61 protein-coding genes and 1 tRNA gene (1 of these 62 only partly in view) are annotated in these 57,671 nt (G+C 31.6%); 42 read left to right on the plus strand and 20 right to left on the minus strand.

Annotated elements, in window-relative coordinates; translation table 11 throughout:
- Positions 1-27: 27 nt before the first annotated feature.
- The 8 genes from LY08_RS01845 to LY08_RS01880 all read left to right on the plus strand — a co-directional run bounded on the left by LY08_RS01845 (position 28) and on the right by LY08_RS01880 (position 8,294).
- Positions 28-1,032, plus strand: a complete 1,005-nt coding sequence (locus LY08_RS01845; protein WP_111658733.1) for a S66 peptidase family protein — start codon at positions 28-30, stop codon at positions 1,030-1,032.
- A gap of 21 nt (positions 1,033-1,053) precedes the next feature.
- Entirely contained in the window at positions 1,054-1,413 is a 360-nt protein-coding gene (locus LY08_RS01850) for a YraN family protein (RefSeq protein ID WP_111658734.1), read from the plus strand.
- An 85-nt stretch (positions 1,414-1,498) separates the two neighbouring features.
- On the plus strand, positions 1,499-2,209 hold the full coding sequence (locus LY08_RS01855; RefSeq protein WP_111658735.1) for a zinc metallopeptidase: 711 nt from the start codon (positions 1,499-1,501) through the stop codon (positions 2,207-2,209).
- Between the two features lie 79 nt (positions 2,210-2,288).
- On the plus strand, positions 2,289-3,014 hold the full coding sequence (locus LY08_RS01860) for a Bax inhibitor-1/YccA family protein (protein WP_111658736.1): 726 nt from the start codon (positions 2,289-2,291) through the stop codon (positions 3,012-3,014).
- Between the two features lie 92 nt (positions 3,015-3,106).
- Positions 3,107-4,687 carry a helix-turn-helix transcriptional regulator gene (locus tag LY08_RS01865; RefSeq protein ID WP_111658737.1) on the plus strand — a complete coding sequence of 527 codons (1,581 nt, stop codon included), beginning with the start codon at positions 3,107-3,109 and terminating at the stop codon, positions 4,685-4,687.
- Between the two features lie 131 nt (positions 4,688-4,818).
- Positions 4,819-7,422, plus strand: a complete 2,604-nt coding sequence (locus LY08_RS01870) for a T9SS type A sorting domain-containing protein (RefSeq protein ID WP_111658738.1) — start codon at positions 4,819-4,821, stop codon at positions 7,420-7,422.
- 75 nt (positions 7,423-7,497) lie between these two features.
- Entirely contained in the window at positions 7,498-7,839 is a 342-nt protein-coding gene (locus LY08_RS01875) for a hypothetical protein (RefSeq protein ID WP_111658739.1), read from the plus strand.
- Between the two features lie 23 nt (positions 7,840-7,862).
- Positions 7,863-8,294, plus strand: a complete 432-nt coding sequence (locus tag LY08_RS01880) for a hypothetical protein (RefSeq protein WP_111658740.1) — start codon at positions 7,863-7,865, stop codon at positions 8,292-8,294.
- Between the two features lie 2 nt (positions 8,295-8,296).
- Here the strand turns inward: LY08_RS01880 and LY08_RS01885 are convergent, their stop codons facing one another.
- Together LY08_RS01885 and LY08_RS01890 are read right to left on the minus strand one after the other, a co-directional pair.
- Complete coding sequence (locus LY08_RS01885; RefSeq protein ID WP_111658741.1) at positions 8,297-8,767, minus strand: Lrp/AsnC family transcriptional regulator; 471 nt, start codon at positions 8,765-8,767, stop codon at positions 8,297-8,299.
- A 74-nt stretch (positions 8,768-8,841) separates the two neighbouring features.
- Positions 8,842-10,206 carry a saccharopine dehydrogenase family protein gene (locus LY08_RS01890; protein ID WP_111658742.1) on the minus strand — a complete coding sequence of 455 codons (1,365 nt, stop codon included), beginning with the start codon at positions 10,204-10,206 and terminating at the stop codon, positions 8,842-8,844.
- Positions 10,207-10,284: 78 nt separating this feature from the next.
- On the opposite strand from LY08_RS01890, the gene LY08_RS01895 reads away from it, so the two are divergent.
- Together LY08_RS01895 and pckA are read left to right on the plus strand one after the other, a co-directional pair.
- Complete coding sequence (locus LY08_RS01895; protein WP_111658743.1) at positions 10,285-10,677, plus strand: DUF423 domain-containing protein; 393 nt, start codon at positions 10,285-10,287, stop codon at positions 10,675-10,677.
- 63 nt (positions 10,678-10,740) lie between these two features.
- Positions 10,741-12,357, plus strand: a complete 1,617-nt coding sequence (pckA, locus tag LY08_RS01900; protein ID WP_111658744.1) for a phosphoenolpyruvate carboxykinase (ATP) — start codon at positions 10,741-10,743, stop codon at positions 12,355-12,357.
- Between the two features lie 80 nt (positions 12,358-12,437).
- Here pckA and LY08_RS01905 read toward each other — a convergent pair whose 3' ends face one another.
- The gene (locus tag LY08_RS01905; RefSeq protein ID WP_111658745.1) at positions 12,438-13,187 is read right to left on the minus strand and encodes a uroporphyrinogen-III synthase; all 750 of its coding nucleotides are present in this window, start codon (positions 13,185-13,187) and stop codon (positions 12,438-12,440) included.
- 23 nt (positions 13,188-13,210) lie between these two features.
- On the minus strand, positions 13,211-13,855 hold the full coding sequence (locus LY08_RS01910; RefSeq protein ID WP_111658746.1) for a DUF4271 domain-containing protein: 645 nt from the start codon (positions 13,853-13,855) through the stop codon (positions 13,211-13,213).
- A gap of 108 nt (positions 13,856-13,963) precedes the next feature.
- Between LY08_RS01910 and LY08_RS01915 the strand changes: the two genes are divergently transcribed.
- From LY08_RS01915 to LY08_RS01925, 3 genes are read left to right on the plus strand one after another with little or no spacing between them, the layout of a single operon-like run.
- Positions 13,964-14,686 carry a polyprenol monophosphomannose synthase gene (locus LY08_RS01915; RefSeq protein WP_111658747.1) on the plus strand — a complete coding sequence of 241 codons (723 nt, stop codon included), beginning with the start codon at positions 13,964-13,966 and terminating at the stop codon, positions 14,684-14,686.
- A 7-nt stretch (positions 14,687-14,693) separates the two neighbouring features.
- Entirely contained in the window at positions 14,694-16,040 is a 1,347-nt protein-coding gene (locus tag LY08_RS01920; RefSeq protein WP_111658748.1) for a dihydroorotase, read from the plus strand.
- Between the two features lie 2 nt (positions 16,041-16,042).
- Positions 16,043-16,459: a DUF4296 domain-containing protein gene (locus tag LY08_RS01925; RefSeq protein WP_111658749.1), complete on the plus strand. Its 417-nt coding sequence runs from the start codon at positions 16,043-16,045 to the stop codon at positions 16,457-16,459.
- A 22-nt stretch (positions 16,460-16,481) separates the two neighbouring features.
- On the opposite strand, the gene LY08_RS01930 is transcribed toward LY08_RS01925, so the two are convergent.
- A complete protein-coding gene (locus LY08_RS01930) occupies positions 16,482-17,495 on the minus strand; it encodes an NAD-dependent epimerase/dehydratase family protein (protein WP_111658750.1) in 1,014 nt (337 codons plus the stop codon).
- 88 nt (positions 17,496-17,583) lie between these two features.
- Between LY08_RS01930 and tyrS the strand changes: the two genes are divergently transcribed.
- The gene (gene tyrS / locus LY08_RS01935) at positions 17,584-18,879 is read left to right on the plus strand and encodes a tyrosine--tRNA ligase (protein ID WP_111658751.1); all 1,296 of its coding nucleotides are present in this window, start codon (positions 17,584-17,586) and stop codon (positions 18,877-18,879) included.
- Positions 18,880-19,071: 192 nt separating this feature from the next.
- On the opposite strand, the gene LY08_RS01940 is transcribed toward tyrS, so the two are convergent.
- Together LY08_RS01940 and LY08_RS01945 are read right to left on the minus strand one after the other, a co-directional pair.
- Entirely contained in the window at positions 19,072-20,052 is a 981-nt protein-coding gene (locus LY08_RS01940; protein ID WP_111658752.1) for a LuxE/PaaK family acyltransferase, read from the minus strand.
- A gap of 83 nt (positions 20,053-20,135) precedes the next feature.
- Positions 20,136-22,247, minus strand: a complete 2,112-nt coding sequence (locus tag LY08_RS01945; protein WP_111658753.1) for a T9SS type A sorting domain-containing protein — start codon at positions 22,245-22,247, stop codon at positions 20,136-20,138.
- A 277-nt stretch (positions 22,248-22,524) separates the two neighbouring features.
- On the opposite strand from LY08_RS01945, the gene LY08_RS01950 reads away from it, so the two are divergent.
- On the plus strand, positions 22,525-23,208 hold the full coding sequence (locus LY08_RS01950) for a response regulator transcription factor (RefSeq protein ID WP_111658754.1): 684 nt from the start codon (positions 22,525-22,527) through the stop codon (positions 23,206-23,208).
- Entirely contained in the window at positions 23,209-24,246 is a 1,038-nt protein-coding gene (locus LY08_RS01955; RefSeq protein ID WP_245907534.1) for a sensor histidine kinase, read from the plus strand.
- Here the strand turns inward: LY08_RS01955 and LY08_RS01960 are convergent.
- Positions 24,229-25,278, minus strand: a complete 1,050-nt coding sequence (locus tag LY08_RS01960; RefSeq protein ID WP_111658755.1) for a glycosyltransferase — start codon at positions 25,276-25,278, stop codon at positions 24,229-24,231. The two genes, LY08_RS01955 and LY08_RS01960, sit on opposite strands and share 18 nt — an antisense overlap.
- Positions 25,279-25,372: 94 nt before the next feature.
- Between LY08_RS01960 and trmB the strand changes: the two genes are divergently transcribed.
- The 9 genes from trmB to LY08_RS02005 all read left to right on the plus strand — a co-directional run bounded on the left by trmB (position 25,373) and on the right by LY08_RS02005 (position 31,190).
- Positions 25,373-26,047, plus strand: a complete 675-nt coding sequence (gene trmB, locus LY08_RS01965; protein WP_111658756.1) for a tRNA (guanosine(46)-N7)-methyltransferase TrmB — start codon at positions 25,373-25,375, stop codon at positions 26,045-26,047.
- Positions 26,048-26,050: 3 nt separating this feature from the next.
- Positions 26,051-26,680, plus strand: coding sequence for a LysE family transporter (locus LY08_RS01970; protein ID WP_111658757.1), 630 nt, complete (start codon positions 26,051-26,053; stop codon positions 26,678-26,680).
- Between the two features lie 82 nt (positions 26,681-26,762).
- Positions 26,763-27,092, plus strand: coding sequence for an MGMT family protein (locus LY08_RS01975; protein ID WP_111658758.1), 330 nt, complete (start codon positions 26,763-26,765; stop codon positions 27,090-27,092).
- 177 nt (positions 27,093-27,269) lie between these two features.
- On the plus strand, positions 27,270-28,409 hold the full coding sequence (locus LY08_RS01980; RefSeq protein ID WP_111658759.1) for an Mrp/NBP35 family ATP-binding protein: 1,140 nt from the start codon (positions 27,270-27,272) through the stop codon (positions 28,407-28,409).
- Positions 28,410-28,652, plus strand: coding sequence for a NifU family protein (locus tag LY08_RS01985; protein WP_111658760.1), 243 nt, complete (start codon positions 28,410-28,412; stop codon positions 28,650-28,652).
- A gap of 65 nt (positions 28,653-28,717) precedes the next feature.
- Positions 28,718-29,779 carry an NAD(P)/FAD-dependent oxidoreductase gene (locus LY08_RS01990; protein ID WP_111658761.1) on the plus strand — a complete coding sequence of 354 codons (1,062 nt, stop codon included), beginning with the start codon at positions 28,718-28,720 and terminating at the stop codon, positions 29,777-29,779.
- 23 nt (positions 29,780-29,802) lie between these two features.
- Complete coding sequence (locus tag LY08_RS01995) at positions 29,803-30,159, plus strand: four helix bundle protein (protein WP_111658762.1); 357 nt, start codon at positions 29,803-29,805, stop codon at positions 30,157-30,159.
- 26 nt (positions 30,160-30,185) lie between these two features.
- Entirely contained in the window at positions 30,186-30,518 is a 333-nt protein-coding gene (locus tag LY08_RS02000; RefSeq protein WP_111658763.1) for a 2Fe-2S iron-sulfur cluster-binding family protein, read from the plus strand.
- A 72-nt stretch (positions 30,519-30,590) separates the two neighbouring features.
- Entirely contained in the window at positions 30,591-31,190 is a 600-nt protein-coding gene (locus tag LY08_RS02005; protein WP_111658764.1) for a P-loop NTPase family protein, read from the plus strand.
- Positions 31,191-31,193: 3 nt separating this feature from the next.
- Here LY08_RS02005 and LY08_RS02010 read toward each other — a convergent pair whose 3' ends face one another.
- The 6 genes from LY08_RS02010 to LY08_RS02035 all read right to left on the minus strand — a co-directional run bounded on the left by LY08_RS02010 (position 31,194) and on the right by LY08_RS02035 (position 36,036).
- Positions 31,194-32,099, minus strand: coding sequence for a metallophosphoesterase (locus LY08_RS02010; protein ID WP_111658765.1), 906 nt, complete (start codon positions 32,097-32,099; stop codon positions 31,194-31,196).
- Between the two features lie 4 nt (positions 32,100-32,103).
- Positions 32,104-32,841, minus strand: a complete 738-nt coding sequence (locus LY08_RS02015) for an SGNH/GDSL hydrolase family protein (RefSeq protein WP_111658766.1) — start codon at positions 32,839-32,841, stop codon at positions 32,104-32,106.
- A 106-nt stretch (positions 32,842-32,947) separates the two neighbouring features.
- The gene (locus LY08_RS02020; protein WP_111658767.1) at positions 32,948-34,126 is read right to left on the minus strand and encodes an acyl-CoA dehydrogenase family protein; all 1,179 of its coding nucleotides are present in this window, start codon (positions 34,124-34,126) and stop codon (positions 32,948-32,950) included.
- Positions 34,127-34,185: 59 nt separating this feature from the next.
- On the minus strand, positions 34,186-34,899 hold the full coding sequence (locus LY08_RS02025; RefSeq protein WP_111658768.1) for a tRNA1(Val) (adenine(37)-N6)-methyltransferase: 714 nt from the start codon (positions 34,897-34,899) through the stop codon (positions 34,186-34,188).
- Positions 34,892-35,425: a ribosome maturation factor RimM gene (rimM, locus tag LY08_RS02030; protein WP_111658769.1), complete on the minus strand. Its 534-nt coding sequence runs from the start codon at positions 35,423-35,425 to the stop codon at positions 34,892-34,894. The genes LY08_RS02025 and rimM overlap by 8 nt, the downstream gene beginning before the upstream one ends.
- A 68-nt stretch (positions 35,426-35,493) precedes the next feature.
- The gene (locus LY08_RS02035; protein WP_111658770.1) at positions 35,494-36,036 is read right to left on the minus strand and encodes a 30S ribosomal protein S16; all 543 of its coding nucleotides are present in this window, start codon (positions 36,034-36,036) and stop codon (positions 35,494-35,496) included.
- 143 nt (positions 36,037-36,179) lie between these two features.
- On the opposite strand from LY08_RS02035, the gene LY08_RS02040 reads away from it, so the two are divergent.
- The 10 genes from LY08_RS02040 (at position 36,180) to LY08_RS02085 (ending at position 47,735) form a co-directional block, all read left to right on the plus strand.
- Positions 36,180-36,872: a DUF6252 family protein gene (locus tag LY08_RS02040; RefSeq protein ID WP_111658771.1), complete on the plus strand. Its 693-nt coding sequence runs from the start codon at positions 36,180-36,182 to the stop codon at positions 36,870-36,872.
- 191 nt (positions 36,873-37,063) lie between these two features.
- Positions 37,064-37,513 (plus strand): ferritin-like domain-containing protein, encoded by a 450-nt coding sequence (locus tag LY08_RS02045; RefSeq protein WP_111658886.1) that lies wholly within the window; start codon positions 37,064-37,066, stop codon positions 37,511-37,513.
- Between the two features lie 147 nt (positions 37,514-37,660).
- The gene (gene dnaE, locus LY08_RS02050) at positions 37,661-42,049 is read left to right on the plus strand and encodes a DNA polymerase III subunit alpha (protein ID WP_111658772.1); all 4,389 of its coding nucleotides are present in this window, start codon (positions 37,661-37,663) and stop codon (positions 42,047-42,049) included.
- Between the two features lie 139 nt (positions 42,050-42,188).
- Entirely contained in the window at positions 42,189-42,506 is a 318-nt protein-coding gene (trxA, locus tag LY08_RS02055; RefSeq protein WP_111658773.1) for a thioredoxin, read from the plus strand.
- An 85-nt stretch (positions 42,507-42,591) separates the two neighbouring features.
- Complete coding sequence (locus LY08_RS02060; protein WP_111658774.1) at positions 42,592-43,137, plus strand: ClpP family protease; 546 nt, start codon at positions 42,592-42,594, stop codon at positions 43,135-43,137.
- A 93-nt stretch (positions 43,138-43,230) separates the two neighbouring features.
- The gene (locus LY08_RS02065; protein ID WP_111658775.1) at positions 43,231-44,160 is read left to right on the plus strand and encodes a DUF58 domain-containing protein; all 930 of its coding nucleotides are present in this window, start codon (positions 43,231-43,233) and stop codon (positions 44,158-44,160) included.
- A 65-nt stretch (positions 44,161-44,225) separates the two neighbouring features.
- Positions 44,226-44,299, plus strand: a tRNA-Asp gene (locus LY08_RS02070).
- Between the two features lie 430 nt (positions 44,300-44,729).
- Positions 44,730-44,909, plus strand: coding sequence for a hypothetical protein (locus LY08_RS02075; RefSeq protein WP_111658776.1), 180 nt, complete (start codon positions 44,730-44,732; stop codon positions 44,907-44,909).
- A 129-nt stretch (positions 44,910-45,038) separates the two neighbouring features.
- The gene (locus LY08_RS02080) at positions 45,039-47,054 is read left to right on the plus strand and encodes a tetratricopeptide repeat-containing sensor histidine kinase (RefSeq protein ID WP_245907535.1); all 2,016 of its coding nucleotides are present in this window, start codon (positions 45,039-45,041) and stop codon (positions 47,052-47,054) included.
- 3 nt (positions 47,055-47,057) lie between these two features.
- Positions 47,058-47,735 (plus strand): response regulator, encoded by a 678-nt coding sequence (locus LY08_RS02085; RefSeq protein ID WP_111658777.1) that lies wholly within the window; start codon positions 47,058-47,060, stop codon positions 47,733-47,735.
- A 247-nt stretch (positions 47,736-47,982) separates the two neighbouring features.
- Here the strand turns inward: LY08_RS02085 and LY08_RS02090 are convergent, their stop codons facing one another.
- Positions 47,983-48,480 carry a DUF456 domain-containing protein gene (locus LY08_RS02090; RefSeq protein WP_111658778.1) on the minus strand — a complete coding sequence of 166 codons (498 nt, stop codon included), beginning with the start codon at positions 48,478-48,480 and terminating at the stop codon, positions 47,983-47,985.
- Between the two features lie 131 nt (positions 48,481-48,611).
- On the opposite strand from LY08_RS02090, the gene LY08_RS02095 reads away from it, so the two are divergent.
- The 3 genes from LY08_RS02095 to LY08_RS02105 are packed head-to-tail and all read left to right on the plus strand — an operon-like array spanning position 48,612 to position 50,282.
- A complete protein-coding gene (locus LY08_RS02095; protein ID WP_146603190.1) occupies positions 48,612-49,016 on the plus strand; it encodes a hypothetical protein in 405 nt (134 codons plus the stop codon).
- 29 nt (positions 49,017-49,045) lie between these two features.
- A complete protein-coding gene (locus LY08_RS02100) occupies positions 49,046-49,747 on the plus strand; it encodes a PDZ domain-containing protein (RefSeq protein ID WP_111658780.1) in 702 nt (233 codons plus the stop codon).
- Between the two features lie 58 nt (positions 49,748-49,805).
- Positions 49,806-50,282, plus strand: a complete 477-nt coding sequence (locus LY08_RS02105; RefSeq protein WP_111658781.1) for a hypothetical protein — start codon at positions 49,806-49,808, stop codon at positions 50,280-50,282.
- Here the strand turns inward: LY08_RS02105 and LY08_RS02110 are convergent.
- Genes LY08_RS02110 through LY08_RS02130 form a run of 5 tightly spaced genes read right to left on the minus strand, consistent with a single transcriptional unit; the run spans position 50,268 to position 54,550 of the window.
- Positions 50,268-50,777: a hypothetical protein gene (locus LY08_RS02110; RefSeq protein WP_111658782.1), complete on the minus strand. Its 510-nt coding sequence runs from the start codon at positions 50,775-50,777 to the stop codon at positions 50,268-50,270. The genes LY08_RS02105 and LY08_RS02110 overlap by 15 nt on opposite strands.
- A gap of 21 nt (positions 50,778-50,798) precedes the next feature.
- Complete coding sequence (locus LY08_RS02115) at positions 50,799-51,533, minus strand: Bax inhibitor-1/YccA family protein (protein WP_111658783.1); 735 nt, start codon at positions 51,531-51,533, stop codon at positions 50,799-50,801.
- A 1-nt stretch (position 51,534) separates the two neighbouring features.
- Positions 51,535-52,407 (minus strand): hypothetical protein, encoded by an 873-nt coding sequence (locus LY08_RS02120; RefSeq protein ID WP_111658784.1) that lies wholly within the window; start codon positions 52,405-52,407, stop codon positions 51,535-51,537.
- A gap of 50 nt (positions 52,408-52,457) precedes the next feature.
- On the minus strand, positions 52,458-53,582 hold the full coding sequence (locus tag LY08_RS02125) for a glycosyltransferase family 2 protein (RefSeq protein WP_111658785.1): 1,125 nt from the start codon (positions 53,580-53,582) through the stop codon (positions 52,458-52,460).
- Positions 53,582-54,550 carry a lysylphosphatidylglycerol synthase domain-containing protein gene (locus LY08_RS02130; protein ID WP_111658786.1) on the minus strand — a complete coding sequence of 323 codons (969 nt, stop codon included), beginning with the start codon at positions 54,548-54,550 and terminating at the stop codon, positions 53,582-53,584. The genes LY08_RS02125 and LY08_RS02130 overlap by 1 nt, the downstream gene beginning before the upstream one ends.
- A gap of 49 nt (positions 54,551-54,599) precedes the next feature.
- Between LY08_RS02130 and LY08_RS02135 the strand changes: the two genes are divergently transcribed.
- The 4 genes in view from LY08_RS02135 to LY08_RS02150 are tightly spaced (at most 24 nt apart) and all read left to right on the plus strand, a layout consistent with a single transcriptional unit that may run on beyond the window.
- On the plus strand, positions 54,600-55,229 hold the full coding sequence (locus LY08_RS02135; protein WP_111658787.1) for an outer membrane beta-barrel protein: 630 nt from the start codon (positions 54,600-54,602) through the stop codon (positions 55,227-55,229).
- Complete coding sequence (ruvC, locus tag LY08_RS02140; RefSeq protein ID WP_111658788.1) at positions 55,229-55,783, plus strand: crossover junction endodeoxyribonuclease RuvC; 555 nt, start codon at positions 55,229-55,231, stop codon at positions 55,781-55,783. The genes LY08_RS02135 and ruvC overlap by 1 nt, the downstream gene beginning before the upstream one ends.
- 24 nt (positions 55,784-55,807) lie before the next feature.
- Complete coding sequence (hemW, locus tag LY08_RS02145) at positions 55,808-56,935, plus strand: radical SAM family heme chaperone HemW (protein ID WP_111658789.1); 1,128 nt, start codon at positions 55,808-55,810, stop codon at positions 56,933-56,935.
- Positions 56,936-56,937: 2 nt separating this feature from the next.
- Positions 56,938-57,671 carry the 5' portion of a cyclase family protein gene (locus LY08_RS02150; protein WP_211305910.1) on the plus strand. It continues 13 nt past the right edge of the window, so only the first 734 of its 747 coding nucleotides appear in the window; the start codon lies at positions 56,938-56,940; the stop codon falls past the right edge of the window.

Here is a 57,671-nt window from a genome sequence, read left to right on the forward strand (position 1 = left end):
TATTTTTACCTTATGGTTACAAAAACTATGAATAAAAAATTTTACATACTACTACTAACATTAATGGTAAGTTGTATTGCATTTTCACAACAAAATACCACTAAAACTACAACTAAATTGATACAACCACCTTATTTAAAAGCAGGAGATACTGTAGCTATAGTAGCACCTTCTGGAGTATTAAAAAATAGAAACGATGAAGTTAATCGTGCAAAAAAACTTTTAGAAAGCTGGAAATTACATGTGGTTATTGGTAAACATGTTTTTAATCAAGACGATCATTTTGCAGGTACAGACCAAGAACGTTGTGAAGATTTCCAAAATGCTTTAGACGACCCAACGATTAAGGCTGTTTGGTCTGCTCGTGGTGGTTACGGAACGGTTAGAATTTTAGATAACTTAGATTACACTACATTTTTAAAACAGCCAAAATGGATTATTGGTTATAGTGATATTACTGCGTTACACAATCAAATTCATAATTTAGGAGTGCAAAGTTTACATGCCATAATGTGTGTAAGTTTACCAAAAGATTTGTCCGAGATAGAAGCTAGTATTTCAACCTTTAAAAACACGCTATTTGGACAACCTTTAAGTTATACTTTAGAGGGCTCTAAATACAATAAAACTGGAACAACATCTGGAGTTTTAGTGGGTGGAAACTTAACTATATTACACACCATGTTAGGTTCTAAAGAAAGCATTGACACTTCAGGTAAAATTCTTTTTATTGAAGAAATAGGCGAATATAAATACCATATAGATCGTATGCTTCAAAGTTTAAAACGCGCAGGTTATTTTGAAGATTGTAAAGGCGTTATTGTTGGTGACATGTCTAAACTTAGAAAAAACACCACGCTATGGGGAACGTCCATAGAACAATTAATTTTAGATGCTTTGTCAGACTATAATTTTCCGATAGCTTTTAATATGCCAGCAGGTCATGAAGATGATAACAGAGCACTAATTTTAGGTCGAAATATTGACTTAAAAGTTGAAAAAAGTAAGTCTACAGTAAAATTTGAAGAATAGTTTCTTTTTGATAATTAAACTATGGCTAATCATAACGAATTAGGTAAAAAAGGAGAGCAATTAGCAGTAGATTTTCTATTAAAAAATAACTACAGCATTATAGCACGTAATTATCGTTTTGATAAAGCAGAAGTAGATATTATTGCTCAATTGGAGGATATACTTGCTATTATAGAGGTAAAAACACGATCTACAACAGATTTTGGAAACCCTCAAGATTTTGTCAAACCTAAGCAAATACAACGTTTAGTTAAAGCTGTAGACGAATATGTGACGGTTAATGGATTAGATGTAGAGGTACGTTTTGATATTATTGCTATAACTAAAAATGGCAAGCAGTTTAAAATCGAGCATTTGAAGGATGCTTTTTATCATTTTTAATTTTTGACTGACAAATTTTCTTAACTTCAAATTGGCTTACTTTTTGCTATATTTATTACATTAAACTTTAAAATTAAAAAAAGATATGTTTACAGGATATATGGGATATTACATACTTATTGGTGCAATTGCATTAGTAAGTAGTTTGGTAAGTGGGCAATTAAAACGAAAATTTGCTTTTTACTCTAAAGTTAAACTACGAAATGGGATGACTGGTGCACAAATAGCAGAAAAAATGCTAGCTGATAATGGCATTAGAGATGTTAAAGTTATTTCTGTAAAAGGACAGTTAACAGATCATTACAATCCAGTAGATAAGACCGTTAATTTGAGCGAAGTAGTTTATAATCAAGATAATGCAGCAGCTGCTGCTGTAGCAGCTCATGAGGTAGGACACGCAGTACAACACGCAACTGCTTATCAATGGTTAACCATGCGTTCTAAATTAGTACCAGTTGTGCAAGTTACTTCAAACATGTCACAATGGGTTATTATTGGTGGTATTGCCTTAATGGCATCTAATGCTTTAGGTGGTAGTGGCTACTATGTTGCAATAGCAGGTTTAGTCATGATGGGTTTTGCAACACTATTTAGTTTTATTACCTTACCAGTAGAATATGATGCCAGTAACAGAGCTTTAGCTTGGCTTAAAGCTAAAAATATGGTGACTCCAGAAGAATATAAAGGCTCTGAAGATGCACTTAAATGGGCTGCAAGAACCTATTTAGTAGCAGCTATTGGTGCTTTAGCATCCTTGCTCTATTGGGCAATGCAAATTTTAGGAAGTCGAGATTAGAAAAAAATTAAAACCGAACTTAATTAAAGTTCGGTTTCTTTTTTTACATTTGAGTAACCAACAAAATAATCAATAATTTATGGAAAACAATTTAGAAAACTCCTTTGATAATTTCGAAGGGAACACATTAATAAGAGCAGCATCTGAAGTAGATAGAACTGCATTTTATAAAAAAACTTACAGTCATGTTGCTGGAGGTGTATTAGTCTTTATCATTTTTGAATACCTTTTACTTCAAAGTCAATCCATTGTAGAATTTATGTTGTCTATGACAGAAGGATATAAATGGCTATTACTTCTTGGAGGTTTTATGCTTATTACAACTTATGCAGAAAGTACTGCTATGAAAACTGCAGATAAAAGCAAGCAATACCTTGCATTTGGTCTTTACATTTTAGCACAAGCTATTATTTTTGTACCAATGATTTTTATTGCAGCTTATTACATGGATTCTGGAGCAGAAATCCTACAGCAAGCAGCATTAGTAACCTTAGCTTTATTTACAGGTTTAACTGCAGTAGTCATGCTAACCAAGAAAGATTTTTCGTTTTTAAAAGCAGGATTAACTATTGGTTTTTTTATAGCTTTAGGATTAATTATAGCTGGAGTAATATTTGGTTTTGATTTAGGACTTTGGTTTTCTGGAGCTATGTGTTTGTTAGCTGGAGGCTCTATTTTATATCAAACTTCTCAAATAAAAGAAAAATTTACCACAGAAGATTATATACCAGCAGCATTAGGCTTATTTGCGTCTTTAATGTTATTGTTTTGGTATATTCTTAGAATATTTATGTCAAGAGATTAATACGTTTGATAATGTATTTGTAAAAAGCCTCTTTTTAGAGGCTTTTTTAGTTGTATTAATTTGTTTAATTTTGAGAGTTAGTTATTGAAATAATGAAGGGTTTAATTTATAGCCATTATATATTTAGATGGTTTTTTACTAGTTTATTTGTCTTTGGATTGATTTCTAAAATTCAATCTCAAAATCATGACTATAATAGACTTTACGATTCTGCAGATGTATATGTTATTTCTAAACCTAAATTAGCAAGCCAATTTTTAGATTCAATACCTATTGAGGCAAAAGATTTTAATATAAAAAGTCTTAAACGGTATTATGCCATACGTGCAAGAATAGATTATCAACAACATAACTTTACTAGTGCCTATAAAAATTGGGTGTCTTCTTATAACTCTGCAACAAGTCAAAACGATTTGGATTTTGCGATTTACTCTTCTATAAATCTGTTTGATGTTTTAATTGAAATAAATAAAGAAGACGAAGCATTACATTACATTAAAAAAGCTGAAGAATTTAGTATTAAACTAAAGGATAACAATCGATTAATGATGGTAAGGCAGATACCTGCTTTTTCAAAATTTAAATTAGAAAACTGGGCAAAATGTACAGAAATATTAGAAAAAGATCTTGAAGATTATAAACATTTAGAAGATAAATATTTATATGCTTATGCTTTACATATGTTAACAATAAGCCATTTGTCATTAGGTAATTATCAACAAGCTTATGATTATTTTAATCAATATGATGCTATTTCTGATCAAAATCAAGTCACTACAGATACCTATTATAAAGCAAGCCAACATTTTTATTTATCTAAATACTTTAATAATAAAAACCAAGTTGATTCTTCAATAGCTCATATCCAAAATTTGTATAAACTTAAACCTAGTTTGGATTTTGAATTAAAGAAAAAACTTTACGAACATTCAGTCGATGTGTATCAAAAAGCTGATAATTTAGAATTAAAAACAGCCTATCAAGACTCCTTGTTGGCTTTAGTGTCAGAGATGAGCACTAAAAATTTAAATGAAGGCTTTAAATTAAACGACTCTCTATTAAAAACTCAATCAGAATTAGAAGTTACCACAAAGAAAAAACGTCAAAACTTAATATTAGCGTTAACCATATTAACCATCTCTTTAATTCTAGGATTACTATTCTTTAAGAATTTTAGAAAAATAAAAGGAAAACTATCTGTATTTAAAAATAAAATTAGCGAATTGTCTTATTTAAAGCATAATCAAGATAAGTTAAATGCCAAAGTACATGGTCTTGAAGAGTATATTAAAAACCTCAAACAAGATATAAAAAGTATTTCTAACATACGAGAGGTAACAGAGCAACGCGAAAAAATTAAAGAACTATACAAAAACTTGCATTTAGATTCTTATAATGTCTTAAAGGATGGCGAAAATCATTTAGGTTTAATAAATGAGTTAAATGTAGATTTTTTTAAACAACTCAATGAAAAATACCCAGAGTTAAACGAATCGGAAAGTATTATCTGTTATTACTTATCTATGGGATTCAAAAATAAAGAAATTGCTTTCTTTTTAAATACTTCTATTAGATCTATTGAAAGTAAACGTTACCGCATTACCAAAAAAATGAATTTGGTAAAAGCAGATGTTACTTTAATAGAAAAACTAGAAAGCCTTAATAATTCATAACTTCTATTTTATAGCGTATTAAATGCGTAGTCTATTTTTTGATACTGCGTAGTTACTGCGTAGTGGTTTTTTCCAGTAATAGCCTAGTCTTCAAGATATTTGTTTCATAAAAAAAATAAAACATTTTAATTATGAAATCTAAAACTACTTTAAAAACTATTCTTACAATTTGCGCTATTGTATTAATATCATTTTTTGCTCAAGCGCAGAAAACAGATTTTGATTATAAAAAAGCAGCTTTAAAAAATAATAGTAATTATTATGAAATAGTTGCTCAAAAAAGAGCAGAGTTTCAGAGCTTAAGAACAAACAGAACTCTAACTAGAAATGAAAATAAAGCCTATAAACATTTTGAGCGCTGGGCATCTTTCTGGAAAGACCGTGTAGATGCCAATGGAGCATTTCCTTCTGCAATAGAAGGTTGGCGCAATGCTGGACTTTTAGATTTTGATTCAAATGCTAATTCTAGAGCAGCTCAAGATTTAAATTCTACACAAACATGGATTAATATTGGACCACAAACTAACCCATCACCAAATGGTTATTCAAATCCACCACAATTAGGAAGACTAAATGCGTTTTGGCGTTATGTTGATGCTGGAAACGCAGCAAATAACGTGTTGTTAGTTGGCGCACCAACTGGAGGTATCTGGAAATCAACAGATAATGGAGCGACTTGGTCACCAAAATTTGACACTTATGCAGGTATTGGTATTACTGATATTAAAGGATCTTCTAGTGTTGTAGGAACACCTGGTGTATTATATGCGTCAACTGGAGACTGGGATAATGGAGAAACTTTAAACTCAATTGGTGTTTTTAAGTCAACAGATATGGGAGAGACTTGGACAATGACTGGCTTAAATTACAGTTTAAACAATGGTAAACTAACAGGGCATTTAGTAGTGTATGATGCCAATACAGTTTTAGTTGCTACAACAGATGGTATACAAAAAACAACAGATGGAGGAGCTACTTGGACTGAAAAATTTCCGGGTCAAACAGACAGAGGATTTGGTCGAATGGCGTCCTTTGGGACTAATGTAGTTGTTTGCGATTCTTATGACGGGTTGTCTTATTCTACAGACAGTGGAGAAACATGGGCTAATTTAATAGACCCAACAGGAAGTGGAAAAATCGCAATTACTGTAGATGACACAGGCGTATTTTATATTCAAACAGGAACAGGTCAACTTAAACAATTAAATCTTACCGTTTCACCAGCAACAGCAACAGATATTGGGACTATTCCTGCAGATTATAATGCACAACAAGGTTATAATATGGTATTGATAAAAAAAGGAAATTTATTTATTGAAGGATCTGTAAACGGAAATACATCTACTGATGGTGGTAATACATGGTACCAATCTTTAAATGGTTATTGGGATGTCGGTTCTCCAGGAGAATATATGCATTCTGACCATCATCAAGCAGGTTATTTAGATGCAGGCTTATCGTTTTGGAACGTTAATGATGGCGGATTAAGCTTTATTACGATGGATGGTGCAGGTTCTATTACCAATCCAGTAATAGAATATAAATCAAGTGGAGTGATTGTAACACAAAGTTATACCATTTCTATTGACCCTTCTTCAGGTACAAATGATAATTTTATGATGGCCAATCAAGATAACGATGGGTTTAGTAAAGAAGGAGGACAATGGGTAAGTGTCGCAGCTGGAGATGGTGTGTGTTCTGCAATAGATTACTCTAATCCAGCAATAAGATATTTAGGTGGTACAACAGGTGCCTTAACACGTTCTACTGAAGCAACTGGATATACGGGAAATTTAAACGGTGTAAGTTTACCAAAACCCAATGATGCAGCATTTGAATGGCCATTAAGTTTAGATACAACAGATCCAACAATTGCTTATGGTGGATTTGATGACTTATATAGATCAACAACAATTAGCACTAATGATGGGTCAACTACACCATGGACAGAAAATTTAAATTCGGGTGTTGGAAAAGTTGAACATTTTGATAATCAAGGACCTAATCTTGCGGTTATTGGTGAAACAGGAGGTCTTAAATACTCTACAAATAGTGGTGCTTCATGGACAGATATTAACTTACCAACTGGTGTGACTGGTGTAAATTCTTTTTCTATTAATGCTGCTAGTCCTTCTACAATATATTGTACTGCTAAAGGATATGTTGATGGTAATAAAGTATTTAAATCTACAGATGGAGGAGTAACTTGGACTAATTATTCTACTGGAATGCCTAATATATTAATGAAAAAAGTACTTTTTAAACAAAATCAAACAGGAGAATATTTATTTGTTGCTACAGAATTAGGTGTGTATTATAGATCACCAACAGTAACTTCTTGGACTAAATTAGGTGCTAATTTACCAAATGTTTTAGTAAAGGATATGAAAATAAATTACATAAATAACAAAATGTATATAGGTACTTATGGTAGAGGTATGTGGGAAATTAATATAGAAAACAACACACTTGGTGTGGATGAGTTAACTTTAAATGACAATGAAATAAAGATTTTCCCAAATCCTGTAATTAATAATGAGTTGCATGTTAATTTATCATCTAGTATAAAACAGGCAGATTATGTAATTTATAATATTGTAGGAGGGCAAATTGCTAAAGGGATTTTTAACAAGTTATCTAATAAAGTTGATCTTAAAAATTCTGCAAGTGGAGTTTATATTATAAAACTTAATGCAAACGGAAAAACCATCAACAAGAAATTTATTATTAAATAAATACAAATGTTACTTAAAAAACTTATTCTGTTGTCAACCCTTTTAATTCTGATTGTGGCGTGTAAATGTAACATCATGACAGTAAATAAGTTTAAAGTAATGCCAGGAGCTCCAACTGGAGCTCCTTTTTTTAAATATGAGATTAAAATTAGAATATCTCAAGAAACTACTTTTAAATCTTTAGTTATAAATAATTCTATAATTAAACAGTTTTCGGTCACCAATTTAGATACTAAAATGCAAAGTGATAATAGATTTGTTTATCCTAAAGGCTACTACATAATTTCATGTAAACCTGAAAATTTATATGATAACACAAAAGATGTTGACACTGTTACTTTATTTTATAATGAAGGAGATAATAATAAAAAAATATCAAAAGTAATAGATAGTTTTAGTGTTATACAGCTTAAATAACAAACTAATTAAAAATAAGAAAAATGCTTTGTTGCTTATTTAATAAATGCGAAACCGTTAAAATTTTTGATGCCTATCAACAAAAAGTTGTAAATGAAGAAAATAACATTGTATTTGGATACAGTTATTCAATTTTAATTAAGATACACAAGCTTATTATTTTAGAAGCAGTTAGTTTAGGCACAGAAACAAGTTTTTGTAAAAAATTTGAGTTATCAAATTCTAGGTCAGGAGAGTTGCTAGCAACTGATGAGATAATCAAAAAAGGGGAGTATTTTATTAATTTTTTTATTGAAAATAATAAAACACCAAAAACAATTGAAGCTGTTTATTTGCATTACAATTATAATAATAAACGATTTGTGATTAAACAAAAAGCAGAGAAACAGAGGGATTTATCTGTTATAAAAGGCTATAGAAAAAAAAGTAATACTATATTATTTTACTCAAATTAAGTTTAAATTTTAATCTGTCGTTCTATTTGTTGATCTAAAGATATAAAAGTTTCGGTACGCGAAACCCCTTCTATAGATTGTATTTCGCTATTTAATAAATGCATTAAGTGCGCATTATCTTTGCATAAAATTTTAATTAAAATACTCCAGTTTCCTGTAGTATAATGGCACTCTAAAACTTCAGGTATTTTTTTAAGTTGCTTAACAGCTTCAGGATTACTAATAGCTTTATCTAAATAAATACCTACAAAAGCCATAGTAGTGTAACCTAAAACTTTTGGGTTTATTACAAATTTAGAACCTGATATTAATTTAGATTTTTCAAGTTTACGTAAACGTTGGTGGATAGCTGCTCCAGAAATGCCAACCTGTCTTGCTATTTCTAAAACAGGTGTACGTGCATCTTGCATTAAAGCACGAAGTATCTTTTTATCGATACCATCTATTATAATTGTATTATTTGATGTTTTCAAAAGGTATATATTTCAAATTGAAACATAAAAATAAACAATCTATTCTAAACTGAAAGCACTTGTGTAGTATCTATTCAAACATTTAAAGGATTGTAGCCTAAATATGGGACTTCTTTTTCTTTAAAAACAATACCATAATCTTCTAGTTCTTTTAAAATAGGTGTGTATACTTCTTTAGTAATTGGTATTTGTACTCCAGGTGTTTTTATCTTTCCATTTAGTATTGCTAATGTCGCAATAGCAACTGGTAAACCTACGGTTTTAGCCATAGCTGTATAAGTTTGATCTTCGCCTAAAGTGACCATTGTGGCGTCTATTTGATGTTTTTTTCCATCCAATTCATATCCAAATTTATGATACATCACTATCATATCTTTATCCTCTGGATCTAAGGTCCAACTGTCCATTAATATTTTTTGAAGAATTTGTGCAGGAGTTGCTTTTTTTAATTCAACCATTTTAGTTTTACTAAAAATATCAAGTTCTACAAATTTGTCCCAAATAATATCATCTTGATCTATTTTTAAAGCGTGTCTAAATTTTAGCTCGACAGAATCTGTTGGACTATACGGTAAAAAAGCATTTACAAAATCACGATAGCTCATATTTTCGCTATCATCAATTGTGTAACTATCATCTGTCATACCTAAAGCAACAAAAACTTGCCAAGCACGAGAAAACCCTACACGACGCATGGTTCCTCTATATAACGTTCTAATGTTATCTAGTCCGTAAACACTTTGGTATTTTAAAGAATCCCGATTGGCATAAGCTTCAAAACGTCCAAAGCCTTCAACGTCTAAAAATTCTGTACGTCTAAACAAACGGTTGTATGGAATGTATTTATAAGTGTTTTCCTGAAGAAATTTTGCAGCACCACCTTGTCCAGCAGTAACTACGTTTCTAGGATTCCAAGTAAACTTGTAATTCCATAAATTTGTATCACTTTCTGGAGCTATTAGACCTCCTGTAAAAGACTCAAACAGAATAATTTTTCCACCTTTATCACGAATTTGATCAATAACTTGCATAGCACTCATATGGTCAATGCCTGGATCTACACCTATCTCGTTCATAAAAACCAAACCTTTAGATTTGGCTTGTTCATCAAGATCTTGCATGTCTTGACTAACATAAGATGCTGTAACCATATTTTTATTGTAAGTAATACAGTCTTTAGCCACTTCTATATGAAATCGCGCAGGTAACATAGACACAACGATATCTGCATTTTTAACTGCATTTTCTCTAGAGGTTTTATCAAACACATCTAAAGTAATTGCTGAAGCATTGGCATGGTAACTTACCATTTTTTCCGCGCTTTCAACATTTAAATCTCCAACAGTAATGTGTAAGTTTTCTGAAGCCGATTTATCTAATAGGTATTTAATTAAATAAGAAGTTGATTTTCCAGAACCTATGACTAAAATCTTTCGCATAATGAGATTTGTTGAGTATTTTTGGTTTACGAATGTAAAAAATTTTAGTTGGGATAAAAACCAAAAGGTGTTATTTATATGAACAAAAAATTATTGATTTTAGGAAGTGTTTTAGGATTATTAAGTGTTGTTTTAGGTGCATTTGGTGCTCATGGATTAAAAAAATTAATTTCTATCGAGGCTATTCAATCCTTTGAAACAGGAGTGCGTTACCAAATGTATCATGCGTTGCTACTTTTGTTTGTAGCTAATCAAACAATTCTTCAATTTAAAACTAAACGTATGTTCTACTATTTAATATTATTTGGTGTTATACTTTTCTCTGGATCTATATATCTATTAGCTACAAATACATTAACCTCATTCAATTTTAAAATAATAGGATTTATTACTCCAATTGGAGGGACCCTATTAATAGCAGGTTGGGCTATTTTAGTGTTAAATTTTATCAAACTGAAACAGAATAATTAAGTTTTGTTTAGTGATTATCTTTTATAAATTTTAACTTTGCACCTTAAACAACATAAACAAATTATGGTAGACCATACCCAATTTACGAAAACGATTGCGTTAGAGCAATACGGAATCAAAAATGCCCAAGTTAAATACCAATTATCTCCAGACGAATTACACGATTTAACCCTCCAAAAAGATTTAGGTAAAGAAGCGTCTTCTGGCGCCTTAGCTGTTAATACTGGTGAGTTTACAGGACGTTCTCCTATGGATCGTTTTATTGTTAAAGATGCTATTACTGAAGATAAAGTATGGTGGGGAAATATCAATATTCCTTTTGATGCTGATAAGTTTCAAAAATTATACGATAAAGTCACAGCGTATTTGTCCAACAAAGAAGTATTTGTTAGAGATTGTTTTGCTTGTGCAGATGACAATTATAAATTAAATATTCGTGTTATTAACGAATATCCATGGAGCAATATGTTTGCTTATAATATGTTTTTACGCCCTACAGAAGAAGAATTAAACAATTTTTCTCCAGAATGGACAGTAGTAAATGCTCCAAGCTTTATGGCAGACCCAGAAATAGATGGTACACGCCAACATAATTTTGCCATTTTAGATTTTACCAGAAAAATTGCTTTAATAGGTGGAACAGGTTATACAGGCGAAATTAAAAAAGGAATTTTTTCTGCTCTTAATTTTATCCTACCAGTATTTAAAAACACATTGCCTATGCATTGTAGTGCAAATGTTGGTAAAGATGGAGATACAGCTATTTTCTTTGGTTTATCCGGAACCGGAAAAACAACATTGTCTACAGATCCAGATAGAAGTTTAATTGGAGATGATGAGCATGGTTGGACCGCAGAAAATACAGTGTTTAATTTTGAAGGTGGTTGTTATGCTAAAGTCATTAACCTGTCTCCAGAACAAGAACCAGAAATTTATGGTGCCATCAAAAAAGGAGCTATCCTTGAAAATGTTATCATGAACGATGCTGGTGAGGTTGATTTTGAAAACACATCCATTACACAAAATACGCGTGTTAGCTATCCAATCCATCATATAGAAAACATACAGGTACCATCAATTGGTAAAAATCCTAAAAACATCTTTTTCTTAACAGCAGATGCATTTGGAGTGTTACCTCCAATCTCTAAATTAACACCAGCACAAGCAGCATACCATTTTATATCTGGATATACTGCTAAAGTTGCAGGTACAGAAGCTGGTATTACAGAGCCTGTGCCTAGTTTTTCAGCGTGTTTTGGTGCACCTTTTATGCCTCTACATCCAACAAAATATGCTGAGATGTTAAGTAAAAAAATGAAAGAGGCTAACGTTAATGTATGGTTAATTAATACAGGATGGACAGGAGGTTCATATGGTGTAGGAAGCAGAATAAAACTTAAGTACACCAGAGCTATGATTAGTGCAGTATTAAATGGCGACTTAGGATTGTATAATTATAACGATTATCATATTCATTCAGTATTTGGAGTAGCACAACCTAGATCTTGTCCAGGAGTGCCAACTCAAGTATTAAGTCCTAGAGCAACCTGGAATAATGATGAAGCATATTATAAAACAGCATTTAAATTAGCTAATGCTTTTAGACAGAATTTTGAAAAATTTGAGTCTTATGCTAGCGAAGAAATAAGACGTGGTGGACCACAACGCTACGCAGAATAATAATCAACCAGTGTTAATTAAAAAAAGCGCCATTTGAAATATTCAAATGGCGCTTTTTGCATGATTAGTTAAAGGGATGATTATTTTCCTTTATTAACTTTATCTATATATTTTTGAAGTGCCATAGTCATAGAAGGTGTTTCAGGGGTTGGTGCAGCAATATCTACACGTAATCCTTTTTCTTCTACTGCTTTTATGGTTGTATTTCCAAAAACTGCTATTCTTGTATTGTTTTGTTTAAACTCTGGGAAATTATGAAATAAAGACTCTATACCACTTGGGCTAAAAAAGACCAAGATGTCATAAGTTACGTTTTCTAAATCTGATAAATCACTAATTACTGTTCTGTAAAAAATAGCTTGTTTCCAGTTTATGTTTAAAGCATCTAGCGTTTCCGGAACTTCTGGTTTTAGCTTGTCTGTAGTTGGTAGTAAAAATTTTTCGTCTTTATACTTTTTAATTAAAGGCGATAAGTCTGCAAAATTACGTTTACCAACATAAATTTTACGCTTTCTGTACACAACATATTTTTGTAAGTAAAAAGCAACAGCTTCAGATTGGCAAAAATACTTCATAGAGTCTGGTACTTTAAAGCGCATTTCTTCTGCTACTCTAAAAAAATGATCTACAGCATTTCTACTGGTTAAAATAATGGCAGTGTAATTGTTTAAATCAACTTTTTGCTGTCTAATTTCTTTAGAAGGCACACCTTCTACATGAATAAAAGGTCTAAAATCAATTTTTACCTTCTGCTTTTCTGAAAGATCAAAATAAGGCGAATTTTCTATTTTAGGTTCTGGTTGCGAGACTAAAATGGTTTTCACTTTCATATGTTGCTACATTTAATTTAGACCTATTTTGTTACTATAATTTTATATAATACAACGTAAGGTGCAATTTCAAGTGCGCAAAGATACAAAATAAAATAAAACAAGCTCTTTTTAAAGGTATTAAGATTGTTTTTTACAAATAAAAATAACCCAAAAAACAGTATTAAAAGTATGACACTAAATACAATATAAAAGACAGTTTGGTCTGGTTTGAACGTGTAAATTAAAACAGCATTTATAGGTAGTAAGAGCAATCCAATAAAATTTCTGAAGCTTATTTTTTGGAATAAATATTTGTCTATTATAGCTTCTATGTCTAATACGCTTGATAATAATCTTTCAAACAATACTTTTAAAACAATAAATAACCCAATTAAAATAGCGTACTTAAAAATGTCTAATTGAGATATGGAATCTAAATAGTGAAAAGTTAAATAAGAATATACTAAAAGCCCAATATTTAAAAGTAAGTTAAAAAAAAGTAAGCCTTCAAAAATATCAAAAAAGCGTTGGTCTTTAATATACAGATTAGAGTACCTAGAATTAAATAGCAATAACGTAAATTGGTCAAATCGTTTTGGGAATGATGTTTTAGAAACTGCAATTAATAGCAAACATCCCATTATAATTAGGGTTAAAATATCTACATTATACAAGTCTCTTAGCATGGTCTAAAATTATTATTTTTTAACTGTAAATCGATTAATAATTAAGTAATTTTTATAATTAAGTAATTTTATAAAAATGTACATTTGCCTAAACTTTAATACGTATTCATGCAGGACGCTGTTGTTATTATACCAACATACAACGAAATTGAAAATATAGAAGCGATTTTAAGAGCAGTTTTTACACTTCCAAAAGCGTTTGATGTTTTAGTAGTAGATGACAACTCTCCAGATTTAACAGCACATAAAGTTAAAGATTTACAAAAAGAGTTTTCTAACCAATTGTTTTTAGAAGTTAGAAAAGAAAAATCTGGACTTGGTACCGCTTATATCCATGGGTTTAAATGGTGTTTAAACAAAGATTACCAGTATATTTTTGAGATGGATGCCGATTTTTCTCATAACCCTAAAGATTTAGAACGTCTTTATGAAGCTTGTAAAACAGAAGGTGCAGATGTTGCAATAGGGTCGCGTTACGTTAAAGGTGTAAATGTTGTAAATTGGCCTCTAGGAAGGGTTATTTTATCTTACGGAGCATCCATTTATGTAAGATTAATTACAGGAATGAAAATAAAAGATGCTACTGCTGGATTTGTTTGTTACAAAAGACAAGTGCTAGAGCAATTAAATTTAGACCAAATAAAGTTTGTAGGATATGCGTTTCAAATTGAAATGAAATTTAAAGCCTATCTTAAAAAGTTTAAAATAGTTGAAGTACCTGTAATTTTTACTGATAGAACTAAAGGAGAATCTAAGCTTAGTTCTAGTATTATTTCTGAAGCTATTTTTGGAGTAATAACCATGAAGTTTAAAAGTTTATTTAAAAAATAACACATTTATGCAACCAAAAATCACACTAATTAAAAATGCAAAAATCGTTAACGAAGGAACTATTTTTAATGGTGATATATTAATAGAAGGCGAATTTATTACAAAAATTGCCGAGTCAATCAGCCCAAAATCGGCAGACGTTAATGTTTTTGATGCAGAAGGTAAATATGTTATTCCTGGTGCAATAGACGACCAAGTTCACTTTAGACAACCAGGTTTAACGCACAAAGCAAATATAGAAACAGAATCTAGAGCAGCAATAGCAGGTGGTATTACGTCTTTTATAGAAATGCCTAATACCAATCCGCAAACAACAACTATTGAAAAATTAAACGAAAAGTTTGACATCGCTTCAAAAAATTCTTGGGCAAACTATTCGTTTATGTTTGGTGGTACTAACGATAATTTAGAAGAAATTTTAAAGGTTGATAAAAAAGAAGTTGCTGGTTTAAAATTGTTTTTAGGGTCTTCTACCGGAAACATGTTAGTAGATAATCCAGAAGTTTTAGAAAAAATTTTTAAAAGTACAGACTTATTAATTTCTGTACATTGTGAAGATGAAGCTACTATAAAAGCAAATCTAGACATCTACAAAGAACGCTATGGAGATGACATACCTGTTCATTTTCATCCAATAATTAGAAGTGAAGACGCGTGTTATATTTCGTCTTCTAAAGCTATAGAATTAGCTAAAAAAACAGGTGCACGTTTACATGTGTTTCATCTTTCAACAGGAAAAGAAACAGCGTTATTTGATAATAGTATTCCTTTAAAAGATAAAAAAATTACTGCAGAGGTATGCATCCATCACTTGTGGTTTTGCGATAAAGATTATGAAGAAAAAGGAACCTTAATCAAGTGGAATCCAGCTGTTAAAACAGAAAAAGATAGAAGCCAGCTTTTAAAAGCATTATTGGATGATAAAATAGACGTTATTGCTACAGATCATGCACCTCATACAATTCAGGAAAAATCAAATAATTACGTCAATGCACCTTCTGGTGGACCGTTAGTACAACATGCTTTACCAGCTTTATTAGAAATGTATCATGAAGGCGATATTTCTTTAGAAAAAATAGTAGAAAAATTTTGCCATAATCCTGCGATCTTGTTTGAAGTAGAAAAACGAGGTTACATTAAAGAAGGATATTATGCAGATTTAGTATTTATAGATTTAAATAATCCTTGGACGGTTAACAAAGACAATATTTTATACAAATGTGGTTGGTCGCCATTTGAAGGGACTACCTTTAAATCCAGAATTACTCATACTTTTGTAAATGGTGGATTAGCCTATAAAAACTTTAAGTTTTATGAGACAAATTTTGCCAAACGCTTAACTTTTAATAGATAGTTATGTTTAAATCATTCTCACCATTATATCTGTTTTTAGCTTTTTTAGTTGTCTCTTGCTATGGTATTGATAAACCAAGCAAACCAGATAATTTATTAAGCGAAGATAAAATGGTAGACGTGTTGGTAGAGTTTACTTTAATGTCTTCAGCTAAAGGAATAAATAAACGCGAGTTAGAAAACAGAGGGATTGTTCCCGATAGTTTTGTGTATAAAAAACATAATATAGACAGTTTGCAATTTGCCAATAGTAATAACTACTATGCTTATGATATTGAAACTTACACAGATATCTATACCAAGGTTAAAGATAGTTTAGAGAAGTTAAAAGCTATCTACGTTGAAGAACAAAAAAAGATAACAGAAGACAAGCAAAAGTTACTTAAAAAAGAAAGAAAACCTTTAAATCTAGACAATTAAACAACTTCAGACTCAGCAAAAGTTAATTAAAATCCGATTTAAAATAAGTTGTAGTTTGCTTTATACTAGAGTCCACATCTTTAAACTTAAAGCCTAAAGTAGATATAATTTTTTGATTACTAAACGTGGTTTTTGAAACAGTAGATTTTGCATTTTGCTTAGACATGACTCGACGTTTTCCTGTTAATTTATGCTTTAACCAATCCAAACGCCAAGCTATAGCTAGCAAAAACGGACTAGCTTCTTTTTTAGGTGGATTTACCCCTAAATGTAATGCAGTTTTGTAAATAAAATCCTTAAAAGTTAGGTTGTTAGAAACAAGTATAAATCGTTCGTTTTTTATATCGCTGTTCATTAACTGTATCATAACATTTACAACATCAAATACATCTACATAACCAGTTGTTCCGGTTGTGTAATAGCGCATTCCTTTGTGTACCATTGTAATTAAAGATCCACTTCCATAATTCCAAATACCTGGACCAATAATAATTCCTGGATTAACAATAACAGCATCTAACCCTTCTTGTGTACCACGCCAAACTTCTAATTCTGCGCCATACTTTGTAATTGCATAAACACTATTATCAAATTCGGGATTCCAATCGGTTTCTTCGGTAATTATATCTGTCTCAATAGTTGGTGTGCCAATTGCTGCAATACTACTAACATAACACAGTTTTTGTACTTGTTCAGACAAACATAAATTAACAATATTAGCAGTACCTTCTATATTAGTTTTTCTAAGTAATTCAAATTTATCAGGCTCAAAAGACACAAACGCAGCACAATGATACACCTGTGTAATTCCGTTAAAGGCTTCAGTAAGTTTGGGTATATTATTTAAATCTGCTTCAACCCAATCTATAGCGTTAAATAATTGGTCTGCAGAATCTGAATAATAACTAAAAATACGTTTAACGGTATCAAACTTTTTTTTATTTCTGTAAATAGCACGTATGGGTTGGTTTTCATTTAATAAATGAAATAATAAATGTGCACCAACTAATCCTGTACCTCCTGTAACTAAAATCATAACCCTAAGGTAATAAATATTAGATATTGTGTGCAGTTTATAACACGATTTTTATCTTTGCGCTTGTATTAAAATTTAAAAAATAATGATGGCAAATAATTTTGTTGAAGAATTGCGTTGGAGAGGTATGTTACATACTGAAATGCCAGGAACCGAAGAACATCTTTTAGAACAAATGAGAAGTGCCTATGTTGGTTTTGACCCAACAGCAGACTCTTTACATATTGGTAATTTAGTGCCAATTATGTTATTAGCACATTACCAACGTTGTGGACACAAACCCGTAGCATTGGTTGGTGGAGCAACAGGTATGATAGGTGATCCTTCAGGAAAATCTAGCGAGCGTAATTTATTAAATGAAGATACACTTAGACACAACCAAGAAGCTATAAAAAAGCAATTATCTCACTTTTTAGATTTTACAAGTGATGCAAAAAATGCAGCAGTTTTAGTTAATAACTATGACTGGATGAAAGAGTTTTCATTTTTAGAATTTATTAGAGATGTAGGTAAGCACATTACCGTAAATTACATGATGGCTAAAGATTCTGTTAAAAACAGAATTTCTTCAGATTCGTCAGACGGAATGAGCTTTACCGAGTTTACCTACCAGCTGGTTCAAGGATATGATTTTTTACATTTATATAAAAACATAGGTTGCACACTTCAAATGGGAGGAAGTGACCAATGGGGAAATATCACCACAGGAACCGAGTTAATTAGACGTATAGACCAAGGAAAAGGATATGCTATTACTTGTCCATTAATTACTAAAAGTGATGGGTCAAAATTTGGTAAAAGCGAGGGTGGAAACGTGTGGTTAGATGCAAACAGAACATCACCATATAAGTTTTACCAATATTGGCTAAATAGTAGCGATGAAGATGCAGAAAAATATATCAAAATCTTTACATTTTTAGATCAAAATACTATAAATGAAATTATTGAAGAGCATAAAGCTCAACCACATGTAAGAGGATTACAAAAACGCCTTGCTGAAGAAATTACAGCAATGGTTCACTCTAAAGAAGAATTAGAAAATGCAGAAAAAGCATCTGGGATCTTGTTTAGTAAAGACTTTAAAAATGATATCAAGCAGCTAAACGAAAACTTATTTTTAGATGTTTTTGAAGGCGTGCCACAAGCAGAAATCTCTAAAGATAAAATTGAATCTGGCTTAGATATGATAGCTGCACTATCTGCCGAAACTAATTTTTTAGCAAGTAATGGTGAAGCACGTCGTGCTTTAAAAGAAAACTCTGTATCTGTTAATAAAGACAAAGTAAAGGAAGACTACAATATTACTACAGACGATTTAATTAATGACAAATACATTGTTATTAATAGAGGAAAGAAAAACACGTACATAATAAAAGTTGTTTAAGAACTACTATGTAAGTTTTAAAAATATAAATGCCTGCTTGTTATAAGCAGGCATTTTTTTTAAGAAAATTAGTTAACCAACTAAAACTAATTTTTCTTTTTCACTACAATAAATAATATTACTTAAATATTGTCTTCAACTATCTGTCGTGTATTTTATTATAACCTTACTAAAAAAAATTAGTTTAAATAATTATAAAACCATCAGGTTACAACCTCTAATGTCGCTATTGTCAAACCGCCCAATAATTTCAAATTGATTATTTGGTAATAGGCGTCCTAAGTCTTGTGTTGCTATAAAAGAACAAGAGTTAACGTTGGCTAAGTCAATAACATTAACGCCTCCTGTTTTTGGCGTATTAAACACGGTAAGTGCATCTTCGGTATCTCTGGTTAGAATAGTCATCCAAGGTGGGCATTTAAACACACCATGTCCTTTAGAATAGGCTTGACTTAATAATTCTGTCATACCATATTCGCTATGTATAGTGTTAACACCAAACCCTTGTTTTAGTAGTTTATGAAGCTCTTCTCTAATTAATTCTTTACGTCTTCCTTTCATACCACCAGTTTCCATAATGATGATATTATTAAGATTAAAAGTGTGGGATTCAATTAAGTCTAAAAGCGCAAAAGTCACTCCAATTAGCAAAACTTTTTCATTTTTTTTATTTAGCTGAATTAGCGTTTCTGTTAATTCATCTAAATTATTTAAATAGAAACCACTTTCTGGTTTGTTAGACTCTTTAATTAATTGATTAACCATATAAACTAACGACGATCCTTCACGCTCTAAATAGTTAGGCAATAGAGCTAAAACAGTGTAATCTTGGATATTTCCATAAAAATGGTTAAACCCTTTTTTAAAACTAGTTTCATATATTTTTAACTCAGTAACATGGTGTTTACTGGTTATTTGACCAGTTGTTCCGCTACTTGTAAACGTGGTCTCAATATTGTTTTGAGAACTTAATACTTGATGCGTTTTAAAAAACTGAATAGGTAAAAAGGGGATTTCATTTACATGTTTAACATCACTAGGATTAACGTATAGCAAATCACAAAAGGATCGGTAAACCCTATTGTTTTCAAACTGAAAACGAAAGACTTTTAAAGCCAAATCTAAAAACTCGGCTTCAGAAGAAATTGAGAATATATCGTCTGTTTTAAACATTTATGAATTAAAAAAACAAAAGTATTGAAAATAAAAAAGCGTTACTAATTAGTAACGCTTTTTAAAACTATAAAGTTTGATGCTTATTGAATCACTAATTTTTTAGTAACCATTGCATCATTTTGTTTAATATTTAAAATATAAACACCAGACTTTAAATTAGAAACATTTAAAGTGTTGTTGTTTAATGTTTCTTTTAAAACTTGTTTTCCTAAAATATCAAAAACAGTTACGTTAACAGTATCAGAACTAGTCGTTGTGATAGTAACGAACCCTGTGTTTGTTGGGTTAGGGTACACGCTAAAGTTTGATTGATTGAATGTGTCTACAGAAAGCGTATTATTACTATTAACAGCACCAGGAGTACCTAAGTCACCACTTCCATAAGGAGTTACCGCTGTAGCCCAATTAGCACCATTATCATTATCAGTAGCATTTAATGTATTAACTGATAATTCCATACTTGCACCTGTTGGGTCTGGAAAAGTTGCGCCATTATCCCAAATAACTTGGTCAATAATAGTTCCACTACATTCAATAATTAAACCGTCAGTACCATTACCTAATGATATATCATTATTATAAGTATAATCTAATGTAAGACCACCATTTGGAGTTGCACCATTACCTATGATTATATATGCATTAGCAGGTATTATAACGGAAGTAGATACTGTATGTGTTTCAGTTGCAGAAGATTCATCTTTTATAATCCAACCAGCAATATCAATCGCTGTTCCTGTTGTATTATACAATTCAAAAAACTCTCCGTTAGGGTCATTACCTGCAGCAGCTGGATTTTGCATAACTTCAGTTATAATTATATCACCTATGTTAGAGCAAACAGCAGCTGGAGTTACAGTACCTGTTGCTGCTACAGTTTCAGTAGTTACACCAGTAGAAGACACCAATATATCACCAGAATATGTGTTTTCAGACAAACCAGAAACCATTCTAGCAAATACCTCAGTGTTATTTGCAGTTCCTCCAGTTTGAGGAACTGTAACTGAAGAAGAAAAAGTACCTCCTGAAGTTAATGATACCTCAAAGTTTGTTGGAGCAGTTACTGTAATATCAGAAGTCAAAAACATGCCCTCAACAAAAAATGAATCTTCTGCAGATGGACCATTTCCAAATTGATAATCTAATGAATTTAAAGAACCCAAAACTGTAATTTGTGGTGTTGCTGGTGATACAGTTCCTGAAACATTAACAGTTTCAGTTGTAGCACCTGTTGATGTAGCAGTAATATCTTCTGTATAAGAATTTGCTGTTAAACCAGCAGCTAATCTAGTATAAATAGTAGTACTAGCAACGCTACCTCCAGTTTGTGTTAAAGTTATTGAGTTTGTAAATCCTGTGCCAGTTGTAAGTGAAATTTCAAAATCTGGGCTAGCTGTATTAAGCACTATATCTGCATTTAGGTTGGTACCTGATACAGTAAATGTGTCTTCAGCTGAAGGTCCATTACCTTCAAAATAATCTAAACCAGTAATTGCTCCACTAACTGTAATTATTGGTGTAGCTGTTGCTGCTTCTATAAAAGCAGTTGTGTCAAATGGCAATACAAGTAGCCCATCAGAAACTTGAATAGTCCAATTTGCTGGATTACCAATTAATGATAGATAGTTTGCAAAAGTAGTTTCAGAATTTCTAGGACCTGAATATGCGCCACCATCAGGGTTTCCAGTTGTTGTAAAAGTAACAAAAGTAGTTCCTTCTACTAACCCTGACCCTGTTAAGTCTCCAAAGTTATTTGCTTCATTTTGAATTCCAGCTAAAAAAGTAGTAGGATTATTTTCATCTGTGCCTAAATACGCAAATAAAGCGTCACCACCCGCAGCTAAATTGACTGTACCTGCACCAACCTGAGTTAAAGTTCCAATTGAAGCACCGTAATTAGGGTTAGTATCAGAGTCCGTGTCAGTAAAAGTAACAACGGTACCTGCTGCTATAGTTGTAGTGATGTCCCACTGAATATTTCCCTCGTTAGAGTCTACAAACCCTCCAGATCCGTTAAGCTCATCATCAGAAAAATAAATAGTTGTTGATGCTGGAATATCTGCTAGTGCAACTATCGCAAAATTGTCGTCTCCATCTGCATTAAAACCTATAAAAGCAATGTCTCCTGTAGATTGTCCAAAAGATAGAGAGGATATTAAAATTGTTAAAAGTAAAAAGTAAAGTTTTTTCATAATTAAAAAGTATAAAATTAGGTTATAAATATACGCAGAAAAATTACTTTTAGCCAATATTTAAGTTAACAATAACACTTCTTTACATTAAAATAATATTGATTTAAAATTTAAATTAAGACAAGTATATTTTTAATAAGCATTTCTTAATGTAACATAGTTATAAGCATTAATTAAATGTTATCTTATTGTTATTAATATCATAAAAATTAAAAGTTTTACTAATAATTTTATCTTTACATTATCAAAATGTTTAGACAATAGAAGCTTAAAGCTTATGGATAAAAAAGACATAAAGATTCTGCTAGTTGATGACGAACCAGATATTTTAGAAATTGTTAGTTATAATTTATCTAATGAAGGATATCAAATCATTACTGCAAAAAACGGGTTAGAAGCTGTAAAAAAAGCTAAAAAGGAAAAGCCACAGCTTATAATTTTGGATGTTATGATGCCAGAAATGGATGGTATTGAAGCTTGTGAAGCTATTAGAAAACTACCAGAATTAAGCACTACGCTTATTACATTTTTAACTGCAAGAGGCGAAGACTATTCTCAAGTTGCTGGGTTTGATGCTGGTGCAGACGATTATATTACTAAGCCCATTAAACCTAAAGTGCTGGTTAGTAAAGTTAAAGCGCTTTTAAGAAGACTTAAACCAATAGAAGGTAATAAATCACTAATTAAAATAGGAAACTTAATTATTAATAGAGAAGAGTATAAGATTGAACTTGATAATCAAGAGATTATTTTGCCAAGAAAAGAATTCGAGCTCTTGTATCTGTTAGCCTCTAAACCTGGAAAAGTTTTTAAAAGAGAAGATATTTTAAATCGTGTTTGGGGTAACGAGGTTGTTGTTGGTGGTCGAACTATAGATGTCCATATTAGAAAACTTAGAGAAAAAATTGGAGACCATGCTTTTAAAACAGTTAAAGGTGTTGGTTATAAATTTGTTGATTAATTGAAACTTAAAAAAACATACAAATTTGCATTAAAAACATCGTTTTTAATCACAATTATTCTTTCGTTTTTAATGAGTGTTTTTTTGTATGCAACTAACCAAGCAATTCCCTTAACGGTATTTATTTTTGCCTTATTAACGTTTTCTTTTTCTTTTTTAGTTATCCAATTTCGAGTAGAAAAATTTATTTACAAACGTATTAATCAAATCTATAAAGACTTAACTCTGTTAGAATCTGTAAGCTTTAGAAAAGACAGCATTACTACAGATATGGCTACGCTTACTAAACAAATAGACAAGTTTGCCAAAAACAAAAAACTTGAAATAGAAACACTTAAAGTTAGAGAAGAATATCGTAAAGAGTTTATGGGTAACATTTCGCATGAACTTAAAACTCCTTTATTTACTGTTCAAGGCTATCTTGAAACCCTTCTTGATGGTGCAATTGATGATAAAAATGTAGCCGAAAAATATCTAAACAGAGCCAATAAAGGCGTGGAACGACTTATTTATATTGTCAAAGATTTGGATATGATTACCAAACTTGAGGTTGGTGATTTAAGTTTAGATATCACAACTTTTGATATTGTACAATTAATTCAAAGTGTTTTTGAGTTGCTAGAAATGAAAGCAGCTAAAAAGAAAATTACCCTAACCTTTGATATGGAATATAACAATCCAATATTGGTAAAAGGCGATGAAGAGCGTATACAGCAAGTATTAACTAATTTAATAGTAAACTCTATTAAATACGGTCAAGAAAAAGGAACCACAGAGATTAGCATAGAACGATTAATAAAAAACAAGGTTATTGTGCGTGTAACGGATAATGGAGAAGGAATAGAAAAACAACACATACCTAGACTGTTTGAGCGTTTTTATAGAGTCGATAAAAGTGGATCGCGTAAAGAAGGTGGCTCTGGTTTAGGACTAGCTATTGTAAAACATATTATTGAAGCACACGACGAAAAAATTTATGTAGAAAGTGAATATAATATTGGTAGCGAATTCTCTTTTACACTAGAAAAGGCTGAATAACTGCTTAAAGTCTATCTCGTTTTCAAAAGTTTTAAATCCAGAATAGTTAGTCAACTTATCTAATTGGCTTAAAGAAAAATCATCTTGATTGCAATATGGTGCAATCTTACTTTTTTCCAAAAATTCAGCTAAATACTCTTGTTCATATTGTCCTGGAGTGGGTATAAAAAAGGCTTGTTTTCCTAATTTAGCTAAATCCATTATTGTAGTGTAGCCAGATCTAGATATAATAATGTCACTATTGTTAATATAATTTTGCAATTCTTCAGTTTCCATAAAATTATAAATTGCAAAAGGTGGTCGGTTTTCAATTACTTGTTTTTCTTCAATTTTGCCTCTCACAAATATTATCAAACCTGGTAAAACTTTAAGTATATCTAATAATTTTTCCTCTAAAATGGTGCGTTGCGGTTCTGGACCAGATAACAATACCATAAACCTGTTTTTTGGCTTAGTTTTAGTCTTTTTTAACCTACTTATTGCACCTATATATTTTATAGTTAATTCCTTGCTTTTAAAATTATGACTCAGTTTTCCGCTTAAATTGGGTTCGCCATCAAAATCAGGAACCCAACATTCATCAAATTTTTTAAGATAATTATCATGTAGTTTAGTGCTTATTTTTGTAGTCATACCGCTTAACACATTTAGCTGATGTGTCATAAAAACAGATGGTACTTTGCTACTATAAACACCCAACCTATTGTCGGATATTATCCCTTCAATTGCATAGTCATGAACAATTTTTCTAATTAATTTATGCTCTGCTTTTATGGCTTTTCTAATTTTAAGAAGTTGTAAAAACAGCAACCATTTAAAAGTACTTTTAGTTTTAGAATACCTAATATTATAACCAGGTAATTCAACAAAAATCAAATCTTTAAATTCTTTTTGCAATAATTGCAAAGCTTCGCCATCACTAGCAATAATAGGGCTAAAACCCTCATCAAGTAATCCATTAATTATAGGAATACAACGTGTGGCATGACCAATTCCCCAATTTAGAGGTGCAACAAGAATTCGTTTTTTCATTTAAATAGTTTCATCAAACTAATTTCAAAGGTAACTATTATAGCCCTAAACTATATTTCCTTAATTTTACACCCTAAACAAGAAATACACAACAGTGGGTAGTAAAAATAAACTGAAAAGATTTAAAGAAAACGAAACCTTTGACAATGTCTTTCAACCAACCAGAGCAGAGTTAGTGGAAGCAGATTACCAATACAAAGGACAATGGAATAAAACTGTTTTTAAAAACAATAATCCTTTAGTCTTAGAGTTGGGATGTGGAAAAGGAGAATACAGTGTAGCTCTAGCCAAAAAATATCCAAACAAAAATTTTATTGGTATTGATATTAAAGGGGCACGTTTTTGGAGAGGTGCTAAAACCGCAATTGAAGAAAATATTCCTAACGTAGCTTTTATTAGAACCCAAATAGAACTAATTGAATACGTTTTTGCAGAAAACGAAGTGGATGAAATCTGGATTACCTTTCCAGACCCACAAATAAAGTATAAACGTACTAAACACAGAATGACTAATTCTCAGTTTTTAAAACGTTATAAACACGTGTTAAAACCTGACGGAATAATGAATTTAAAAACGGATTCCGAGTTTATGCATGGATACACTCTAGGATTATTACATGGCGAAGGTCATGAAGTGCTATATGCTAATAACGATGTGTATAGACAAGAAGGTAGTCCAGAGGAAGTTACTAGCGTGCAAACGTTTTACGAAAACCAATACCTGCAAAAAGACAAACCAATTACGTATATTAGATTTAAAATTAACTAACTTTTGAATCTTACCATCACCTTTTTTATAAGCATGCTTATTGCGTTAATTGGAGTTATTCCGCCTGGATTACTTAATATGACTGCTGCAAAAATTAGTATAAAAGAAGGCTATTCTCGTGGATTAATGTTTTCTATAGGTGTGTGTGTTGTAGTAATTATACAAACCTTAATTGCAGTAATATTTGCAAGATATCTTAGTAAACATCCAGAGATTGTTCAAGTTTTACAACGTGTAGCATTTGTGCTTTTTGTCTTGATTACTATTTACTTTTTAGCATTAGCAAAGCAACAACCAAAATTAAAAGTAGAGCAAGAACGACGTAGTAAACATAGTAGGTTTTTTCAAGGGATGTTTTTATCGTCGTTAAATGTGTTTCCTATTCCGTATCAGGCGTATATGAGTGTTACTTTAGCTAGTTTAGGCTGGTTAACGTTTGATAATGTTAGTATCACATCTTATGTAGCTGGAGCTGCAACTGGGACGTTTGTGATGTTATATGTGTATGTTTTCTTTTTTAAACGCATAAAAAACAAGAAAATCAAATCACAAAAAAACATGAATTACATTATTGGTATCATAACCGGAATTATATCCATTGTGACGTTGATAAACATCATAAAAGATTTATGATACTTCCTTAACTTAATCTCAATTTTAAAGAGAATTACTACTTTGGAAGTAACATGTGATTTATAAAAAAAACACAACACACATGAAACCAGAAACACTCAATTTTTTTGATAAAGTGTATGAAGTAGCCAAGCTAATACCTTATGGTCGTGTAACTAGTTACGGAGCAATTGCTAACTATTTAGGCGCCAAACGTAGTGCCAGAATGGTTGGTTATGCTATGAATGGCTCACATAATAAAGATGTTCCGGCACATCGCGTAGTTAACCGTAAAGGGTTATTAACAGGCAAGCATCATTTTGAGGGTACCAACCTAATGCAACAATTATTAGAAAGTGAAGGCGTTACTGTAATAGACAACCAAATCCAGAATTTTGATGAGGTGTTTTGGGAGCCCTCAAAAGAGTTATAGCTTACACTTATCACACCATAAAAAACATCAAACCAACCACTTCATTCTTCAAGGTTTATGTAGTATATTTGCACTTTAGAATCATTCTGAATTAGAAAATATAAACTAAGAGTAGTAGTTAAGGGTTTGAGTAAAATCTCTTTTCTTTTTTCTCATCTCTTTTTTCTTGAAAAGCATATGAAATTAAACAAACAAGACATACTTAAAGCATTAGAAACCATAACCGTTCCTGGCGAAGGTCAAAATATGGTAGAAAGCGGAGCAGTAACCAATGTGGTAACATTTGCAGATGAGGTGATTGTAGATATCACCATAAAAAATCCAGCACTTCAAGCTCGTAAAAAAACAGAGGTAGAGATATTACAAGCTATTCATAAACAAGTTTATGAAAAAGCAAAGATAAAAGTTAACATTAAAGTAGATGCTCCAGAAAAATCGGCTCCAAATGTCATTAAAGGAAAAGCCATTCCTGGCATCCAAAACATTGTTGCAGTAGCATCAGGTAAGGGTGGAGTTGGAAAATCGACTGTTACAGCAAACCTAGCAGTAACTTTAGCTAAAATGGGCTTTAAAGTGGGTGTGTTAGACGCAGATATTTACGGACCATCTATGCCAATTATGTTTGATGTAGAGCTAGAGCGTCCTTTATCAGTGACTGTTGATGGAAAGTCTAAAATGAAACCTGTAGAAAACTACGGAGTAAAAATTCTTTCAATCGGATTTTTCACTAAACCAGACCAAGCTGTCGTTTGGCGTGGACCTATGGCTGCTAAAGCATTAAACCAAATGATTTTTGATGCAGCTTGGGGAGAATTAGACTTTTTATTAATCGATTTACCTCCTGGTACAGGAGACATACATTTAAGTATCATGCAATCTCTTCCTATTACAGGAGCTGTGGTTGTAAGTACGCCTCAAAATGTAGCTTTAGCAGACGCTAAAAAAGGGGTGGCAATGTTTCAGCAAGACAGCATAAACGTACCTGTTTTGGGAATTATTGAAAATATGGCGTATTTTACTCCAGAAGAATTGCCTGATAATAAATATTACATCTTCGGTAAAGAAGGCGCTAAGCATCTATCAGAAGATTTACAAGTACCACTTTTAGGTCAAATACCTTTAGTTCAAAGCATACGTGAAGCAGGTGATGTTGGTCGTCCAGCAGCTATGCAAACTGCAACACCTTTAGAAAAAGCATTTGAAACTATTACTCAAAATGTGGTGCAACAAGTAGTGGATAGAAATGATAATCTTCCAGCAACCGAAGCAATAAAAATAACCACTATGGCAGGATGTTCTGCAGTTAATAAAAAATAGATGACAACAGAAGAATTAAGATTAAACGTAGAGAAAGCACTAGAGGAAATTCGTCCATTTTTACAAAGTGATGGTGGTGATATTTCATTGTTATCTATAGAAGATGGTAAATTAGTCAAAGTGCAATTAGAAGGCGCATGCGTAGGATGTAGTGTTAACCAAATGACTTTAAAATCTGGTGTAGAAATGACTATAAAAAAATACGCTCCTCAAATAGAACACGTTATAAATGTTGAAGCTTAAACTGACTTTTGTCATAATAAATCAAAGGTTTTGACATTACATTTACTTCCTGAAATTGAAAATTCATGATTAAAACAGATATACTCATTATTGGTGCAGGACCAACAGGTCTTTTTACAGTGTTTGAAGCAGGTTTATTAAAATTAAAGTGTCATTTAATAGATGCACTTCCTCAACCTGGTGGACAATGTTCAGAGATTTATCCAAAAAAACCTATTTATGATATACCTGCATATCCAGAGATATTAGCAGGCGATTTAACAGATAAATTATTAGAACAATGTAAGCAGTTTGAGCCTGGTTTTACATTAGGTGAGCGTGCCGAAACTATTGATAAGCAAGAAGACGGAACTTTTATTGTAACTACAAATAAAGGGACCAAACACCATGCTCCTGTAGTAGCAATAGCAGGTGGATTGGGTAGTTTTGAGCCAAGAAAACCTTTAATTCATAATATTAAAGATTTTGAAGATAAAGGTGTCGAGTATATTATTAAAGATCCAGAAATTTATAGAAATAAAAAAGTAGTTATTGCTGGAGGAGGTGATTCTGCTTTAGACTGGAGTATCTTTTTAAGCGATGTCGCATCAGAAGTAACGTTAATCCATAGACGCAACGAATTTAGAGGGCATTTAGATTCTGTAGAGAAGGTACAAGAACTAAAAAATAAAGGTAAAATTAATTTGGTTACACCAGCAGAAGTCATTGGGCTTTTAGGTGACGAAAAAGTCTCTGGTGTTGTTGTAAAACAAGCTGCACATATTGAAAAAGAATTTGAAATAGAATGCGACCATTTTATTCCATTATTTGGTTTATCGCCAAAATTAGGACCTATTGCAAATTGGGGATTAGAGATTGAAAAAAATGCTATAAAAGTGAATAATGCTTTAGATTACCAAACTAATATTCCTGGTATTTTCGCAATTGGAGATGTAAACACGTATCCAGGAAAATTAAAACTAATTCTTTGTGGTTTTCATGAAGCAACATTAATGTGTCAAGCAGCTTATCAAATTATTAATCCAGGAAAGCGTTATGTATTAAAGTACACAACGGTAAGTGGTATTGATGGATTTGATGGAACACGAAAAGAAGCGCCAAAAGCAGTGGTAAAGAGTATTGAGTAGTTAGTACCTAGTAGTAAGTAAAAATGGCAGTACAAAAATTTGAGGATTTATTGGTTTGGCAAAAATCACAAGATCTAGCAGTTACTATTTATAAATTATTTCAAGATAATAAAGATTTTTCCTTTAGGGATCAAATTAAAAGAGCTGCTGTCTCAATATCAAATAATATTGCTGAAGGATTTGATAGAAATTCCAATGCAGATTTTTCTAGGTTTTTGTATTTTTCTTTAGCATCAAATAGTGAAGTTAGATCAATGCTATATTTATCTATTAGACTGAATTTTTTAAATAAAGAAGAAGCTATACTACTTATTGAAAATACAAATGAAATTTCAAAAATGCTTCATGGCTTAATTAAATCGATAAAAACTAACTACTAGTACCTAACTCCTAATTACTTTTTCCTATGGAACAAGACATAAACATTAAAATAACAGACAGAGATGGTGTTACCCACAACGTGTTAGCACCAACTGATATGGCAATGAACCTTATGGAAGTTGTAAGAAGTTACGAGCTGGCTCCTGAAGGTACTATTGGTGTTTGTGGTGGTATGGCGATGTGTGCAAGTTGCCAATGCTATGTGTTAAGTGATACCCAACTCCCAGAGATGCAAGATGACGAAGAAGCTATGCTAAGTGAAGCGTTTTATGTCAAAGATAATTCACGTTTAGGGTGTCAAATCCAAATAACTCCAGACATGGAAGGTTTGGAAGTAGAGTTGGCTCCAGAAAGTTAATACTATTCCTGCGTAGGCAGGAATCTCAAAATTCAACTAGTTTTGAAGCTATTAATTTTTTAAATTTATAAAATGAGAATATACATTTCCATTTTTATAATTATCTTATTTTATGGCTGTAATAAAACTTCTAATGAAGAAATTATTATTCAAAAAACCTTTGGTAAAGAACTCATAAAAAAGGATAGCTTAAGTATTGAATTAGACTTAGGAAAATACAATACTTTTGATAAGCTATTTGAAAGAACTTCAGAAATTGCTTGTAATGACAGTCTTTCTAAAGTTGTTATAAAAAATAACAATGAAATAAAATCAGTACAGTTGGTTAATTTTTGTTGGGAAAATACTTCTTGCATTCTTATTAAAAGAAAAAATACAATTGAAATTTATAATGATTCAATTTATAAAGCCAATTTGTCTTTTCCGTTAGATAGTTTGAAATCAATCTTGAAAAAAGATATATATAACTATGGTAAGAAATTTAATTATTCTTCAAATCCAGATAAACTATTATTATACCTGTCTTTTGATAATTCTAATATAGAAAAACTAACTAAATATTTAAATTTAGTTACATCTACTTTCGAGAAAATTAGTGATACAATTGATTTGCCAATAGTTTTAAATGAAAAATTAAATACACCACCTCCACCTCCTCCGCCTTTAAAGTGAAGACTACAATTTATCTGTCTTATAATCCACTAATCGTCTAGGACCTTCTAGCAACATTCTTACAATCTGTAAAGTACCATCTTCTTTTGTGGCAATTTGCCATTTAATAAGCGATATGGCTCCATTTTCTAATTCTAAACCTGTAATACTTCTGGGATGGACACAACTACCATCATTAAAAAAAGCAATATCTCCTGGTTCTGGAAATCGTGGTCTATGGGTGTGACCAGTTATAGTAATTAAATTGTTGTTTTCAATAATCCATTTTTTAGTACGACGTTCTACTTTAATTAATTCTTTATAGTTTTTTGCAGGACTGGTTGGATCTGCAATACCCATTACATTTAAGGGTTTCCATAGGACTCGTACCATAAATCTACTCCATTTCCAAAAGGTGTAATTCCACCAATCGGCTTGATGACCATGAGTTAAAAATAGTTCTTGTTGTGTGTCTTTGTGTTTTAAAATTATTGCTTCGTTGTATTTAATGTCACCAAAAAGCTCGACATCTTCACCAACTTTAGGATCAAAATAAGATGATAAGTTTTTCTTTACATACTCTGGATTTCTATAAACCATGTCATGGTTTCCCCAAATTAAATGCAGACGTTGTTGTTTATGAAACAAGCTCATTAACTCATACACGTTTTTATGTGCTTCTAATATAGATTTGAAGGATATGTTTTCCCAAAGTTCGTCTCCATCACCTAATTCTGCGTAGCTAAAACCCTCAACATAATAATGTTTTAACGCATGGTAGTATATGTTTCGATTATTAGAAAAATCGTCAGCAAAACTGTTGTCACCACGATGACAATCGCTAAAAAATATAAATTTAGATTTGTCATCAAAGGGTACAACTTTAGCGTTTTTATAAGCTCTGTTTAATTTTTTTCTCCCTGAAAACATGTAGCTAATTTAGTTGTTCTATTGCAAATGGTAAAATGCGTTCTACAAATTTACTATAGGCTTTTGTAGATGGATGTAAACCGTCAGATGCTACTAGTTCTGGGTCTTCTAAGCCTTGTCTGGTAATGTCTGTTATGTTTACAAAAGTAATATTGTTGGATGCGCAATAGCTTTCCGCGAAAGCGTTATATGTATCTATACCTTGAGAAATATAGGTGTTACCACCACCAAATGGTGTGTAAGCATAATCTGGGATAGAGACCACAATTACCCTATTTTTATCACCTTTGGCTTGTGTGATAGCAGTATTGACCAATTCCGGAAATTCGGTTTCGTATAACGAAAAAGGTCTACTTTGAAATTGATTATTAACTCCAATTAGCAACGTTACTAATTCATAATCTTCAATTAAAATTGTATTGGCTATAGCATTTTTAAGGTTAGTAGTTGTCCAACCAGTTTGGGCAACAATTTTTAAAGAAAACGTATCATTATTAAAAACAGTTGACAAACTGTCTTTTAATTGTTCTGGAAAACGACACGTGTCACAAACACTTTGACCAATAGTATAACTATCACCTAAAGACAATATTTTAAAATGTTGTGGATTGTCTATAGGTGTTTGATCTGTTGTATCTGTTTGAGTTTGGGACATCGAGTTAGATAAGCTACTAGAGTTGGAGCTACAACCAATTGTTAATGATACAATTACAATAAGCTTTAGGTAGATGTTCTTTTTCATAAACTAAATTTACAACTAAAGGGTTGAACAAAAAAATGCTTCCCGTTTAGAGAAGCATTTTTAGTATTTTTTTATTTAAAAGGGTTATCAAAAATAGATATGCGACTTATTTAAAGGCATTTAAACCAGTAACATCCAATCCAGTAATTAATAAATGAATATCGTGTGTACCTTCATAAGTCACTACACTTTCAAGGTTCATCATATGTCTCATAATGCTATATTCTCCACTAATTCCCATTCCACCTAACATTTGTCTAGCATCTCGTGCAATAGTTAAAGCCATATCGACATTATTTCGTTTCGCCATAGAGATTTGTGCTGAGGTAGCTGTACCGTTTTCACGCATCACACCTAATCGCCAAGCTAATAATTGTGCTTTGGTAATTTCGGTAATCATTTCGGCTAATTTTTTTTGTTGCAATTGGAATTGCCCAATAGGTTTTCCAAATTGGATACGCTCTTTACTGTAACGTAAAGCAGTATCATAACAATCCATTGCAGCTCCAATTGCTCCCCAAGCAATACCAAAACGTGCAGAGTCTAAGCATCCTAAAGGTGCTCCTAAACCAGATTTGTTTGGTAATAAGTTTTCTTTTGGGACTTTAACGTTATCAAAAATAAGTTCTCCAGTTGCAGATGCACGAAGCGACCATTTGTTATGTGTTTCTGGCGTTGTAAAACCTTCCATACCACGTTCTACAATTAATCCATGGATACGACCTTCTTCATTCTTTGCCCAAACTACTGCAATGTTACAAAATGGCGAATTTGATATCCACATTTTTGCTCCGTTTAACAAATAATGGTCACCCATATCTTTAAAATTGGTAGTCATTCCACCAGGATTACTTCCATGATCAGGCTCTGTTAAACCAAAACTACCAATCCATTCTCCACTAGCTAATTTAGGTAAATATTTTTGGCGTTGTTCCTCGTTACCATATTTCCAGATAGGATACATCACTAAAGACGATTGCACAGACGCTGTACTACGTACACCAGAGTCGCCACGCTCTATCTCTTGCATAATTAATCCGTAGGCAATTTGGTCTAATCCTGCACCTCCATACTCAACAGGAATGTAAGGTCCAAACGCACCAATTTCTGCCAATCCACCAATAATAGATTTAGGGAATTCTGCTTTTTGAGCAGCTTCTTCGATAATAGGTGAGACATCACGTTTTACCCATTCTCTAGCAGCATCGCGTACTAATTTATGCTCTTCGGTAAGTAATTCGTCTAAGTTGTAATAATCTGGAGCTTCAAATAAATCTGGTTTCATGGTCTTGTTTTAATTGAAAAACAAAAGTAACGAAAACGTTTGCAGAACACAATTTTATCTTACATTTTAAGATAAAATTCTTTAGTCAGATTAATGTAGTCTTGGGTGTATTGGTGTCTTGAAGTTTCAATAATAAGTGTTTCTTTTTTTATTTCGCTTTCGCTGAAAGAAAAGACTATCAAACTTCGTTTTGTTTCTGAAGAAGGTGAACCTTTAATATGTAATATTTTTTTAGGAAACAATGTAACTTTAGAAGCTAATGCAATAAAGTTATCCTCTTCTTTAAACGGAATAACAACAGAAAACACACCATCATCTGTAAGTAATTGAGATACACAATCTAATAGGTGGTCAAAAGGTAAAGCATCAGTAAATCTAGCTAAATCGCGTGGTCCACTTTCTGTTTTATAATCTTCAGAATAAAAAGGAGGGTTAGAAATAATAAGGTCATATTTATCCTCAATTTCTTCGGTAAACTCTGCTAAGTCTGCATGATAACAAAATAAACGGTCGCTCCAAGGAGAGGTTTCAAAATTATCCACACATTGCTCGTATGCTAAATCATCTACTTCTATTGCATCAATAAGTTGAGCAGTACTGCGCTGTGCTAACATTAAAGACAAAACACCAGTTCCTGCACCAATATCTAAAATAGAGAATGGATTGGTGTCTAAAGGTGTCCAAGCGCCTAGTAGGACACTGTCTGTACCAATTTTCATAGCACATTGATCTTGTTGGACTGTAAATTGTTTGAAATTAAAAGGTTTATTCATCCTCTAAATACAATTCAATTAACCCTTCTGGCGTATCTACAAAAATGGTTTTATTAGGTTTGTCGACTTTAGTGATAAACTCGTCATTCATGGGTATTAAAATTTCAATACCATCTCGGTCTATTTCAAATAAAGATTGTGCGGTGGTATCGTTTACACCTTTAATAACTCCTACTGTACCAAAGTTTTTGTCTTCTACATTAAAACCAATAATTTCATGAAAATAAAATTTATCCTCATCTAATTCTGGTAAAAAGCTTAACGGTAGATAGGTTTCACTTTTAATTAGTGCATCTGCATCTGCTTCTGTATCTACATCTTCAAATTTTACACGAAGCAATTCAGATTTATGAAGCTGAGCACTTTCAATAAAAAATGGTACTAAAGTTCCTCTTAAATTAACAAGTATAGAGTCTAAGTTTTCGTATAATTCAGGCTCGTCTGTATCTAGTTTTATAAGCAATTCGCCTTTAAAACTATATTTTTTTACAATTTTCCCTAAAAAAAAGCAATCTTTAATATCCATAGTAAGTTTTTTGCATAAAAAACTCCGATAAGTCTTTATCGGAGTTTAAAAGTATAAAAAAATATTTTTTATTCTTCTTCTTTTGCAGCTTCTAAAGTTTCTACTTCATCAGTAGGGTTTCCTTCAACTTCAGTTTCAGGTACTTCTTCAGCTTCTTCTTCTACAGGAGTTGCTGCAGCGATACGTGCTTCGTTAGCTGCTTTTTCTGCTTCAAAAGCTTTTGCTTTTGCTTCAGCTTCAGCTTTAGATAAGCCTTCTTTTTTAGCTTCTACCTTGCTAGCTTTTTCTTCAACCCAAGCATTAAATTTAGCTTCTGCTTGTTCTTCAGTTAAAGCACCTTTTCTAACTCCACCTGCTAAATGGTTTTTAAGCATAGCACCTTTATAAGATAAAATTGCTTTTGCTGTATCAGTAGGTTGTGCACCATTCTGTAACCATTTTACTGCACCATCAATATCTAAATCGATTGTTGCTGGGTTAGTGTTTGGATTGTAAGCGCCTAGTTTTTCTAAGTATTTACCATCTCTTTTTGCTCTAGCATCTGCTGCTACGATCCAATAGTAAGGTTTCCCTTTTTTACCGTGTCTTTGTAATCTAATTTTTACTGGCATAAATAATTAATTTGTGAGGTTCACGACCTCGATTATTAATAAGTCTGCAAAGATACTATAATTTTTTAATTTTCAAGTTTTTAAAGTAATTCTGTCAAATAAAATTAATTTATTCTATTTTTGATGACGTTAAATGTATTATAATGAAAAGAATATCAATCCTATTGGCTTTATTAATTACGCTAACCTCTTGTGGAGAGGAGCTTGTGTTTAACACACCTGCTTTTATAGGATATAATGGAGAAGCTTATTGGGAGGCCACAAATTATAGGGCTAATGTTGATGATCAAGGCTACTTAACTATTACAGGAATTAGAAATTTAGAAACCATAAATCTAAAGACTACTAACTCTATTGAAGGGTCTTATTTATTAGGGAATACTGTGTCTTCTGCAACTTTTGAAAATCAGCAAGGTACCATTTACTCCACCAACAGTATACCACACCCAAGTGTACAGATATATCCATCTGAAGGCAATATAACTATAACAGAGTTTAACTTAGTAGAGAGAACAGTGTCTGGTACTTTTAGCTTTCATGCATTTGATGTTACTGGATTAAATTCTGAAAACTTTAATAGAGGTTATTTTTATAATGTACCAATATTAAGTATTGGTGTTGCAGATTCTTCTGGTCAAACACAAGCATGTTTAAACGCAATAGCTGTAGCAGCAACAACACAAACTAACTATAATAATGTAGATCCTAATGGACCGCAATACACACAATTTTGTATGGCATATAAAACTGCACTTGAAGTAAAAAAACAAGCATGTGGAGATACCGATGGATCTATTCAGGCTATTATTAATGGGCTTGGAGATTGCTCTAATTAATATAGAATATACTATTTTAAAAAAGCCAACGCAGTCGCGTTGGCTTTTTTTGTTAAATACTCTTAAAAGCATCACAAACACTGTTAAATCGCTTGACAAAAGCGCTTCTGTCTGCTATATTAAGATTGTAGATGTGAAACAATACACATCTTTAAAAAATATATTGAAATTTTAAAATGATAAAAGATATTATGAAGTACACTGAAGAAATTTCTAAAAAGTTAAACGAATTATTAATCAAAAATTATGATGCTGAGAAAGGCTATTTAAATGCAATGGACAATGTCGATAGTGACAGACTTAAAATGTTTTTTAAAAGACGTGCATCAGAAAGAAGTGAATTTGCTAAAGAATTAAGAACAGAAATCTTAAGATATGGTCAAATACCTGAAGATTCGGGTAGTTTTACTGGGACAATGCACAGAAATTGGATGTCATTAAAATCTACTTTCTCTTCTAATAATGAAGAAGCTATTCTAGAAGAAGCTATCAGAGGTGAGGAAGCAAGTCTTGAGACTTATGACGAGTTATTGAAAGAAAATAGCTTACCACCAAGTATTGATAATTTATTGAATAAGCATAGAAATGCAATTCAAGCAGCAATTAATACCGAGAAAGTTCACGAAGAATTAGTGTCATAATTCTAATTAAATATTTAAAAAAGCCAACTGAATTTCAGTTGGCTTTTTTTTGTTTACAACTGTTTATAACTTCACTTTAAAAAAGGGAATATTCTCTGTATTTTTATAAGCTCATATTTTTTAGCAATAAATCACTAAAACTCTTCAATGTATTTAATTTTTGATACCGAAACTACAGGATTACCGAAACGTTGGGATGCACCAATAACAGACGTAGATAATTGGCCAAGATGTATTCAAATTGCATGGCAATTACATGACGAGATGGGTAATTGTATCGAGAGTCAGGATTATTTAGTACAACCTGATGGGTTTAATATTCCATATGATGCGGAGAAAATTCATGGAATCTCTACAGAGTTAGCACAAGAGCAAGGTGTACCCCTTTTAGACGTTTTAGAAAAATTTAATGTTGCTTTAAATAAAACCAAATTTGTTGTTGGTCAAAATGTCAAGTTTGATTTAAATATCATGGGAGCCGAGTTTGTTCGTATGGATATTGCAAATCAACTCCAAGAACTTCCTGTATTGGATACATGTACAGAACATACTGCAGAGCTTTGTAAAATTCCAGGTGGACGTTACGGAAAATTTAAATTACCAACGTTAACCGAGTTGCATCAGTTTTTATTTAATCAACCATTTGCAGAAGCACACAACGCTACAGCAGATGTTGAAGCTACAACACGTTGTTTTTTAGAATTAATTAGACGTAAAGAGTTTACTAAAGAAGAGCTAGACGTTCAACCCGATTATTTTGAGAGATTTAATCGTGAAAACCCACAACCAATACAGTTAATTGGTCTTAAGCATATTAATCTTAAAAAAGAAAGTGCAAAGATTAATGCTAGACTTCAGAAGGAAGAAGCATCAGATATTTCTTCAGAAACGATTAAAGAAAATGTACAAGAGTTAAAATCGGCTAATTTTGTACATCTTCATAATCACTCACAATTTTCTGTTTTACAGTCTACAATGAGTGTTGCAGATTTAGTTACAGAAGCTGCGTCCCACAATATGGAAGCGGTTGCGTTAACGGATCATGCTAACATGATGGGAGCTTTTCATTTTGTTAATGCAGTAAATAAACACAACAAATCTGTTGAAGCTAAAATTGCAGAAGCAGAAGAAAAAGGCGAAACGACAACTGTAAAAAAAATAAAACCCATTATTGGTTGCGAGTTTTTTGTGTGCGAAGATCACTTAGATAAAACCAGAAAAGACAATGGTTATCAAATAGTATTATTAGCAAAAAACAAAAATGGCTACCATAATTTGGCCAAATTATCCTCTCATGCTTTTGTGGATGGCTTTTATTATCTACCAAGAATCGATAAAAAGTTAATCGAACAGTATAAAGACGATTTAATCTGTTTAACAGGAAATTTATATGGTGAAGTCCCAAGTAAAATTTTAAACGTTGGTGAAAACCAAGCAGAGGAAGCTTTGCTGTGGTGGAAAGAATTATTTCAGGATGATTTGTATATCGAGTTGATGCGCCATAATCAAGAAGATGAAAACCGTATAAATCCTACGTTAATTAAATTTTCAGAGCAACATAATATTAAACTTGTTGCCACCAATAACACTTATTACGCCAAACAAGAAGATGCCAATGCACATGATATTTTATTATGTGTTAAAGATGGCGAAAAACAAGCTACTCCAATAGGTAGAGGTCGAGGATATCGATACGGATTACCTAATCAAGACTATTACTTTAAGTCTCAAGAAGAGATGAAAGCACTGTTTAAAGATGTGCCAGAAGCTATTAGTAATATTCAAGAAGTAGTAGATAAAATAGAAGCCTATCAATTAGCTAGAGAAGTCTTATTACCAGCTTTTGATATTCCGGAAGAATTTAAACATGAAGAGGACGAAAAAGATGGTGGTAAACGAGGTGAAAATGCCTTTTTAAGACATCTAACCTACGAAGGAGCAAAAAAACGATATGGTGAAGACTTAACAGATGAAATTAAAGAAAGACTAGATTTTGAACTTGAAGTCATTGAAAACACAGGATATCCAGGTTATTTCTTAATTGTAGAAGATTTTATTCGTGAAGCCAGAAACATGGATGTGTCTGTTGGTCCAGGACGTGGTAGTGCAGCGGGATCAGTGGTTGCTTATTGTTTGTGGATTACCAATATAGACCCCTTAAAATACAACTTACTTTTTGAGCGTTTTTTAAATCCAGACCGTATTAGTATGCCAGATATTGATATCGATTTTGATGACGAAGGTCGAAGTCGTGTCATGGATTACGTGATCAAAAAATATGGAAGTAACCAAGTCGCACAAATCATTACTTATGGGACTATGGCTGCAAAATCTAGTATTCGAGATACTGCGCGTGTATTAGATTTACCATTGTTTGATGCAGATAGAATAGCTAAGTTAATTCCAACCATGTCTAAGCTTGGAAAAATATTTGGATTAAGCGAAAAAGAATTAGGTCAAAAATTTAGAGCTGAAGATTTAGAAAAAGTCAATCAACTTTTAAACATATCCGAAGGAGATGATCTGGAAGCAGAAACAGTAAATTTAGCAAGAACCTTAGAAGGATCGGTTAGAAACACTGGTATTCACGCTTGTGGTGTGATTATTACACCAGACGACATTACCAAATTTGTGCCTGTTGCTACTGCAAAAGATTCCGACCTGTATGTCACACAGTTTGATAACTCGGTTGTTGAGGATGCAGGATTGCTTAAAATGGACTTTTTAGGACTAAAAACCTTAACATTAATAAAAGATACGGTTAAGATTGTAAAAGCAAAACATGGTATTCAGTTAGATCCTGAAAATTTTCCACTAGATGATGCTAAGACCTTTGAGTTATTCCAACGAGGTGAAACAGTGGGAGTGTTTCAATATGAATCTCCTGGAATGCAAAAGCATTTAAAAGACTTAAAACCTACAGTTTTTGACGACTTAATTGCAATGAATGCACTGTACAGACCTGGTCCAATGGAATACATACCAAGTTTTGTGCGTAGAAAACATGGTGATGAAGATATAGAGTACGACTTACCAGCAATGGAAGAGTACTTAAAAGAAACCTACGGAATTACTGTCTACCAAGAGCAAGTGATGTTATTGTCACAAAAACTAGCAGACTTTACCAAAGGTGAAGCAGATGTTTTACGTAAAGCAATGGGTAAAAAGCAAATTGCGGTTTTGGATAAAATGAAACCAAAGTTTATCGAGCAAGCTAGTGCCAAAGGACATGACGCTAAAAAACTTGAAAAAATTTGGAAAGATTGGGAAGCATTTGCAAGTTACGCCTTTAACAAATCGCACTCGACGTGTTATGCTTGGATTGCCTACCAAACCGCCTATTTAAAAGCGCATTACCCAGGAGAGTATATGGCAGCAGTACTGTCTAATAATATGAATGACATCAAACAGGTGACGTTTTTTATGGAAGAGTGTAAGCGTATGAAATTATCTGTTTTAGGTCCAGATGTCAACGAATCTTTTTACAAGTTTTCTGTAAATAAAGATAATGCGGTACGATTTGGAATGGGAGCTATAAAAGGAGTGGGACATGGCGCAGTAATGACTATTGTCGAAAATCGAAAAAAAGATGGACCTTACACCTCAATTTTTGATTTAGCAAAACGAATAGATTTGCGAGCTGCTAATAAAAAAGCGTTTGAAAATCTTGCTCTCGCAGGAGGTTTTGACGAATTAGGAGATACACATCGTGCACAATATTTCTTTAAAGACGGAAGTGATTTAACCTTTTTAGAAAAAGCCATTAAGTATGGTGCAAAACACCAAGAAAACGAGAACTCAGCCCAAGTTAGTCTGTTTGGTGGCGAAAGTGAAGTTCAAATAGAAGAACCTCTAATTCCAGAATGTGAAACTTGGGGAACTATGGAGAAACTAGCTAAAGAACGTGAAGTTGTCGGTGTATACATATCTGGACATCCTTTGGATGATTTTAGAACAGAAATGAAAACATTCTGTAATGCTAGTTTAGCCTTGTTTAACGATTTAGAATCTTATGTAAATCGAGAGCTAACTTTTGGAGGTGTTGTAACAGATGTACAGCATAGGGTAAGTAAACAAGGAAAAGGTTGGGCGTTATTTACAGTTGAAGATTATACAGATACCTTTGAGTTTAGAATTTTTGGAGAAGAATATTTAAAGTTTAGACATTTCCTGCTAAAAAATAATTTTGTCTATGTCAAAGTCTTTGTTAGGGAAGGTTGGGTTAATCGCGATACTGGTAAAAAAAGCGAACCACGATTGCAGTTTAACAACTTTCAGTTGTTACATGATGTTATGGAGACCTATGCTAAAAAACTATCCATTCAATTAAATATCAAAGAATTAGAAACCGGTAAAATCCAAAAGTTAAAAGAACTTATCCAAATGCATCCAGGTAATCAGTCTTTAAATTTTGTGATTTACGATAACAGAGACCAAATTAAACTAACCATGCCAAGTCGAAAACAAAAAGTAAAGGTTAGCCAAGAGTTATTAAGCGAGTTAGAAAGCGAACAAGTTTATTTTAAATTAAACTAAATAGTCGGCTACTTTTTAATTATATAAAAGCAAACAATAACGTAATAGTCAAAACAAATTGTCAGGTTGTAAGCTTTGGCAAAATTTTTGACTAATATTGCATATAAACACCTAGTATAACACATTAAAATATAATATTATGGCATTAGAAATTACAGATGCAAACTTTGAAGAAACAGTATTAAACAGCGATAAGCCAGTAATGGTTGACTTTTGGGCAGCTTGGTGTGGACCTTGTCGTATGGTTGGACCAATCATTGACGAGTTAAGTACAGAATACGATGGTAAAGCTGTAGTTGGTAAATTAGACGTAGATGCAAATCAAGAATTTGCTGCTAAATATGGTGTGCGTAACATCCCAACGGTTTTAGTATTTCAAAACGGTGAAGTTGTAGGACGTCAAGTTGGAGTGGCTCCTAAAAAAGCTTATGCAGACGCAATAGATGCGTTACTGTAAAATATATTCATAAAGAATTGATAAAGGTTTGCTGTAATGGCAAACCTTTTTTTATTTTAGTTAAAAATTAAGAAATACAAATACAATGAGTAAAAAGACAAAAGTTCAAGACGCAATTGACAGTAAATTATTAGAAGAACGTAAAGTGTTTTTATGGGGAATGGTAGATGACAAATCGGCAAAACACGTTATTGATAGACTGTTATATTTAGATAGTATAGACACTAAGGATATTACACTATATATTAATAGTCCTGGTGGTTATGTCACTTCTGGTTTTGCAATGTATGATTGTATTAAATCACTTAATAGTGACGTGTCTACAGTTTGCACAGGGTTAGCTGCATCAATGGGATCTATTTTATTATCTGTGGGTGCTAAAGGAAAACGTTTTATCCAGCCACATGCTAGAGTTATGATACATCAACCAAGTGGAGGAGCACGTGGACAAGCAAGTGATATAGAAATTACTGCTCAAGAAATTTTAAAAACCAAAGAATTAAGTGCGCGTATTTTAGCTGAAAATTGTGGGCAAACCTTTGAGAAAATTATGAAAGACTTTAATCGTGATCATTGGATGGGAGCAGAAGAGTCTGTTGCTTATGGTATTGTAGATGGAATAGCTAAATAAGACAATAGAGTTTAGATATAAGAGAAAAGATAAAGTATTTAGTTTTATCTCTTCTCTTTTTTCTAATAGTGAAACGGTCTAATATCTAAAAAAATGAATCTTCAAAACGAACTAAATAAAGCAGGCGGATTTAAAAACCTAGAGCACTTGGCAAAACAAGTAGTTGAAGGTTTTATTTCTGGAATGCATAAAAGTCCGTTTCATGGGTTTTCTGCAGAATTTGCAGAACACAAAATTTATAATCAAGGTGATAGCACAAGGCATATTGATTGGAAGTTGTTTGCCAAAACAGATAAGCTGTACACCAAGCGCTATGATGACGAGACCAATTTACGATGTCATATTATTTTAGACAATAGTAGTTCCATGCACTATCCTAAAATGGATAGCTTTAGTTTGGATAGTTTAAACAAAATTGCTTTTTCCACATTGGCTACTGCCTCTTTAATGCATATTTTAAAAAAGCAACGTGACGCTATTGGGTTAAGTATTTACAGTGATGCATATGACTTTTATTCGCCAGAAAAAGGAAGCGAACGTCATCACCAAATGCTACTAAACAAGCTAGAAGAATCTGTAATTTCAAAACCTTTAAACAAACAAACAGAAACGTATCAATATTTACACGAAATAGCAGAGAAAATCCACAGACGTTCTTTAATATTTGTATTTTCAGATATGTTTCAAACAAGCGAAGATGAGGTAAAACTGTTTGAAGCATTACAACATTTAAAGCATAATAAACATGAAGTAGTATTATTTCATGTTTTTGATAAAGACAAAGAATTATCCTTTGATTTTGATAATAAGCCAAAACGGTTTATAGATGTAGAGACTGGTGAGCATGTTAATTTATATGCTAACCAGGTCAAAGAAACTTATCAAAAAGCTATAGTTGATTTCTTTGAAGAATTGAAGATGAAATGCTTACAGTATAAAATAAAATATGTTGAAGCAGATATTAATCAGTCTTTTGATAAAATTTTGACAACCTACTTAGTAGAGCGTCAAAAATTTCTTTAAAAAAAGTATAAAAATATTTGTCATATTGATTTTGGAGTGTATATTTGCACTCGCAATTATGCAACGGTTTGGTAGTTCAGCTGGTTAGAATATCTGCCTGTCACGCAGGGGGTCGCGGGTTCGAATCCCGTCCAGACCGCAAAAATTGCTAAAAGCTCCGAGAAATTGGAGCTTTTTTTAGCAATAAAATTTAGTTGTGTTGTTTTGATAGATGTAGTAGTCTATCAAACTGGTAGAGAGCTAGTTAAGTGGCTTGAACCGATGGAAAGCTTTCCTTTTTTCTGTAAAGAAAATTGGGATGCTTTTTTATTTTTATGCATTTTGTCTATAAAATTTGCATTTTATCGATTAAATTGTTATTTTTATCTAACGATATGATACTTTAGTCGAGCTTTAAAAATATTCCCTTACTTATTATCTTCTTTTTTAAGGCTAGTTAATTTATCTTATTGGACATACATCGTATTAGAGGTATGTAGTTTTTAGTAGGTTATTAAACTTAACCTAAGAATATTGTATTTAATTAATAAATAATATAAACTAAAAATTAACAATAAATAAATAACACTATGAAATCCCTAAAAATTACCTTAGTAGCAATCTTTTCAATCGTATTATTAACAGGAGTAAACTCTTTAAATGATACTGAATCAAGTAACGACAATACAAATAAAGAAGTAAAAAAATCTGAAGTTAAGTTAATTGTGATGACAGATTTAAAAAAAGAAAAAAAACCAACAAACGGTTAATCGATAAAATTAATAGTTATTAAAAAAGCTTTCAATTTAATTGGAAGCTTTTTTTTATTTGATACTGTCTATTTACATTTTAATAGATTATTTATTTTAAATTTGATTTAGTTAAAAATTGAATCATACTTGCTAAGAATATTTATTTTACTATTTATCGTTACTCCATCTTTTGCACAACAAAACACAAAAGATTCTGAGTTAGATTCTATTATTAAATATAGAAACCTGTCTTCGGATAGTAATTTAGACATTCAATCTCGTATAGATTATGCTAACAAAGCAATAATACTATCCAAACAGACTGGACAAGATTCCACCATACTTTACAGCTATAAAAAGCTTTCTGCTTTATATCTTAATGAGGACAATTACCAGCCATTAAAAGCCATCAATAAAAAAATCTTAAATCTTGCAAAAAAGATAAAAGATTCTTCTTCAATTGGAAACGCTTTTTATATTCTGGGTTATGTAAGTCGTAAAGAAATTAAATCCGATAGTGCGTATCAGTACTATTATGAAGCTGCAAAAATCTTTAATAATATTAAAGATTATAAAAATGAAAGTGAGGTGTTGTTAAATATGGCTAGTATTCAAGAATCTGAGAGGGATTTTATTGGTGCAGAAATAAATGCCATTAAAGCAAAAAAAATATTAGAAAACCTACCCAAAACAGAAAGCAATCTTGACACATTATGGTCAGTTCATAACTTAATAGGAATTATTTATGGCGAATTACAGTATTATGATCAAGCTTTGGAGTATCATCAACTAGCAATTGAAACTTCAAAGGATATGGAATATAACTATTATAATATGTTGTATTCTAAGAGTAATATTGCCACTATTTACAGAAGGAAGGGAGATTATATAAATGCTAAGAAAAAGTTTGAAGAAATACTTGAAGATAAAAATTTAAAAACAAATGACTCGTTATCATACTCTGTTATTACAGCAGATTTAGCATATTCAAAATATTTAATTGATAAAACAGATCCTGGCATTTATGATTTGTTTGAAGAGTCAATGACTATAGCAAAAAAACTTGATGATCAATTAGCTATAATGTCTTCAGGTGCGTTTTTTGCTGAATACTTACATGAAATAGGTAAAATAGACTCAGCTAAATATTACAACAATCTATCCTATAATATTGCAAAAACTGCAAAAGAAAACGAATTTGTTTTTCAGACACTAAAAACAAAAGCTGAAATTAATAAAGACTCATCTAGGGTATATTTAAACGAGTATATTAAGTTAAGTGATAGTTTAGTCCTAGCAGAACGTTCCATAAGAAATAAATTTGCTAGGATAGAATTTGAAACCGATGAAATCATTCAAGAAAATCAACAAATATCAAAACAAAGGTTGTGGTTAATTATAACCTCTGTTGGACTGTTGTTTACTCTGTTTTTTTTATACATTATTAAATCTCAAAGAGAAAAAAATAAAGAGCTTCAATTAGAGCGTCAACAACAAGAAGCTAATGAAGAAATTTATAACTTAATGCTTTCTCAGCAAGATAAAATAGATGAAGCTAGAAGTTTTGAGAAAAACAGAATATCTAAAGATATTCATGATGGTATTTTGGGAAAATTATTTGGTGTGCGTTTAAGTCTAGATGGACTAAATCAAAGTACAACTGAAGAGGCTACTCAAAAACGTAGTGCTTACATAAGTGAACTTAAAAATATTGAAGAAGAAATAAGAAAAGTATCCCATGAATTAAATTCGGATTTTATTCAACAATCTGGTTATCTGGATATTGTTAAGACGCTTGTTGATACGCAAATGACAGCCTATAATATAAAATATACTTTAACTGCAGATCAAACCATTAATTGGGATTCATTAAACAATAAAGTAAAAATACATATCTATCGTATTTTGCAAGAAACTATGCAAAATGCTTATAAACACGCAAAAGCGACGATGGTCGATATTTCATTTAAATTTGAAAAAAATATTTTAACTTTAACTGTCTCTGATAATGGAGAGGGGTTTGATTTACAAAAAGCAAAAAAAGGAATAGGTTTAAAAAATATAGACTCTAGGATAAAAGAAATAGACGGTAAATTAGATATAAAAACCCAAAAAAATCAAGGAACAACAATTATAATTAATGTCCCAATAATAAATAATTAACCTATGGATAACAAGGTATTAAAAATTTTAATGGTCGATGATCACCCCATGATTATTGAAGGTTATCAGCACACATTATTAGCAACAAAAAAAGAAAACCAAACACTAGAAATTGATATCGCTACAGATTGTGATTCTGCTTTAGCAGCAATTAAAAAATCAAAAAATATAGGTAAACCTTATAATATCTATTTTTTTGATATTAGTATTCCAGAGTCTAAAGATGGAATTTATAAATCTGGAGAAGATTTAGCAAAATACGTTAAGCAAACTCAGCCAGAATCTAAAGTTGTAATACTAACTATGTTTAATGAAGTGTATAGAATACATAGTATTATTAGAAGTATTAATCCTGAAGGCTTTTTAATAAAAAGTGACTTAACATCAAGTGAGTTGGCAAGTGCTTTTGAAGTCATACAAAATAGACCTCCTTTTTATACTGGAACAATTAATAATATTATAAAACGTAGTATTTTTAATCCAATAGAAGTTGATGAAATAAACCACAAAATGCTGCATTTTTTATCATTAGGTGTTAGAACTAAAGATCTAGTTGGGCACTTGGGTATTACATTAAGTGCTATTGAAAAAAGAAAGAAAAATCTTAAAGAATTATTTGCAGTAGAGGACGGTAAGGATGAAACCTTAATCCAAATAGCTAAGGAAAAGGGTTATATATAAGGTGAAATGTTAAATTTTATTTTATTTTCTTCAAAAAATACATCTCAAACAGCTTTATATTATTGCCACATGCGGTTTTAACCACAACAACACTGTGGTTTTAACCACATTAGCAATGTGTAATAATATATATATTTGTTGCATAACTTAATATTAGTTAATATTTCCCTTCAGACTTCTGTTTGGTTAATAGCATTTACATTTACACACAATTAAGCAACATCCCCTCGATGTTGCTTAATGCTTTTTATAGCATTAAGTGTTTATATTTCCAGAAAACTGAAATAAAAAAACCAAAGTAAACAATAGCTACAATAAACTTTAACAAAGTCCCAGTTAAAAATCCTAAAAAGGAACCAAATGCAGCTCTCAACGCTTTATCTGAATTAACTTTATTAGATTTTTCGCCTATAAAGGCTCCAACAAATGGTCCAATAATGACTCCACCTGGTATTGGTAAAAGTAATCCAACAATTAATCCTATAGTTGTACCAATCATTCCAGCTTTACTACCTCCATAACGTTTTGCACCTATTGCTGGAATAATGTAATCTAAACCAAAAATAAGTAGGGCTATTATTAATGTGAAAATTAAAAAAAGAGTATTATTGGGTACAGCGTCTGTCATATACAAAAGCAATAGACCAATCCAGCTTAATGGTGGTCCAGGTAGAACAGGTAATAGGCTTCCAGCTAAACCTAAAACCATAAAAATTAAACCTAAAATTGTTAAGAAAATATCCATATATAGTATTGGACGATTCTAATTCAACATTGTTACATTTTGTATAATAATTATACAAATAACATTTATAATGATTATATTTAAGGTAAATGGTGCCATTTTCTTAAAACTATTAATCAAAAATTAAAACTATGATTCCTAATGTAAAGGTCAAATATTTAAAGAGGCTACTATTAAGTACTATTATTATATTAATGGTTTTTTTTACTTCTTGTTTAGATTCAAAAAATAGTACCAATCAAACAGAGGATATACCAACAATAGTCAATCAAATTAAAGAACAAATTGCAAAGCAAGGACATGTGTCGGATCAAGAAGATAACGCTTTAATATTATTGAAAAAGGTGGTACATGGAAAAGAATTTGACCCAACGTTAGTAGAAAAAGTTCAAGATTTAATTGCTCAGGATAACAAAACAAAATTAGAGCAAAACATCTCAAATTTATTAGATGCCATTCAAATAAAAGGAAATATTTCTGATAAAGATGAAGAGGCCATTAAAGACTTACTAGCTTTAACTGTAGGTAATAGTTAATCAACTTTATAATAATTAAAATCTATTGTATGAAACGTATTTTACCACTACTCATCCTGTTTTTGTGCCTAACAAATATAACTATTGCACAAGTACAAACTAACTGTAAAAAAATATGTATTGTCGATAAAGTTGTTTATGATACTGCCTATTTGGGTGTTCAATTTGGTAGTCCTTGCGATAAAGAAAACAAAACTGATAAAGGAGTCATAATATTAAAAGTCATAGATGGGACTGCAGCAGCAGATAATAATTTGCAAGACTATGATATTGTTTTAGCTGTAAATGGATTAGAAGTTAATAGACGTGGTGATGCTATTAATGCTATTAAAGCTTATAACCCATTTGATACAGTTAGATTTACTATAAATAGAGAAGGTAAAACTATATATAAAACCATTGTTTTAGGTGCAAAAAACACAACAATTATACAGGAAGAAATTTGTTGTGAAGATGCAACAGCGGTACTATCTAAAGACAATATCACTATCTTTCCAAATCCAGCGGTTAACCAACTTAACGTGTCTTTTAAACAAGTGGTACAGGGTGAATATGACTTTGCAATTTACATGACTAATGGAGTCCTTGTCAAAGAATATAAAAAACGATTTACGGAAGGAGTTTTAAATGAAGACATTAATGTAGACAAACTTGAAGAAGGGGTGTATGTTTTAAAAATTAGTAAAAACAATGCCACTTATTCTAATTTATTTGTAGTTAAAAGAAATTAATTCAATACCAGTTTTTGTCATATAAAAAAGTTGTATTTTTCGGCTATATAAGTTAATTATGAAGCAAATAGCTGTCTTGTTAGTCTTTTTTTTGTTGGTATCTTGCCAATATTTTGACGTTAAAAAAACAACACCAGAAGCTATTTTATCTGAAGAATTGAAAACCTTTAACTGGAATGAGGTTGACAATTACCCAAGTTTTGAGGTCTGTGATTCATTACAGTCAAAAATGGAAAGTAAACAATGCTTTGAAACAACACTTGCTAACCATATTTCTAAGATATTACAAACCGAAACTATTATAGTTAGTCAAGATATTAACGATACAATAATGCTATCTTTTTTGATTTCAGAAAAAGGAGAACTTAATATAAACTCCATTAAAATGGATAGTATTACCTCTCAAGAAATTCCAAATATTGAGACCTTAATAACCGATAGTTTAAATACGCTTCCTAAAATATTTCCTGCTATAAAACGAGGACAGCAAGTAAAAACTCAGTTTAAATTACCAATAATTTTACAGGTGAATTAAGTTAACTGTTTTTTTAAATTGCTTATTCTGATTATAAATGTTAATTCCAAACAGGTTCCATTTTAGGATACCACTTACTTCAAAAACTTCATGTTCTTCTGCAGTATTGATTTCAATAGATAGAAATTCCCATTCATAACCGCTGACAAAACCTGTTAAATTACTATAACTTTCTGTAGGAATAAATTTATGTTGATCAACAGAGTATTTAACTAATAAATTAATTTCAAAAGTTAAATTGTCTTCTAAAATCATCTTTTTTACTTCAGAGGTGTTGTTTTTACTATAGTTATCAGAAATTATAATTTTATTTACGTTATCGTCACTTTTAGATGCAGCCAAAATTTGAACAATACCAAAAACTAAAATAAAAATAGAAACTAATCTAAATTGAGACTGAAACATCTTTTTACCTTTTCTTATAAACTGAACTAAAAGAAAAAGAAAGTATAATACAATAACAGTGTTAATAAAGGACCAAAATAAATGTAACATAGTTTATTCGTTATTTAAAAGTTAAAATCTAATAGCAAATTTCTTCATCAATCTTAATATCTCTACATATAACCACACAATGGTAACTAGTAGTCCCCAAGTGGCCATCCACTCTTTATACTTAGGGGCTTTATTTTTTTGTCTTTCTATATAATCAAAATCTAATAATAAAGATAAAGCAGCAAAAATAGCAGCAAAAATATTAAAGCCTATAGCTAACCAAGAGGTTCCCCAAATAAAGGACTTTATGCCAAAAAAGCCTAAAATCCAGGATATTAAATAAACTACAAAAATGCTAGTACAAACGGTTATAATCACGCTTCTTACTTTGTTGGTAACAACTATAAGTCGCGTTTGATATAAAAATAAAACCACAAAAAAGGTCACTAGAGTGACACCAATTGCTTGGTAAGGTAAATTAGGAAAACTAGCTTGTGCGTAGGCAGTAATTCCGCCAAGAAAAAAACCTTTAGCAACTGCATATAATGGTACTAAAATGTGTGCCCAATGTTGTCTAACAGAAATTACAATACTAATTACAATAGCAGCAAGCATACCACCAGTAGCAAACCATTTAATATTAGTTCCGTTAGCGTATAATTTCCAGATAGCAACCACAATACTTGTAATAACTAATAAACAGAATAGTGTTTTTAATAAAATACCAGAAACGGTCAATTTTTTATAAGAGCCACTATTATTATTCCAAAAATAATTTGAAAATGCAGGGTTAGATGTTTTATCTAAATAACCCATATTACAAGTTAAATTTATAGCCTAATGCAACATCCATAGGGAAGTTGTCTTCGGTATCCTGAAATGCTGCAAATAACGAATCGTAAACAAAAGTGATATAGCCATTACCTACTTTAAAATCGGCTCCAAGCCCAAAAATAAACGGAACATCAAAACCAGAACTACTTAAATCCTGAGTAAAAAATGTACCAGGGTTTTCCGAATCTTCATAAGTAAACGATGATTTAGAACTAACGTAAGTAGCAAATTTTGTTTGTGCATACACATTAAAATTTGAAGTATTAATAAATCTAAATCTATAGCCTAAAGCAATTTGTGTGGACGAGTATTTAAATTCATCTGTATCTCCAGCAGTTCTAATATTTAAAAAACCTGCATGCTTTGGCATTGGATTATCCTGAAATAATTCTAATTCTGCTCCAAAAAAAGCAACTTTTTCATTATTTGGATTGACAACAAAAGGGTTGTTAGTTAGTCCACCAAACACACCAACTCTGGTTTTTAGTTTAGGTTTACTATTATCATAGTCGTAACTAGAGTTTTTACTAGCATTATAATCATTAACAAACTGTTTTAAGCTGTACAACGTTAATTTAGTGTTGGATGCATCAAGACCAGTTATATTGCTTAATGTATTTTGATAAGCATTGTCATACTTGTTATTATTGTCTTTAGCGTTTGTTAATTCTGTGATGGTACCATCTTCAGTTTTTACAAAGTATCTAAATTGATTATCAAAAGTATTCCATAATAAATCTAAAGTGCCTTCAACTTCTGTCTTTAACTCTAACGTTTCATTATTTACGGTGTAGGTGTTTTGCGCAAAACTATAAGTTGAAATAGTTAATACTAAAAGAAAAACAAGTTTTTTCATAACAATGTAGATTGGTTTACTGCTAATGTAGAAATTTTTTAGCTAAAACACTATTTCTTAAACGTGCGACCTTTCCATTTATAGGTCATAAACACAGATATAAAAGCAATATAAACACTAAAAAAGGGATATAGCAAACAGCTCCAAGTATAATGTTTAAGTAGGTTTTCTTTATTAAAAAACTGACTAGTTTTATAAATCAGTAAAAAATCAATTGCTATTTTAATAAAAAACAGATAGGCAAAAGCTTTTGCTTTCAATAAACCCATTAACACAAAAACGAATCCGATAATTATTAAAGCATTTGCAAGTAAAACTGCTAATCCAACTAGTTTAGCAAAATTATTACTGTAATTACTAGTTTTGCTTGCCCAACGCAAGCGTTGTGCTAATAAAAGTTTTAAAGAGTCTTGTGGTTTTGTGGTGACAACAGCTTGTTCACATTTTAAATACTGTATTGCGTTTTTATCTCTTTTTAAAGCTTTTTCAAGCAGGAAAATGTCGTCACCACTAGCTATAGTAGTATTGCCTTCAAATCCATTGACGCTTTCAAAAAAATCTTTTTGATACGCTAAATTAGCTCCATTACATAAAAACGGTTTATTCAATCCAAAACCACCAATTGTAGCACCAATTAAACTAAAAAAATCAAGGGATTGAAATGCATTTAAAATCCCTTTATTATGACTGTAGGTTACAGGTCCAGCAATCAATTTAACAGAGTTTTTTTGGATGAACTCATCGTAACTGTCCAGCCAATATTTAGGTAAAACACAATCGGCATCTGTAGTTATAATCCATTTAGATTTTGCGTGTTGTATTGCTAAAGTAATTGCATCTTTTTTAGGCGAATGTGACACACGCACATTGTTTAAAAGTTTTGAGTCATTTTGAATCGACGTGAGAAATTTCATGATTTGTGCAACAGAATCATCCTCTGAAGCATCATCCACAAAAATGATTTCAAATAAGTCTTTGGGATAATTTAATTTTAAAATAGAATCTAATAATTCTGGTAAATGTTCAGCTTCATTTCTAAACGGAATTACAACCGTAAACTTAGTTTTAGGTGTACAATCATCTAATCTAAAAACCTTTATTTTATCAAAGCCTAAAACAAAACTTCCTATTAAAAATAAGTATAGTAAAATTACGATAATAAAAGTTATAGTCATTAATTTTCCGTTTTAGGTAAATTAAAATTTAGCACATAATAGCTGCCAAATATACTTGGGATGGCAAAATTTAATAACCACATTAATAATACACAACTCAACACAGGAAGTTCCGCTACACCTGCTAAATCAAATAAATAAATAGCAACACTTCCTTTTATAACTACATCAAAAATAGAAATGGTTGGAATGATGGACGCTAAAAGATACATGCTGGTAATAATAATCATCGCGTCAAAATACCCCAAATCAACTCCTAATAAAGAGAGAATTACATAAAACTGAAACGAGAAAATAGCGTACCTAACTAGCGATAAAAACAACCCAAATATTAAATAGCTAGCACCTAAATTAAATACAAAATCACGAATTTTTTCAATAGGGAATCCTTTAATGCTATACTTGTTTTGCTTAACACCAAAAAAAGTAAGGGATGCTATTATAAAAACAACAATTAACCCTCTGGATAACCTGAAGTAATCTAATTCAATTTTATAATTTTGAAATAAAAAGACAGCTCCAATCACACCTAAAATAACGGTAATACTCATTTGCATCATATTACTAATTAGGTTTAATAATAAGATGCGTTTTCTGTGTGGCTTAGAATAATAGATGGCTTTGGCACCATATTCTCCAATTCGGTTTGGAGTAAATAAAGAAGCAGTTAAAGCACCTAAACTTTGTTCGGTTGCTTCTAAAACAGATAGTCTTTTTATTTTAGAGACTAAAAAACGCCATTTAATTATTTCAAAAAACCAGTTTAAAATCGTTAAAATCAGCAAAAAAATGATGTTTTTAGCTAAAAACAGTTCGTTTTCACTCAAAAAAGACAAAAAACGATTAAAGTCTAAACTGTCGTTTTTCAATAATTTTTGATAAATAAAATAAAAAGCACCAACTACTATACTTAATTTAATAAGTACAAAAAAGAATTGTTTAGTTTTGTAAGGCAAGTTGCTATACATAATAGTTGCGCCATCTTTTGCGTTTGCAAAATAAACTAAATATTACACAATGTTACCGACTATCAAACACTATTGTTTTGTACTAATCGCTATTTTTTGCTTCACTTTGGCAAATGCCCAAATAGAAACCAGTAAATGGAAAGCTTTAATTGCTGTGGGTTTTAATAGTCCATCTCAAGACGGATTAGTTAATCCGTTTGAAGCAAATAGTATTAATTTTCCAACCATTAATTTAGGTGTGCAGCATATGTTTACACCGCAATTAGGAGCAAAGTTAGATTTTGGTTATAATCGTTTTGAAAATGCAGATAACACACCAGAATTTAAAACTAATTATACGCGCATCAATGCTCAATTTGTATATGATGCCACAAGAGATTTTACGTTTCTACCTTTAGGTACAGCATTAGTTTTTCATATAGGACCTGGTTACTCAATGATAAAACCTTTGGGTAATTATGGAGATAATAAAACTTCATTTTTAAATGCAATGGGAGGATTAGAATTTCATGTTGGAATAAGTCAAACCGTTTCTGCATTTGTAGATGGCTCGTATATTTTAGGATTTGGTGATACTTTTGATCCCATCACAGAGGGTTTTGGGTCTTTTAATGGAAATATGTTAACTGTAACGGTTGGAGTAGCTGTGTCCTTAAGCGGTTGTTATACCTGTAATTAATGAGTAAAGAACAAATTATATTAGGAATAGATCCAGGAACAACCATAATGGGTTTTGGCTTGATTAAAGTCGAAAACAAAAAAATGACGTTTTTGCAGTTAAATGAGTTGGACCTCAAAAAATACGATGACCATTACCTAAAACTGAAACTTATTTTTGAACGCACTATAGAATTAATTGATACACATCATCCAGACGAAATTGCAATTGAAGCACCTTTTTTTGGAAAGAACGTACAAAGTATGCTCAAGTTGGGTCGTGCTCAAGGTGTTGCTATGGCTGCAGGATTAAGCAGAGAAGTCCCAATTACAGAGTATTCTCCAAAAAAAATTAAAATGGCTGTAACAGGAAACGGAAATGCTAGTAAAGAGCAAGTTGCTAAAATGTTACAAAGCCTTTTAGGTATTAAAACATTGCCAAAAAATTTAGATGCTATGGATGGACTTGGTGCAGCTGTTTGCCATTTTTACAACCAAGGACGAGTTACAATTGGTAAAAGTTACACAGGTTGGAGTGCTTTTGTTAAGCAAAATGAGAAGCGCGTTAAGAAATAACGACAAACTTATCACATAATAATAATGTCAGGCATCTACATCCACATACCCTTTTGCAAGCAAGCATGTCATTACTGCGACTTCCATTTTTCGACGTCATTAAAGAAAAAAGACCAGCTTATTTTTGCGTTAGTAAAAGAGTTAGAGCTACGTAAAGATGAGTTTAATAACACAACAGTAGAAACTATTTATTTTGGTGGCGGAACACCCAGTCTATTAACTGTTGACGAATTACAACTGTTAATTGATAAAGTCTATAAAAACTATCAGGTTATTGAAAATCCAGAAATCACGCTTGAAGCGAATCCTGATGATCTATCTAAAAATCTAATAATCGAATTATCGAATAGTCCAGTAAATCGTTTAAGTATCGGCATCCAATCGTTTCACGAAAAAGATTTAAAACTCATGAATCGTGCACACAACGTGCAAGAAGCAAAACAATGCTTAGAAATTGCAACGCAATATTTCGATAATATAAGTGTAGACTTGATTTATGGTATTCCTAATAGCACAAATACTGAATGGCTAGACAATATCAAAACAGCTCTTAGTTTTGGTGTGCCACATATTTCTAGCTACGCATTAACTGTTGAGCCTAAAACAGCTTTAGCTAGTTTTATAGACAAAGGAATTATAGATAATGTAGATGACGATTTGGCACATGAGCAGTTTCATATTTTAATTGATGAATTGGAGCAAGCAGGTTTTGACCATTATGAGTTGTCTAATTTTGGTAAAACAGGCTATTATAGCAAGAATAATAGTGCCTATTGGTTAGGCAAACCGTATTTGGGTATTGGACCTTCTGCACACAGCTTTAATGGAGAACAACGTGGTTGGAATGTCAAAAACAATACGATTTACATCAAAAAAATTGAATCTGGAGAATTACCAATAGACATTGAAACACTATCCAAAACGGATAAGTATAACGAATATGTTATGACTGGATTACGCACAATTTGGGGTGTGTCGCTTGAAAAAATTGAAATTCAATTTGGGAAAACTTTTTTGGAATACTTGTTGCAACAATCTAAGCAATACATAAATAAACAATTGTTGTATATTGAGGATAACAATTTAAAAACAACTAAAAAAGGCAAATTTTTAAGCGATGGAATTGCTTCAGATTTGTTTAAAATTATCTAAACGTGATTTCTACAATAACTATTAACACCAAAAAATACACAGTAAATTTAGCGCAACCCTTAGACATTTCGATGCCACTTCGTGCATCAAAATCTAATGTCAATGCTTGGTATATTGATGAGCCAAAAATAGAACCTGTTGTACTTAACGATTGGACTGCAAGTGTTAAAGAAGGAGCTTCAATCAACTTTAATAATATCCAGTTTAATCCGCATGCACATGGGACACATACAGAATGTGTGGGTCATATTACAGAGCAAGTTTACAGTGTCAATAAATGTTTAAAACAATTTTTCTTTATAGCTGAAGTCATTACAGTAGCACCAGAATTAATTGGTGAAGACGCGGTTATTTCTAAAGCCCAACTGCAATATTTATTAAAGCAACGCAAACCGCAAGCTTTGGTAATAAGGACTATGCCCAATACCAAAGAGAAAAAAAATAGACAATATTCCAATACCAATTGGCCCTATTTAACCGAAGAAGCTGCAGTGTTTATTAGAAAAATAGGCGTTAAACATTTACTAATAGATTTACCAAGTGTAGATAAAGAGAAAGATGAGGGTAAATTACTAGCACATAAAGCCTTTTGGGATATAAACGGAAAAATTAGAAAGGACGCTACCATAACAGAATTTATTTATGTCTCTAATAAAATTGAAGATGGAAAGTATATTTTAAATCTTCAGATTGCACCATTTGAGAATGATGCAACACCAAGTAAACCTATATTATA

This window comes from Olleya aquimaris (assembly GCF_003259525.1).
Lineage (GTDB): Bacteria > Bacteroidota > Bacteroidia > Flavobacteriales > Flavobacteriaceae > Olleya > Olleya aquimaris.

Excerpts from the sequence above, each read along its gene's own strand:
- LY08_RS01930 (WP_111658750.1), bottom strand. The coding sequence starts at position 17,495 with ATGATTTTAGTTACAGGAGGTACAGGATTAGTTGGTGCACATTTATTA.
- tyrS (WP_111658751.1), top strand. The coding sequence starts at position 17,584 with ATGGCAAATAATTTTGTTGAAGAATTGCGTTGGAGAGGTATGTTACAT.
- LY08_RS02135 (WP_111658787.1), top strand. The coding sequence starts at position 54,600 with ATGTTACCGACTATCAAACACTATTGTTTTGTACTAATCGCTATTTTT.
- LY08_RS02010 (WP_111658765.1), bottom strand. The coding sequence starts at position 32,099 with ATGTTTTCAGGGAGAAAAAAATTAAACAGAGCTTATAAAAACGCTAAA.
- LY08_RS01880 (WP_111658740.1), top strand. The coding sequence starts at position 7,863 with ATGCTTTGTTGCTTATTTAATAAATGCGAAACCGTTAAAATTTTTGAT.
- LY08_RS02110 (WP_111658782.1), bottom strand. The coding sequence starts at position 50,777 with ATGTTACATTTATTTTGGTCCTTTATTAACACTGTTATTGTATTATAC.
- LY08_RS02100 (WP_111658780.1), top strand. The coding sequence starts at position 49,046 with ATGAAACGTATTTTACCACTACTCATCCTGTTTTTGTGCCTAACAAAT.
- rimM (WP_111658769.1), bottom strand. The coding sequence starts at position 35,425 with ATGGATATTAAAGATTGCTTTTTTTTAGGGAAAATTGTAAAAAAATAT.
- LY08_RS01860 (WP_111658736.1), top strand. The coding sequence starts at position 2,289 with ATGGAAAACAATTTAGAAAACTCCTTTGATAATTTCGAAGGGAACACA.
- LY08_RS01925 (WP_111658749.1), top strand. The coding sequence starts at position 16,043 with ATGTTTAAATCATTCTCACCATTATATCTGTTTTTAGCTTTTTTAGTT.
- LY08_RS02090 (WP_111658778.1), bottom strand. The coding sequence starts at position 48,480 with ATGGATATTTTCTTAACAATTTTAGGTTTAATTTTTATGGTTTTAGGT.
- LY08_RS01915 (WP_111658747.1), top strand. The coding sequence starts at position 13,964 with ATGCAGGACGCTGTTGTTATTATACCAACATACAACGAAATTGAAAAT.
- LY08_RS02040 (WP_111658771.1), top strand. The coding sequence starts at position 36,180 with ATGAAAAGAATATCAATCCTATTGGCTTTATTAATTACGCTAACCTCT.
- LY08_RS01870 (WP_111658738.1), top strand. The coding sequence starts at position 4,819 with ATGAAATCTAAAACTACTTTAAAAACTATTCTTACAATTTGCGCTATT.
- LY08_RS02025 (WP_111658768.1), bottom strand. The coding sequence starts at position 34,899 with ATGAATAAACCTTTTAATTTCAAACAATTTACAGTCCAACAAGATCAA.
- LY08_RS01895 (WP_111658743.1), top strand. The coding sequence starts at position 10,285 with ATGAACAAAAAATTATTGATTTTAGGAAGTGTTTTAGGATTATTAAGT.
- LY08_RS01985 (WP_111658760.1), top strand. The coding sequence starts at position 28,410 with ATGACAACAGAAGAATTAAGATTAAACGTAGAGAAAGCACTAGAGGAA.
- LY08_RS01875 (WP_111658739.1), top strand. The coding sequence starts at position 7,498 with ATGACAGTAAATAAGTTTAAAGTAATGCCAGGAGCTCCAACTGGAGCT.
- LY08_RS02035 (WP_111658770.1), bottom strand. The coding sequence starts at position 36,036 with ATGCCAGTAAAAATTAGATTACAAAGACACGGTAAAAAAGGGAAACCT.
- LY08_RS01995 (WP_111658762.1), top strand. The coding sequence starts at position 29,803 with ATGGCAGTACAAAAATTTGAGGATTTATTGGTTTGGCAAAAATCACAA.
- LY08_RS02125 (WP_111658785.1), bottom strand. The coding sequence starts at position 53,582 with ATGACTATAACTTTTATTATCGTAATTTTACTATACTTATTTTTAATA.
- LY08_RS01890 (WP_111658742.1), bottom strand. The coding sequence starts at position 10,206 with ATGCGAAAGATTTTAGTCATAGGTTCTGGAAAATCAACTTCTTATTTA.
- LY08_RS01980 (WP_111658759.1), top strand. The coding sequence starts at position 27,270 with ATGAAATTAAACAAACAAGACATACTTAAAGCATTAGAAACCATAACC.
- trxA (WP_111658773.1), top strand. The coding sequence starts at position 42,189 with ATGGCATTAGAAATTACAGATGCAAACTTTGAAGAAACAGTATTAAAC.
- LY08_RS02005 (WP_111658764.1), top strand. The coding sequence starts at position 30,591 with ATGAGAATATACATTTCCATTTTTATAATTATCTTATTTTATGGCTGT.
- LY08_RS02060 (WP_111658774.1), top strand. The coding sequence starts at position 42,592 with ATGAGTAAAAAGACAAAAGTTCAAGACGCAATTGACAGTAAATTATTA.
- LY08_RS01910 (WP_111658746.1), bottom strand. The coding sequence starts at position 13,855 with ATGCTAAGAGACTTGTATAATGTAGATATTTTAACCCTAATTATAATG.
- LY08_RS01845 (WP_111658733.1), top strand. The coding sequence starts at position 28 with ATGAATAAAAAATTTTACATACTACTACTAACATTAATGGTAAGTTGT.
- LY08_RS02065 (WP_111658775.1), top strand. The coding sequence starts at position 43,231 with ATGAATCTTCAAAACGAACTAAATAAAGCAGGCGGATTTAAAAACCTA.
- LY08_RS02075 (WP_111658776.1), top strand. The coding sequence starts at position 44,730 with ATGAAATCCCTAAAAATTACCTTAGTAGCAATCTTTTCAATCGTATTA.
- LY08_RS01865 (WP_111658737.1), top strand. The coding sequence starts at position 3,107 with ATGAAGGGTTTAATTTATAGCCATTATATATTTAGATGGTTTTTTACT.
- LY08_RS02105 (WP_111658781.1), top strand. The coding sequence starts at position 49,806 with ATGAAGCAAATAGCTGTCTTGTTAGTCTTTTTTTTGTTGGTATCTTGC.
- LY08_RS02045 (WP_111658886.1), top strand. The coding sequence starts at position 37,064 with ATGAAGTACACTGAAGAAATTTCTAAAAAGTTAAACGAATTATTAATC.
- hemW (WP_111658789.1), top strand. The coding sequence starts at position 55,808 with ATGTCAGGCATCTACATCCACATACCCTTTTGCAAGCAAGCATGTCAT.
- LY08_RS02000 (WP_111658763.1), top strand. The coding sequence starts at position 30,186 with ATGGAACAAGACATAAACATTAAAATAACAGACAGAGATGGTGTTACC.
- LY08_RS01975 (WP_111658758.1), top strand. The coding sequence starts at position 26,763 with ATGAAACCAGAAACACTCAATTTTTTTGATAAAGTGTATGAAGTAGCC.
- LY08_RS01855 (WP_111658735.1), top strand. The coding sequence starts at position 1,499 with ATGTTTACAGGATATATGGGATATTACATACTTATTGGTGCAATTGCA.
- LY08_RS01960 (WP_111658755.1), bottom strand. The coding sequence starts at position 25,278 with ATGAAAAAACGAATTCTTGTTGCACCTCTAAATTGGGGAATTGGTCAT.
- dnaE (WP_111658772.1), top strand. The coding sequence starts at position 37,661 with ATGTATTTAATTTTTGATACCGAAACTACAGGATTACCGAAACGTTGG.
- LY08_RS02130 (WP_111658786.1), bottom strand. The coding sequence starts at position 54,550 with ATGTATAGCAACTTGCCTTACAAAACTAAACAATTCTTTTTTGTACTT.
- LY08_RS02095 (WP_146603190.1), top strand. The coding sequence starts at position 48,612 with ATGATTCCTAATGTAAAGGTCAAATATTTAAAGAGGCTACTATTAAGT.
- ruvC (WP_111658788.1), top strand. The coding sequence starts at position 55,229 with ATGAGTAAAGAACAAATTATATTAGGAATAGATCCAGGAACAACCATA.
- LY08_RS02015 (WP_111658766.1), bottom strand. The coding sequence starts at position 32,841 with ATGAAAAAGAACATCTACCTAAAGCTTATTGTAATTGTATCATTAACA.
- LY08_RS02115 (WP_111658783.1), bottom strand. The coding sequence starts at position 51,533 with ATGGGTTATTTAGATAAAACATCTAACCCTGCATTTTCAAATTATTTT.
- LY08_RS02085 (WP_111658777.1), top strand. The coding sequence starts at position 47,058 with ATGGATAACAAGGTATTAAAAATTTTAATGGTCGATGATCACCCCATG.
- LY08_RS01920 (WP_111658748.1), top strand. The coding sequence starts at position 14,694 with ATGCAACCAAAAATCACACTAATTAAAAATGCAAAAATCGTTAACGAA.
- LY08_RS01945 (WP_111658753.1), bottom strand. The coding sequence starts at position 22,247 with ATGAAAAAACTTTACTTTTTACTTTTAACAATTTTAATATCCTCTCTA.
- LY08_RS01905 (WP_111658745.1), bottom strand. The coding sequence starts at position 13,187 with ATGAAAGTGAAAACCATTTTAGTCTCGCAACCAGAACCTAAAATAGAA.
- pckA (WP_111658744.1), top strand. The coding sequence starts at position 10,741 with ATGGTAGACCATACCCAATTTACGAAAACGATTGCGTTAGAGCAATAC.
- LY08_RS02020 (WP_111658767.1), bottom strand. The coding sequence starts at position 34,126 with ATGAAACCAGATTTATTTGAAGCTCCAGATTATTACAACTTAGACGAA.
- LY08_RS02120 (WP_111658784.1), bottom strand. The coding sequence starts at position 52,407 with ATGAAAAAACTTGTTTTTCTTTTAGTATTAACTATTTCAACTTATAGT.
- LY08_RS01940 (WP_111658752.1), bottom strand. The coding sequence starts at position 20,052 with ATGTTTAAAACAGACGATATATTCTCAATTTCTTCTGAAGCCGAGTTT.
- LY08_RS01990 (WP_111658761.1), top strand. The coding sequence starts at position 28,718 with ATGATTAAAACAGATATACTCATTATTGGTGCAGGACCAACAGGTCTT.
- LY08_RS01950 (WP_111658754.1), top strand. The coding sequence starts at position 22,525 with ATGGATAAAAAAGACATAAAGATTCTGCTAGTTGATGACGAACCAGAT.
- LY08_RS01850 (WP_111658734.1), top strand. The coding sequence starts at position 1,054 with ATGGCTAATCATAACGAATTAGGTAAAAAAGGAGAGCAATTAGCAGTA.